The 56,643-nt window shown below is 55.7% G+C and carries 55 protein-coding genes and 1 other RNA gene; 31 read left to right on the top strand and 25 right to left on the bottom strand.

All coding sequences use genetic code 11. The features are described 5' to 3' along the window. The first annotated feature begins 457 nt into the window (after nucleotides 1–457). The 4 genes from uxaC to GS12_RS05540 all read left to right on the top strand — a co-directional run bounded on the left by uxaC (nucleotide 458) and on the right by GS12_RS05540 (nucleotide 5,558). Nucleotides 458–1,870 carry a glucuronate isomerase gene (gene uxaC / locus GS12_RS05555; RefSeq protein ID WP_034944693.1) on the top strand — a complete coding sequence of 471 codons (1,413 nt, stop codon included), beginning with the start codon at nucleotides 458–460 and terminating at the stop codon, nucleotides 1,868–1,870. 112 nt (nucleotides 1,871–1,982) lie between these two features. After that, nucleotides 1,983–3,431 (top strand): tagaturonate reductase, encoded by a 1,449-nt coding sequence (locus GS12_RS05550; protein WP_034944690.1) that lies wholly within the window; start codon nucleotides 1,983–1,985, stop codon nucleotides 3,429–3,431. A 10-nt stretch (nucleotides 3,432–3,441) separates the two neighbouring features. Further along, nucleotides 3,442–4,932, top strand: coding sequence for a UxaA family hydrolase (locus GS12_RS05545; RefSeq protein ID WP_034944687.1), 1,491 nt, complete (start codon nucleotides 3,442–3,444; stop codon nucleotides 4,930–4,932). 80 nt (nucleotides 4,933–5,012) lie between these two features. Continuing rightward, nucleotides 5,013–5,558, top strand: a complete 546-nt coding sequence (locus GS12_RS05540; protein WP_034944684.1) for a YgjV family protein — start codon at nucleotides 5,013–5,015, stop codon at nucleotides 5,556–5,558. Between the two features lie 29 nt (nucleotides 5,559–5,587). On the opposite strand, the gene ruvX is transcribed toward GS12_RS05540, so the two are convergent. From ruvX to metK, 8 genes are all read right to left on the bottom strand, one after another. Continuing rightward, nucleotides 5,588–6,010 (bottom strand): Holliday junction resolvase RuvX, encoded by a 423-nt coding sequence (ruvX, locus tag GS12_RS05535; RefSeq protein ID WP_200884503.1) that lies wholly within the window; start codon nucleotides 6,008–6,010, stop codon nucleotides 5,588–5,590. Beyond that, complete coding sequence (locus GS12_RS05530; protein WP_034916864.1) at nucleotides 6,010–6,573, bottom strand: YqgE/AlgH family protein; 564 nt, start codon at nucleotides 6,571–6,573, stop codon at nucleotides 6,010–6,012. The genes ruvX and GS12_RS05530 overlap by 1 nt, the downstream gene beginning before the upstream one ends. A 77-nt stretch (nucleotides 6,574–6,650) precedes the next feature. After that, complete coding sequence (gene gshB / locus GS12_RS05525) at nucleotides 6,651–7,595, bottom strand: glutathione synthase (protein ID WP_034944679.1); 945 nt, start codon at nucleotides 7,593–7,595, stop codon at nucleotides 6,651–6,653. A 77-nt stretch (nucleotides 7,596–7,672) separates the two neighbouring features. After that, complete coding sequence (gene rsmE / locus GS12_RS05520) at nucleotides 7,673–8,404, bottom strand: 16S rRNA (uracil(1498)-N(3))-methyltransferase (protein WP_034944676.1); 732 nt, start codon at nucleotides 8,402–8,404, stop codon at nucleotides 7,673–7,675. Nucleotides 8,405–8,476: 72 nt separating this feature from the next. Next, the gene (gene endA, locus GS12_RS05515; RefSeq protein ID WP_034944673.1) at nucleotides 8,477–9,190 is read right to left on the bottom strand and encodes a deoxyribonuclease I; all 714 of its coding nucleotides are present in this window, start codon (nucleotides 9,188–9,190) and stop codon (nucleotides 8,477–8,479) included. A gap of 117 nt (nucleotides 9,191–9,307) precedes the next feature. After that, entirely contained in the window at nucleotides 9,308–9,820 is a 513-nt protein-coding gene (locus GS12_RS05510) for a SprT family zinc-dependent metalloprotease (RefSeq protein WP_051937203.1), read from the bottom strand. 70 nt (nucleotides 9,821–9,890) lie between these two features. After that, nucleotides 9,891–11,288 (bottom strand): sugar porter family MFS transporter, encoded by a 1,398-nt coding sequence (locus GS12_RS05505; RefSeq protein ID WP_034916827.1) that lies wholly within the window; start codon nucleotides 11,286–11,288, stop codon nucleotides 9,891–9,893. Nucleotides 11,289–11,701: 413 nt separating this feature from the next. After that, nucleotides 11,702–12,853, bottom strand: a complete 1,152-nt coding sequence (metK, locus tag GS12_RS05500; protein WP_034919378.1) for a methionine adenosyltransferase — start codon at nucleotides 12,851–12,853, stop codon at nucleotides 11,702–11,704. 622 nt (nucleotides 12,854–13,475) lie between these two features. Between metK and GS12_RS24585 the strand changes: the two genes are divergently transcribed. The 4 genes from GS12_RS24585 (at nucleotide 13,476) to GS12_RS05485 (ending at nucleotide 17,111) form a co-directional block, all read left to right on the top strand. Next, complete coding sequence (locus GS12_RS24585; protein WP_160279906.1) at nucleotides 13,476–13,628, top strand: hypothetical protein; 153 nt, start codon at nucleotides 13,476–13,478, stop codon at nucleotides 13,626–13,628. Then, nucleotides 13,621–15,597, top strand: coding sequence for a biosynthetic arginine decarboxylase (gene speA, locus GS12_RS05495; RefSeq protein WP_034916825.1), 1,977 nt, complete (start codon nucleotides 13,621–13,623; stop codon nucleotides 15,595–15,597). Before GS12_RS24585 ends, speA begins: the two co-directional genes overlap by 8 nt. Before the next feature lie 38 nt (nucleotides 15,598–15,635). Then, entirely contained in the window at nucleotides 15,636–16,559 is a 924-nt protein-coding gene (gene speB, locus GS12_RS05490) for an agmatinase (protein WP_034916823.1), read from the top strand. A 144-nt stretch (nucleotides 16,560–16,703) separates the two neighbouring features. Then, nucleotides 16,704–17,111 carry a YidB family protein gene (locus tag GS12_RS05485; RefSeq protein ID WP_034944670.1) on the top strand — a complete coding sequence of 136 codons (408 nt, stop codon included), beginning with the start codon at nucleotides 16,704–16,706 and terminating at the stop codon, nucleotides 17,109–17,111. Between the two features lie 35 nt (nucleotides 17,112–17,146). On the opposite strand, the gene loiP is transcribed toward GS12_RS05485, so the two are convergent. Next, nucleotides 17,147–17,899 (bottom strand): metalloprotease LoiP, encoded by a 753-nt coding sequence (gene loiP, locus GS12_RS05480; protein WP_034944667.1) that lies wholly within the window; start codon nucleotides 17,897–17,899, stop codon nucleotides 17,147–17,149. Between the two features lie 272 nt (nucleotides 17,900–18,171). Here loiP and tkt point away from each other — a divergent pair, with 272 nt between their 5' ends. Then, nucleotides 18,172–20,163, top strand: coding sequence for a transketolase (gene tkt / locus GS12_RS05475; RefSeq protein ID WP_034944664.1), 1,992 nt, complete (start codon nucleotides 18,172–18,174; stop codon nucleotides 20,161–20,163). A gap of 52 nt (nucleotides 20,164–20,215) precedes the next feature. Here the strand turns inward: tkt and GS12_RS05470 are convergent, their stop codons facing one another. Then, nucleotides 20,216–20,935 carry a bactofilin family protein gene (locus GS12_RS05470; protein WP_034944661.1) on the bottom strand — a complete coding sequence of 240 codons (720 nt, stop codon included), beginning with the start codon at nucleotides 20,933–20,935 and terminating at the stop codon, nucleotides 20,216–20,218. A 606-nt stretch (nucleotides 20,936–21,541) separates the two neighbouring features. Between GS12_RS05470 and pgk the strand changes: the two genes are divergently transcribed. From pgk to argO, 5 genes are all read left to right on the top strand, one after another. Further along, nucleotides 21,542–22,702, top strand: coding sequence for a phosphoglycerate kinase (gene pgk, locus GS12_RS05465; protein ID WP_034944658.1), 1,161 nt, complete (start codon nucleotides 21,542–21,544; stop codon nucleotides 22,700–22,702). Between the two features lie 92 nt (nucleotides 22,703–22,794). Then, the gene (gene fbaA, locus GS12_RS05460; RefSeq protein ID WP_034944654.1) at nucleotides 22,795–23,874 is read left to right on the top strand and encodes a class II fructose-bisphosphate aldolase; all 1,080 of its coding nucleotides are present in this window, start codon (nucleotides 22,795–22,797) and stop codon (nucleotides 23,872–23,874) included. 133 nt (nucleotides 23,875–24,007) lie between these two features. Continuing rightward, nucleotides 24,008–25,144 (top strand): hypothetical protein, encoded by a 1,137-nt coding sequence (locus tag GS12_RS05455; RefSeq protein ID WP_034944651.1) that lies wholly within the window; start codon nucleotides 24,008–24,010, stop codon nucleotides 25,142–25,144. A 155-nt stretch (nucleotides 25,145–25,299) separates the two neighbouring features. Beyond that, a complete protein-coding gene (gene mscS, locus GS12_RS05450; RefSeq protein ID WP_034944648.1) occupies nucleotides 25,300–26,205 on the top strand; it encodes a small-conductance mechanosensitive channel MscS in 906 nt (301 codons plus the stop codon). A gap of 140 nt (nucleotides 26,206–26,345) precedes the next feature. Then, entirely contained in the window at nucleotides 26,346–26,969 is a 624-nt protein-coding gene (argO, locus tag GS12_RS05445) for an arginine exporter ArgO (protein ID WP_034916809.1), read from the top strand. Here the strand turns inward: argO and GS12_RS05440 are convergent. Continuing rightward, nucleotides 26,962–29,220, bottom strand: a complete 2,259-nt coding sequence (locus GS12_RS05440; RefSeq protein WP_034944645.1) for an FAD-dependent oxidoreductase — start codon at nucleotides 29,218–29,220, stop codon at nucleotides 26,962–26,964. The genes argO and GS12_RS05440 overlap by 8 nt on opposite strands. Before the next feature lie 57 nt (nucleotides 29,221–29,277). Between GS12_RS05440 and GS12_RS05435 the strand changes: the two genes are divergently transcribed. After that, the gene (locus GS12_RS05435) at nucleotides 29,278–29,973 is read left to right on the top strand and encodes an IclR family transcriptional regulator domain-containing protein (protein WP_034944643.1); all 696 of its coding nucleotides are present in this window, start codon (nucleotides 29,278–29,280) and stop codon (nucleotides 29,971–29,973) included. Here the strand turns inward: GS12_RS05435 and GS12_RS05430 are convergent. Continuing rightward, on the bottom strand, nucleotides 29,957–31,261 hold the full coding sequence (locus tag GS12_RS05430; protein ID WP_051937200.1) for an MFS transporter: 1,305 nt from the start codon (nucleotides 31,259–31,261) through the stop codon (nucleotides 29,957–29,959). The two genes, GS12_RS05435 and GS12_RS05430, sit on opposite strands and share 17 nt — an antisense overlap. A 247-nt stretch (nucleotides 31,262–31,508) precedes the next feature. On the opposite strand from GS12_RS05430, the gene GS12_RS05425 reads away from it, so the two are divergent. Next, nucleotides 31,509–32,234: an oxidative stress defense protein gene (locus GS12_RS05425; RefSeq protein WP_034916803.1), complete on the top strand. Its 726-nt coding sequence runs from the start codon at nucleotides 31,509–31,511 to the stop codon at nucleotides 32,232–32,234. 41 nt (nucleotides 32,235–32,275) lie between these two features. On the opposite strand, the gene GS12_RS05420 is transcribed toward GS12_RS05425, so the two are convergent. Then, nucleotides 32,276–33,172 carry a LysR family transcriptional regulator ArgP gene (locus GS12_RS05420; RefSeq protein WP_034916802.1) on the bottom strand — a complete coding sequence of 299 codons (897 nt, stop codon included), beginning with the start codon at nucleotides 33,170–33,172 and terminating at the stop codon, nucleotides 32,276–32,278. A 205-nt stretch (nucleotides 33,173–33,377) separates the two neighbouring features. On the opposite strand from GS12_RS05420, the gene rpiA reads away from it, so the two are divergent. Together rpiA and serA are read left to right on the top strand one after the other, a co-directional pair. Beyond that, nucleotides 33,378–34,037: a ribose-5-phosphate isomerase RpiA gene (rpiA, locus tag GS12_RS05415; RefSeq protein WP_034944641.1), complete on the top strand. Its 660-nt coding sequence runs from the start codon at nucleotides 33,378–33,380 to the stop codon at nucleotides 34,035–34,037. 316 nt (nucleotides 34,038–34,353) lie between these two features. Then, on the top strand, nucleotides 34,354–35,589 hold the full coding sequence (gene serA / locus GS12_RS05410) for a phosphoglycerate dehydrogenase (protein WP_034944638.1): 1,236 nt from the start codon (nucleotides 34,354–34,356) through the stop codon (nucleotides 35,587–35,589). Nucleotides 35,590–35,649: 60 nt separating this feature from the next. Here serA and GS12_RS05405 read toward each other — a convergent pair whose 3' ends face one another. The 4 genes from GS12_RS05405 to zapA form a co-directional block, all read right to left on the bottom strand. After that, nucleotides 35,650–36,252 carry a 5-formyltetrahydrofolate cyclo-ligase gene (locus tag GS12_RS05405; RefSeq protein ID WP_034944635.1) on the bottom strand — a complete coding sequence of 201 codons (603 nt, stop codon included), beginning with the start codon at nucleotides 36,250–36,252 and terminating at the stop codon, nucleotides 35,650–35,652. Nucleotides 36,253–36,399: 147 nt separating this feature from the next. After that, nucleotides 36,400–37,293 carry an SDR family oxidoreductase gene (locus GS12_RS05400; RefSeq protein ID WP_034944632.1) on the bottom strand — a complete coding sequence of 298 codons (894 nt, stop codon included), beginning with the start codon at nucleotides 37,291–37,293 and terminating at the stop codon, nucleotides 36,400–36,402. A gap of 235 nt (nucleotides 37,294–37,528) precedes the next feature. Beyond that, a non-coding RNA gene (gene ssrS, locus GS12_RS23205) (6S RNA) lies at nucleotides 37,529–37,712 on the bottom strand. Nucleotides 37,713–37,754: 42 nt separating this feature from the next. Then, on the bottom strand, nucleotides 37,755–38,084 hold the full coding sequence (gene zapA / locus GS12_RS05395) for a cell division protein ZapA (RefSeq protein WP_034916792.1): 330 nt from the start codon (nucleotides 38,082–38,084) through the stop codon (nucleotides 37,755–37,757). Nucleotides 38,085–38,254: 170 nt separating this feature from the next. On the opposite strand from zapA, the gene GS12_RS05390 reads away from it, so the two are divergent. The 4 genes from GS12_RS05390 to ubiI are packed head-to-tail and all read left to right on the top strand — an operon-like array spanning nucleotide 38,255 to nucleotide 42,567. Further along, the gene (locus tag GS12_RS05390; RefSeq protein ID WP_034944629.1) at nucleotides 38,255–38,836 is read left to right on the top strand and encodes a YecA/YgfB family protein; all 582 of its coding nucleotides are present in this window, start codon (nucleotides 38,255–38,257) and stop codon (nucleotides 38,834–38,836) included. 31 nt (nucleotides 38,837–38,867) lie between these two features. Continuing rightward, entirely contained in the window at nucleotides 38,868–40,178 is a 1,311-nt protein-coding gene (gene pepP / locus GS12_RS05385; protein WP_034944626.1) for a Xaa-Pro aminopeptidase, read from the top strand. Next, entirely contained in the window at nucleotides 40,175–41,353 is a 1,179-nt protein-coding gene (gene ubiH / locus GS12_RS05380; protein ID WP_034944623.1) for a 2-octaprenyl-6-methoxyphenyl hydroxylase, read from the top strand. The genes pepP and ubiH overlap by 4 nt, the downstream gene beginning before the upstream one ends. Nucleotides 41,354–41,364: 11 nt before the next feature. Continuing rightward, entirely contained in the window at nucleotides 41,365–42,567 is a 1,203-nt protein-coding gene (gene ubiI, locus GS12_RS05375) for an FAD-dependent 2-octaprenylphenol hydroxylase (protein WP_034944620.1), read from the top strand. Nucleotides 42,568–42,571: 4 nt separating this feature from the next. Here ubiI and GS12_RS22940 read toward each other — a convergent pair whose 3' ends face one another. From GS12_RS22940 to GS12_RS22920, 5 genes are all read right to left on the bottom strand, one after another. After that, entirely contained in the window at nucleotides 42,572–43,009 is a 438-nt protein-coding gene (locus tag GS12_RS22940) for a hypothetical protein (protein ID WP_152601357.1), read from the bottom strand. A 246-nt stretch (nucleotides 43,010–43,255) separates the two neighbouring features. Then, the gene (locus tag GS12_RS22930) at nucleotides 43,256–43,720 is read right to left on the bottom strand and encodes a hypothetical protein (RefSeq protein ID WP_052118359.1); all 465 of its coding nucleotides are present in this window, start codon (nucleotides 43,718–43,720) and stop codon (nucleotides 43,256–43,258) included. 9 nt (nucleotides 43,721–43,729) lie between these two features. Next, the gene (locus GS12_RS25110; RefSeq protein WP_268747350.1) at nucleotides 43,730–43,858 is read right to left on the bottom strand and encodes a hypothetical protein; all 129 of its coding nucleotides are present in this window, start codon (nucleotides 43,856–43,858) and stop codon (nucleotides 43,730–43,732) included. 108 nt (nucleotides 43,859–43,966) lie between these two features. Continuing rightward, nucleotides 43,967–44,341, bottom strand: a complete 375-nt coding sequence (locus GS12_RS22925; protein ID WP_052118358.1) for a hypothetical protein — start codon at nucleotides 44,339–44,341, stop codon at nucleotides 43,967–43,969. 20 nt (nucleotides 44,342–44,361) lie between these two features. Beyond that, nucleotides 44,362–45,249 carry a hypothetical protein gene (locus GS12_RS22920; protein ID WP_052118357.1) on the bottom strand — a complete coding sequence of 296 codons (888 nt, stop codon included), beginning with the start codon at nucleotides 45,247–45,249 and terminating at the stop codon, nucleotides 44,362–44,364. Between the two features lie 412 nt (nucleotides 45,250–45,661). Here GS12_RS22920 and gcvT point away from each other — a divergent pair, with 412 nt between their 5' ends. From gcvT to GS12_RS05340, 4 genes are all read left to right on the top strand, one after another. Further along, a complete protein-coding gene (gene gcvT, locus GS12_RS05355; protein ID WP_034916783.1) occupies nucleotides 45,662–46,756 on the top strand; it encodes a glycine cleavage system aminomethyltransferase GcvT in 1,095 nt (364 codons plus the stop codon). Nucleotides 46,757–46,813: 57 nt separating this feature from the next. Next, nucleotides 46,814–47,200 carry a glycine cleavage system protein GcvH gene (gcvH, locus tag GS12_RS05350; RefSeq protein WP_034944615.1) on the top strand — a complete coding sequence of 129 codons (387 nt, stop codon included), beginning with the start codon at nucleotides 46,814–46,816 and terminating at the stop codon, nucleotides 47,198–47,200. Nucleotides 47,201–47,274: 74 nt separating this feature from the next. Next, nucleotides 47,275–50,160, top strand: coding sequence for an aminomethyl-transferring glycine dehydrogenase (gene gcvP / locus GS12_RS05345; RefSeq protein WP_034944612.1), 2,886 nt, complete (start codon nucleotides 47,275–47,277; stop codon nucleotides 50,158–50,160). Nucleotides 50,161–50,210: 50 nt separating this feature from the next. Continuing rightward, nucleotides 50,211–50,954 carry an SDR family oxidoreductase gene (locus GS12_RS05340; protein WP_034944610.1) on the top strand — a complete coding sequence of 248 codons (744 nt, stop codon included), beginning with the start codon at nucleotides 50,211–50,213 and terminating at the stop codon, nucleotides 50,952–50,954. A 151-nt stretch (nucleotides 50,955–51,105) separates the two neighbouring features. On the opposite strand, the gene GS12_RS05335 is transcribed toward GS12_RS05340, so the two are convergent. After that, entirely contained in the window at nucleotides 51,106–51,711 is a 606-nt protein-coding gene (locus tag GS12_RS05335) for an HD domain-containing protein (protein WP_034944608.1), read from the bottom strand. A 248-nt stretch (nucleotides 51,712–51,959) separates the two neighbouring features. On the opposite strand from GS12_RS05335, the gene trhA reads away from it, so the two are divergent. Continuing rightward, nucleotides 51,960–52,613 carry a PAQR family membrane homeostasis protein TrhA gene (trhA, locus tag GS12_RS05330; protein ID WP_034944607.1) on the top strand — a complete coding sequence of 218 codons (654 nt, stop codon included), beginning with the start codon at nucleotides 51,960–51,962 and terminating at the stop codon, nucleotides 52,611–52,613. A gap of 29 nt (nucleotides 52,614–52,642) precedes the next feature. Here trhA and ygfZ read toward each other — a convergent pair whose 3' ends face one another. Further along, the gene (ygfZ, locus tag GS12_RS05325; RefSeq protein WP_034944604.1) at nucleotides 52,643–53,626 is read right to left on the bottom strand and encodes a tRNA-modifying protein YgfZ; all 984 of its coding nucleotides are present in this window, start codon (nucleotides 53,624–53,626) and stop codon (nucleotides 52,643–52,645) included. Nucleotides 53,627–53,844: 218 nt separating this feature from the next. Between ygfZ and sdhE the strand changes: the two genes are divergently transcribed. Beyond that, entirely contained in the window at nucleotides 53,845–54,111 is a 267-nt protein-coding gene (gene sdhE / locus GS12_RS05320) for an FAD assembly factor SdhE (RefSeq protein ID WP_034916771.1), read from the top strand. After that, nucleotides 54,092–54,499, top strand: coding sequence for a protein YgfX (locus GS12_RS05315; RefSeq protein WP_034916769.1), 408 nt, complete (start codon nucleotides 54,092–54,094; stop codon nucleotides 54,497–54,499). The genes sdhE and GS12_RS05315 overlap by 20 nt, the downstream gene beginning before the upstream one ends. Nucleotide 54,500: 1 nt before the next feature. On the opposite strand, the gene fldB is transcribed toward GS12_RS05315, so the two are convergent. After that, entirely contained in the window at nucleotides 54,501–55,031 is a 531-nt protein-coding gene (gene fldB, locus GS12_RS05310) for a flavodoxin FldB (protein WP_034916766.1), read from the bottom strand. A gap of 83 nt (nucleotides 55,032–55,114) precedes the next feature. Here fldB and xerD point away from each other — a divergent pair, with 83 nt between their 5' ends. Both xerD and dsbC read left to right on the top strand, forming a co-directional pair. Next, on the top strand, nucleotides 55,115–56,008 hold the full coding sequence (xerD, locus tag GS12_RS05305; RefSeq protein WP_034916765.1) for a site-specific tyrosine recombinase XerD: 894 nt from the start codon (nucleotides 55,115–55,117) through the stop codon (nucleotides 56,006–56,008). Between the two features lie 36 nt (nucleotides 56,009–56,044). Continuing rightward, nucleotides 56,045–56,643, top strand: a 599-nt coding sequence (dsbC, locus tag GS12_RS05300) for a bifunctional protein-disulfide isomerase/oxidoreductase DsbC (RefSeq protein WP_034944601.1), incomplete at its 3' end; no start/stop codon positions are given.

The following is a 56,643-nucleotide window of genomic DNA, read 5'->3' as shown; positions in this document are numbered from 1 at the left end:
CATCATTATTCGCCATTTTTAAACCTTACTGGTGTAATAAGATCACATGTTGATTACATCTAAGGCCTGTTGATTTTTCAACGAGACAGGATTTTTTTTCTAAGTTTTTATTTTATAATTTGCTGAAAAATAATAATTTATAGGGGTATTTTTCATTTTACTCTTTTTTTTCTCGTGCACCTATTCAAAGCAAACACGTCACTCCTTCGTCAAATTAATAAACTTGTTATACAGATTTAAAGTTTGACGAGCATCACAATATGACCCGCAGGTTGTGTGGATAATGTGCCTCAAGCCTGATCACCCGCAAAATTTATAGGTAACAGTGAATTAATTGATTCATACCCTAAGAGGCCGTTTTCTTAAAAATGCTCTGCATTATCAGGATTCGGAACGGCCTGCTTAATTGGTATGATAACTTTAACAAAGCCAAAGAGTTCATGACGAGGAACGAAAAATGACGCAGTTTTTAACGGAAGACTTCCTGCTCAGCACGGATATAGCCCGTCGTCTCTATCACGACTATGCCAGGGATGAGCCCATTTTTGATTATCACTGCCATCTGCCGCCGGAGCAGATCGCGCAAAATTATCAGTTCAAAAATTTGTACGATGTCTGGCTGAAAGGCGATCACTACAAATGGCGTGCGATGCGTACCAACGGCATTCCGGAGCGGATGTGCACCGGCGATGCCAGCGACCGCGAGAAGTTTGACGCCTGGGCGGCGACCGTTCCACACACTATCGGCAACCCGCTGTATCACTGGACACATTTAGAATTACGCCGTCCCTTCGGCATTACGGGCAAACTACTTTCACCGCAAACGGCGGATGAGATTTGGCAGCGCGGCAATGCGCTGCTGGCGCAGGAGAACTTCAGCGCGCGCGGTATCATGAAACAAATGAACGTTAAGCTGGTCGGCACCACCGACGATCCTGTTGATTCACTGGAGCACCATAAAGCGATTGCGCAGGACGGTAGCTTTGATATCAAAGTGCTGCCGAGCTGGCGGCCGGACAAAGCCTTCAACATCGAGGCGGCAACCTTTGGCGAATACGTTAGCAGGTTGGAGCAGGCGGCTGACGTATCGATAACCCGCTTCAGCGACCTGTGCGACGCGCTGAAAAAACGCATGGACCACTTTGCCGCACACGGTTGTAAAGTCTCCGATCACGCGCTGGACGTGGTGGTGTACGGCGAAGCGGATGACGCAACGCTGGACGGTATTCTCTCACGTCGCCTCAGCGGCGCGATGCTAAATCAGGAGGAGATCGCCCAGTTCAAGACCGGCGTCCTGATCTGGCTGGCGGCAGAGTATCAGCGCCGCGATTGGGTGCAGCAGTATCACATCGGCGCGCTGCGTAATAACAATACCCGGATGTTCCAGCTGATTGGCGCGGACGTGGGCTTTGACTCCATTAACGACCAGCCGCTGGCGGAACCGCTCTCCAGACTGCTCGGCGCGCAGGGGCTGGCCGGCGGCCTGCCGAAAACCATTCTTTACTGTCTGAACCCGCGTGATAACGAAGTCATCGGCACTATGGTCGGCAACTTCCAGGGAGAAGGAATGCCAGGGCGCATGCAGTTTGGTTCGGGCTGGTGGTTCAACGATCAGAAAGACGGTATGCAGCGGCAGATGACGCAGCTTGCCAATCTTGGTCTGCTCAGCCGCTTTATTGGCATGCTGACCGACAGCCGCAGCTTCCTTTCATACACCCGGCACGAGTATTTCCGCCGCGTGCTGTGCCAGATGATTGGCCGCTGGGTGGAAGAAGGTGAAGCACCGGCGGATATCGAACTGCTCGGCGGCATGGTGAGAAACATCTGTTTTGATAACGCCAAACAGTACTTCCAAATCGAACTGAACTGACAGCAAACAGGCGTGCGGCTGCTCGTGCGCCTGAATCCCCCTTTGACAGCGACGGCGGAGAGCAAGCCTCTCCTCAAAGACCGGCGTGCGAGCAAATTAAGGTAGAGAGGATATGCAATTAAATCGCCGTGACTTTCCAGGCCGCCAGCATCCCGACAAAATTATTCAGTTCGGCGAGGGCAACTTTCTGCGGGCATTTGTCGACTGGCAGATAGATCTGCTGAATGAACATACCGATCTTGATGCGGGTATCGTTATCGTACGGCCGATCGACACCGATTTCCCGCCATCGCTGAGCACGCAGGATGGGCTCTACACCACGATTATCAGCGGACTGAACGAGCAGGGCGAAGCGGTACGCGAAACCCGCATCGTTCGTTCCGTGAATCGCGAAATCAATATTTATCAACAGTTTGACGACTATCTGGCGCTGGCGCGTAACCCTGATATCCGGTTTGTTTTCTCCAATACGACCGAGGCGGGCATCAGCTATGTTGCTGAAGACCGGCTGGAAGACGCGCCGCCTGCCAGCTTCCCCGCCAAGCTGACCCGCCTGCTGTTCGAGCGCTTCATGCACTTTGACGGCGCAGCGGACAAAAGCTTGATCCTGCTGCCGTGCGAGCTGATTGACTACAACGGCGACGCGCTTCGCGAACTGGTGCTGCGCTACGCCCGCCAGTGGGCGCTGCCCGCTGCCTTCACCCGCTGGCTTGAAGAGAGCAATACCTTCTGCTCGACGCTGGTGGATCGCATCGTGACCGGCTATCCGCGCAGCGAGGCTGAGTCGCTGGAAAACGAACTCGGCTACAAAGACAGCTTCCTCGACAGCGCCGAGCACTTCTACCTGTTTGTCATTCAGGGGCCGAAAAACCTGGCGCAGGCGCTGCGTCTGGATCGGCTGCCGCTCAATATTCGTCTGGTGGACGATATCAAGCCCTATAAAGCGCGCAAAGTGGCCATTCTTAACGGCGCGCACACCGCGCTGGTGCCGGTGGCCTTTCTGGCCGGACTGAACACCGTTGGCGAAGCGATGAACGATGCGCAAATCAGCCGGTTCGTTGAGCTGGCGATTGCTGAAGATATTGCGCCGGTGCTGGATCTGCCGCAGGAGGAGCTGAGCTCATTCGCGCAGGCGGTGCTCAGCCGTTTCCGCAATCCGTTTATCCAGCATCAGCTGTTGTCGATTGCGCTGAACGGCATGACCAAATATCGCACCCGCATCCTGCCGCAGCTTCTGGCAAGCCAGCAAAAATATCAGACGCTGCCTCCGCGTCTCACTTTCGCGCTGGCGGCGCTGCTGGCGTTTTACCGTGGTGAACGCAACGGCGAAAACTATCCGTTGCAGGATGATGCTCACTGGCTGAGTCGTTTTTCTGCTCTGTGGAGCGGCGTGCGAAACGGCGAGATCGCGCTTTCTGAACTGGTGGAAACGGTTCTGGCTGATGAAAACCATTGGGGATGCGATCTCAATACCGTTCCGGGTCTGACCGCCGCCGTGATCCAACAGTTGCAGACCATTGAAGATCGCGGCATGCGCGAGGCGCTGGCGTCATATCGCTAAGAGAGTCACTATGCAAAGTATTATTCAGATTCATACCACTGATAACGTCGCCGTCGCCCTGCGCGATCTTGACACCGGCGATCGGGTGCAGGTGGGCGACTACGCGGTTGTGCTGGCGCAGCCCGTTGCGCGCGGGCATAAATTTGCCCTGCGCACCATCGCGGAAGGGGAGGATATCATCAAATACGGCCTGCCGATTGGCCATGCGAAAACGACTATTGCAGCCGGGACGCATATTCACTCGCAAAATGGTAAAACCAACTTAAGCGATCTGGATAGCTATCAGTACCGGCCGGCGTTTGTCAGCGTGCCTGCGCAGCCAGCCGATCGCGACGTGCAGATCTTCCGCCGTAAAAACGGCCAGGTGGGCATTCGCAACGAGCTGTGGCTGATCCCGACCGTGGGCTGCGTGAACGGTATTGCCCGCCAGATCCAGACGCGTTTTTTAAAAGAAACTAACGACGCCGAGGGGATCGACGGCGTTTACCTCTTTACCCATCCGTTTGGCTGCTCGCAGCTTGGCGACGATCACGTTAATACCCGCACCATGCTGCAAAATATGGTGCGCCATCCGAATGCCGGGGCGGTGCTGGTCATCGGTCTTGGTTGCGAAAACAATCAGGTTGACGTATTCCGCGAAACCCTGGGCGACATCGATGACGAGCGCGTGCGTTTTATGACGCTGCAAAAATTTGATGATGAGGTTGAGGCGGGCCTGGTGCGGCTGCGTGAACTCTTCGCCGTCATGCGCAACGACAGGCGCGAACGCGGCAGGCTCAGCGAACTGAAGTTTGGTCTGGAGTGCGGCGGCTCCGACGGATTGTCAGGTATAACCGCCAATCCGCTGCTGGGGCGCTTTTCCGACTACGTTATCGCTAACGGCGGCACCTCGGTGCTGACGGAAGTGCCGGAAATGTTTGGCGCGGAGCGCATCCTGATGAGCCGGTGCCGCGATGAGCAGACGTTTGAAAAGACCGTGCAGATGGTTAATGACTTTAAGCAATACTTTATCGAACATCATCAGCCCATTTACGAAAATCCGTCGCCGGGCAATAAAGCGGGCGGTATTACCACGCTGGAAGAGAAGTCCCTCGGCTGTACGCAGAAGGCCGGACAGAGCCCGGTAATGGACGTGCTGAAGTATGGCGAGCTGCTGAGTACGCCGGGCCTCAACCTGCTGAGCGCGCCGGGCAACGACGCGGTGGCCACCAGCGCGCTGGCGGGCGCGGGCTGTCATATGGTGTTGTTCAGCACCGGGCGGGGCACGCCCTATGGCGGGTTTGTGCCGACGGTGAAACTGGCAACCAACAGCGAACTGGCGGCGAAAAAACCGCACTGGATCGATTTCGATGCCGGACGACTGATCCACGATGTCAGTATGGACCAGTTGCTGGAGGAGTTTGTCGATCTGATTGTGGCAATAGCGGACGGCAGCAAAACGAAAAATGAGCTGAACGACTTCCGTGAGTTAGCCATTTTTAAAAGCGGCGTCACGTTATAACCCTGACACTTTAACGCAGCCCTGACGGCGCTTTACTGACAAAGCGCCGTTGCTTTATTTCACGAGCGGAATGTCGGCAGATGATCGATTACTGGTATGCGCAGGCAGTTGGCGTGCTGGCATTTTTTGTCGGCATTACGATGTTTTTTAATCGTAGTGACCGCCGTTTCAAACGGCAGCTTGCTGCTTACAGCGCCATTATTGGCACGCATTTCCTGCTGATGGGCGCGGCGCCAGCCGGCATGAGCGCTTTGCTAAACGCGCTGCGTACACTGGTTTCTCTGCGTACCCGCAGTCAGTGGGTCATGGTGATTTTTATCGCCCTGACACTTGTGCTCGGCCTGAGCGAGGCCAAACATCTCACAGAGCTTTTGCCGGTAGGGGCAACGGTTGTCAGTACCTGGGCGCTGTTTCGTACGCGCGGCCTGACCACGCGCTGCGTTATGTGGTGCTCAACCTGTTGCTGGGTCATTCACAATATCTGGCTGGGTTCTATTGGCGGAACACTAATCGAAAGCAGTTTTCTGCTAATGAATGGTTTTAACATTATCCGTTTCTGGCGTTTGCAAAAGCGGGGCATCGATCCCTTCGACGTTGAGAAAAGGGTGGTCAGGGTGCAAAAATAATCAGGCGCGCGCTTACAGGGAAGGACCTTTTAACACGGAATATTCTCAAACCAGCTTTCAAGAATAATCACAGCTGAGAGCGAATCCACGCTGCCTTTGTTCAGCGCGCGAAAGCCGCCGCGCGAGAAGAGATCGGCCCTGGCTTCGACGGTACTCAACCGCTCATCGTGCAGATGAACCTGTATGCCAAAGCGGCCGTGAAGGCGGTTAGCAAACTTGCGCGCTCTGGCCGTCAACGGCTGTTCGGTGCCGTCCATATTGAGAGGCAAACCCACTACTACCGCATCAGGCTGCCACTCTTTTAACAAAAGCTCGACTTTACTCCAGTCCGGAATGCCATCCTGCGCCTTGATTGCATTCAGCGGTCGCGCGGTGCCGGTAAGCTGCTGACCAATGGCCACGCCGATGCTTTTAGTGCCGAAATCAAATGCCAACAGCGTCTGAGGCGACATCAGGCGTGACCTGCGTCGCTGGTGAGCGTATGGATATCTACGCCAATGCTTTTGGCTGCTTCACGCCAGCGTTCAGCAATGGGCGTCTGGAACAGAATGTTGCTGTTGGCAGGGGTGGTCAGCCACGCATTTTCCAGCAGTTCCTCTTCAAGCTGATCTTTTTCCCACGCGCAGTACCCCAACGCAACCAGCACGCTGTCTGGCTGCTCCGGCGTGCCCAGCGTTTCGAGCACGTCGCGCGAGGTGGTGATAACGGTGTTATCAGAGACGCGAATGCTGGAGGCAAAAGTACGCTGCGCCGAGTGCAGAATGAATCCGCGATCTTCCGCCAGCGGGCCACCCGCGAATACCGGCTTGTCGAGTTTTGTTTCAGGCGCGCGCGGCGTCGGCATAATTTTGAGCCTGGTCAGCATGCCGTCGACGTTAAGATTTTCCATGGGCTTATTGACTATCAGGCCCATCGCCCCTTCGTCATTATGCTCGCAGATATAGACCACCGAGCGTTTAAAAAGAGGATCCTGTAGCCCAGGCATCGCAATGAGAAAATGATGCTGTAAATTCATTATCAAGCTTCTGTATTCAGGTTAGCCGCGCAAGGCGCGCGGCTAGCGGGTTAATATCCGGGATCCCGCGCGATCCCTCAGGCAAGACGTTTTTCAATGGCATCCATAAGCATACCCGTAATTGAAATCGGGAATGCGGCCTCGATCTCACGGACGCAGGTTGGGCTGGTGACATTAATTTCTGTCAGCTTATCGCCAATGATGTCCAGGCCTACAAAAATCAGACCTTTCGCCTTAAGCGAAGGGCCAACACGACGGGCAATTGCCCAGTCGCTTTCGGTCAGCGGACGGGCTTCACCACGGCCGCCGGCGGCCAGGTTGCCGCGCGTTTCACCTGACTTCGGAATACGTGCCAGGCAATATGGCACCGGCTCGCCATCGACGACCAGCACGCGCTTGTCGCCTTCTTTAATGGCGGGCAGGTAATTTTGCGCCATGCAGTAAAAGTTACCGTGTTCGGTCAGCGTTTCGATAATCACCGACAGATTGGGATCTTCTTTCTTCACGCGGAAAATAGACGCGCCGCCCATGCCATCCAGCGGTTTCAGAATGATATCGCCATGCTCCTGCCAGAACTCGCGGATCTGCTGAGCACTTCGTGAGACCAGCGTATCCGGCGTCAGTTCCGCAAACCACGCGGTATAGAGCTTTTCATTACAGTCGCGCAGGCTCTGCGGCTTGTTGACAATCAGCGTGCCTTTTTCTTCCGCGCGCTCAAGGATGTAGGTTGCATAGATAAACTCGGTATCGAACGGCGGATCTTTCCGCATCAGCACCACGTCCAGATCGGCCAGCGCGATGGTTTGCTCGCTGCCGAACGTGTACCAGCCGTCATAATTCTGCTCAACGCTCAGCCTGCGGGTGCGGGCGCGCGCTTCGCCGCCGCGCAGAAAGAGATCGCCCATCTCCATATAGTGAATTTCGTAACCGCGACGCTGCGCCTCCAGCAACATGGCGAAGCTGGTGTCTTTCTTAATATTGATGCCGCTAATCGGGTCCATCACAATGCCAAGCTTGATCATTTTATTCTCCAGTGGGTGCCTGTTTCAGGGAGGCAGGGCCCAGATAAATTTTTATAATCTCAACGCCCGCCGTAGCGCTACCCCACATCGCCAAAGCGAACCTGAAGCGCGGTGATCGCGGTCAATGCGGTGGTTTCCGTGCGTAAAACGCGCGGGCCTAAAAGAATATCGGTAAAACCGTAGCGTGAGGTCATGGCGATTTCATCGGCAGAAAGACCGCCTTCAGGGCCGATCAGCAGGCGCACGCGCTCAACGGGCAGCGGCAGCGTATTGATACTTTGACTGGCGCGCGGATGCAGGTTCAACTTCAGGCCCGCTTCCTGTTCGGCGCACCAGGCCTCCAGCGACATCGCTTCACGAACCTGTGGAATACGGTTTCTGCCGCACTGTTCGCAGGCCGCGATGACGATCTTTTGCCACTGATGGATTTTTTTCGCCAGTCTTTCGGCGTCAAGCTTTACGCCACAGCGCTCAGAAAACAAGGGGGTAATGACATTTACCCCCAATTCGACCGCCTTCTGAATGGTGAACTCCATCTTCTCACCGCGCGACATCACCTGGCCTAAATGCAGGTGAAGCGGCGACTCACGGTCATCCTGACGGCTTTCTTTCACCGCAACACGCACTTTTTTCTTATCGGCCTGCACGATTTCGGCGGGAAAAGTCAGATTACTGCCATCGAACAATTCCAGGGCCTGGCCGACACCCATTCGCAGCACGCGGCCGACATGATTTGCCGCCTCGTCGCTGAGGTCGATTTCGCCGCCCGACGGAAGCGTTTCGGGATGAAAAATGCGGGGTATGCGCATGGAAGTCCTGATTACGTTGCAGGCTGCACTGTTTTGCAGCCCGGGAATAGGGTTAAGTTTAGGCCAGTGATTTTACCGCTGGCAAGCGCGCTGTACATAGGGATTATGGTTTCCCTGTACGCGCGCGATGCGGTTATCGCGTTCGCACTCCCAGGCGGTTGCCGGATATTGCCGATTCCAGACGTCCATAAGCTGCGTCTGCTGTTTCGACATCGCCAGCTGATACCGATCGCGCATATAGAACCAGGTACGGGCGATGGCGCCTCTGGCGCGGGCGGGCGGCTCTGCCTGTTTATACCTGAAATCGACTTTCATTTCGCACTGGCCGTACTGGCCTTCGCCGCCTCGCCACTGGCTGTACATAAAGTTGCCGCGATCGCCGTTGACCTCGCCAATGGCGGGCTGAAGATTGTGCAAATCCGATTCGATGCGGCGGTAAACCGGATCTTTCGCGCACTGCTTTCTGCCGCCCTGCTGCCAGCACTGTCGCTGGTGGCCGAAGCTCCAGGCGGGAACAATGTGCTCCCATTCAATACGCTGCGCGCGATTGGCATTTTTACGTACCTGATAGCCGCAGGAGGCCAAATCCGGTACGCCTTTCTTCCCCTGCCAGTGAATTTTACAGCCGCAGTAAAAACTGCCGGGCGCGTCGGCGTTAATCTTTGACGCCCAGGTTTTGGCCTGGCTGAAGTTGTTTTGCCGGAAGGCGCCAGCGCTGAGCGCGTGGGCGAAACAGGCGGTAAACAGAAGAGTCGCGGGTAAGCCGATAATAAATTTGCGGAGCATATTCCAAAACACTGAATGAAAACGGGGCAGCGAGAGTAGCAAATATGCGCTTTTTTAGGAAATTAGCGTCAAAAAGTGGCCGGATATTTTTGCAAAAGTAGCATCCGGAGGGAGGGGTTATTTGGCGATAAATTCGCCCGGCAGCAGCCGCTCGCCGCAGTGAACGCAGCGATATTCACTCTCGCCGCGCAGCACGCGATTATGTCGGCGAACGGTCAGCTGATGCTGTTGGCAGCCGCAGCGGTAGGGGTAAGCGCGGCTGCGAACGGAGTCGACGCCAAACTGATGGGTTCTGCGCGCGGGCACGCCCAGCACCGTCTCCATCATCCATTTCCACTCTTTGCCGTGCGGCGCCACCCGGCCAAAATGTTTCCATACCAGAAGATGAGCAAGCTCATGCGGCACGACGTTCTCAATAAAGGCCTGCTGATTTTCCATCAGTAAAACGGGATTGAGGCGGATCTCCCAGTTTTGCAGCCATGCGGTGCCCGCAGCGGTGCCGCGCTGCTGATAAACCAGCTTCGGTTCGGGATAGTGGCGATCAAGGTGCTGGTTAGCCTGTTGAAGCTTCTCACGCAGCGTACGCATTACCGCCTGTTGCAGAGAAATGGGGAGTCTGAGGGATTTCATAGCGATGAGAATACGACGGAGAAGGGCGGATGGCAATGGAACCGGCCGGGTTGCCCCGGCCGGAGATAAATCAGTCTTGCTGACCGATATCACGCAGCTTTTTGCCGCTTAACAGATTACGTTCAATGTGCTCCAGAGAAACGTTTTTGGTTTCCGGGATCAACACGATAGTCAGAATGATAAACAGCACGTTCAGGCCGGCATAAACCCAGAAGGTATTTGCATTACCCAGTGAGTTCAGCATGGTCAGGAAGGTGGCACCGACGATCATGTTCGCAATCCAGTTGGTGGCGGTAGAGACGGTGACACCGAAATCACGGCCTTTCAGCGGCTGGATTTCTGAACACAGTACCCAAATCAGCGGGCCGGCGCTCATAGCGAAACCAATGATAAACATCAGCAGCATGGCGATAGCAAAGTACTGTGCGCCAGGCGAGTGAATGCCCATGTGCAGCATGGTGCCGAGAACGCCCATGCCCGCCGCCATCACCAGGAAGCCCAGCTTTAACGTTGGCTTACGGCCCCAGCGATCCACCAGACCGATAGCGATAAAGGTCGCCAGCACGTTGACCAGGCCTACAATTACCGTGCCCCACATCTGCTCGGTCGTATTGGTGAAGCCAGCGATTTCGAAAATCTTAGGCGCGTAATACATGATGACGTTCATACCGGTGAACTGCTGCATCACCTGAAGCAGCACGCCCAGGTAAACCGCCCGACGGAAGTTGGCGTTGTCTTTAAACAGGCTCCAGCCGGACTGCTTCACCTTCAGGCTTTCACGGATCTCATCCAGCTCGCGTTTGGCCTGCTCGCTGGTATCACGCAGGCGATCCAGCACCCGCTGCGCGTCGCGGAAGTTGCCCTTGGCCGCCAGCCAGCGCGGGCTGTTTGGCAGGAAGAACACGCCCACCAGCAGCAGCGCCGCAGGAAGCGTGATAACGCCCAGCATCCAGCGCCAGTTGCCGGTAAAGCTGAACGCCGTATCGGAAAGATATGCGCCAAGAATACCGATGGTGATCATCAACTGGTACAGCGAAATCATGCTGCCGCGTATTTTTTCCGGCGCAATTTCAGAAAGATAAAGCGGCGCCGTGTAAGACGCCACGCCGACGGCCAGGCCTAACAGCACGCGCGCAACGATCAGCATTTCCGGATTTGGCGCCATTGCCGACCACAGCGAACCGATGACGAAAAGGATCGCGCCAATCATCAGGCTCTTTTTACGGCCAAGGTGTGAGGACATCCAGCCGCTGCCGATTGCGCCGACGGCCGCGCCGAACATCATCGACGAGACGATCCACTCCTGCTGATGGGGAGTAACGTTAAAATCTTTCGCGATAAAAGGTAATGCGCCAGCGATAACGCCGATATCAAGGCCAAACAGCAGGCCAGCAAGTGCTGCAAGAAAACAGACGAAATAGGTCATAGCCTTATTCGATGTTCTGTTCTTCTTTTTATTGTCAGGCATAAAGCCTCCATGTGAGTGATGCCGCATATTGTTGTTATAGATGTTAGAAAAGCTTTACGCGCAAGACTGTGCCACAGATCACATTGGTGTAATCGGTTACACGCCGGAAATGTCTTAAAGTATGTCCATTCATGCGCGCTTACGCTTTATAACCAGTAAGTCATAGCCGTAAATATTTTGATTCATTTCCCTGTCAAAGCTCAATCAGACAGCGCTGAAAACAGCGCATCACTGCGTGATTTTTCAGAAAGAAAAGTTGGTAACTGCCTGTGAAATAAGCGGTTTACGATTGTAACCGTTAACAATAACCGCCGATTAAGCCTGAAGAGTGTAGACAGCGACGGATAAAGCGCCAGACGAGCGCAATAAAAAAGGCGCCCGAAGGCGCCCTTAACTACCATGTTTCGCAAAAATTACAAACCGGCGGCATCACGAAGCTGTGCGGCTTTGTCGGTTTTTTCCCATGGGAAATGTTCGCGGCCAAAGTGGCCATAGGCCGCCGTCTCACGGTAGATCGGATGCAGCAGATCCAGCATCTGAATCAGGCCGTATGGGCGCAGGTCGAAAAACTCGCGCACCAGCAGCGTTAACTGCTCGGTTGGGATCTTCTCTGTGCCGAACGTTTCCACCATGATGGACGTGGGTTCTGCCACACCAATAGCGTAAGAAACCTGAATCTCACAACGGTCAGCCAGGCCAGCGGCCACGATGTTTTTGGCCACGTAGCGCGCGGCGTACGCAGCCGAGCGGTCAACTTTGGACGGATCCTTACCAGAGAACGCGCCGCCGCCGTGACGAGCCATGCCGCCGTAGGTATCGACGATGATTTTACGACCGGTCAGGCCGCAGTCGCCCATCGGGCCGCCAATCACAAAGCGACCGGTTGGGTTGATATGGTATTTGGTGGAGGCGTTGATCCATTCGCCCGGCAGCACCGGTTTAATGATCTCTTCCATCACTGCTTCCTGAAGATCTTTCTGCGAAATCTCTTCAGAGTGCTGGGTGGAAAGAACCACGGCATCAATCCCAACGATTTTACCGGCGTCGTACTGGAAGGTGATCTGGCTTTTCGCATCCGGGCGCAGCCACGGCAGCGAACCATTTTTACGCACTTCAGACTGACGGTGCACCAGACGATGCGCGTAAGTCACCGGCGCAGGCATCAGCACATCGGTTTCGTTAGTGGCATAACCAAACATCAGGCCCTGGTCGCCCGCGCCTTGTTCCAGCGGATCGGCACGGTCAACGCCCTGGTTGATGTCCGGCGACTGTTTGCCGATAGCGCTCAGTACGGCGCAGGAGTTGGCGTCAAAGCCCATATCGGAATGGACATAGCCAATGTCGCGGATGGTCTGACGGGTAATCTCTTCAATATCAACCCAGGCAGACGTGGTGATTTCGCCACCAACCAGCACCATGCCGGTTTTCACATAGGTTTCACAAGCCACGCGCGCCTTAGGATCCTGCTCAAGGATGGCATCAAGCACGGCATCAGAGATCTGATCGGCGATTTTATCGGGATGTCCTTCTGAGACGGACTCGGACGTAAAAAGGTGTTTAGCCATTTTATTCTTTACCTTAAAAATACGGGTTGAAATCGACTGCATAGCGCTAAAGACTGAGGCCAGTCAGTATTGAAGCGGCCTTTTCTCAGCGCCCCCTCAGGCAAAGCCATGAGCAGTTCTTAAGCTTTGAGACGCTTGGAAGTTAACCGATATAGATGGATTAACATCTGGACGGCTATTTTAGGTTACTCATTTATCGGATTGCCAGCCTTTTTTCTTGAGAGAAATTTTTGCCTGTACACGGAAGTGGAATAAATTCCTGACAGGCATCGAATTCCGCACATTTAGATTTTGCATTTGAACGCCTGCGGCTGTATAAAACGCCGCTGCTTTTAACCTGGCATTGACAGGGCAGAGCGAGCGCGTCAGCCGAAGCGGTTACACGCAGGCTTATAATATTCAGGTGCATCCGCACATGGGGAGGTGATAACCGTAATGCTGACTGCCATTTTCCTGCGTCATTCTGACGCGAGGCGTTTCTCTCCCTGTTCTCTCTCTGTCCGCGCGCGCCACGGCTGTTGTTACCGCGCCGGTCATCATTCCGACACGACGACAGATTAACTTTCTGCAAGCGCTCTCGCTGGTGTGCTTGAACCGGCTGGCCCGTTACGGAGTCCGCAGCATGATTAATGTTATACTTCAGTTACTGAGTAGCGTGAAATCTCAGCGTTTTGTGCTGGATTCCGCGCTGTTTGATGGGTTGTTGTTGCGGGTTATCCCTGCGATAGTAGGCGACTGTTCCGTATTGTTAAAATTTGAGGCTCGCAATGTCTGACGACATCAAAACAATCAAAGGTTCGTCAGCAGGCGAACAGGGTGTACTCCGCTCAATGCAGGAGGTGGCCATGAGCGATCAAGATGCCAGCAAAATGCTGCGCACCTATAATATTGCCTGGTGGGGTAATAACTATTACGACGTGAATGAACTCGGGCATATCAGCGTGTGTCCCGATCCTGACGTTCCCGAAGCGCGCGTTGACCTGGCGAAGCTGGTAAAAGAGCGGGAGGCTGACGGTCAGCGCCTGCCCGCACTGTTTTGCTTCCCTCAAATTCTGCAACATCGCCTGCGTTCGATAAATGCCGCTTTCCGTCGCGCGCGTGAATCCTACGGCTATCGCGGCGACTACTTCCTGGTCTATCCGATCAAAGTCAACCAGCACAAACGCGTGATTGAATCCCTGATCAACTCTGGCGAACCGCTGGGGCTGGAGGCGGGTTCAAAAGCCGAATTGATGGCGGTGCTGGCGCATGCGGGTATGACGCGTTCGGTCATTGTCTGTAACGGCTATAAAGATCGCGAGTACATTCGCCTGGCGCTGACCGGGGAAAAGATGGGCCACAAAGTCTATCTGGTGCTGGAAAAAATGACCGAGGTGAAGCTGGCGCTGGAAGAGGCCGAGCGGCTGAACGTGGTGCCGCGTTTGGGTATTCGCGCACGTCTCGCGTCACAGGGCTCCGGCAAATGGCAGTCGAGCGGCGGCGAGAAATCGAAGTTCGGCCTTTCTGCCACGCAGGTACTCAAACTGGTTGAGATCATGCGTGAAGCCGGTCGTCTCGACAGCCTGCAACTGCTGCATTTCCACCTTGGCTCGCAGATGTCTAACATCCGTGATATCGCTACCGGCGTGCGTGAATCGGCGCGCTTTTACGTTGAACTGGCCAGGCTGGGCGTGAATATTCAGTGTTTCGACGTCGGCGGCGGTCTGGGCGTGGACTATGAAGGCACCCGCTCGCAGTCCGACTGCTCGGTAAACTATGGCCTGAATGAGTATGCCAATAACGTGATTTGGGCTATTGGTGACGCCTGTGATGAGCACAATCTGCCGCATCCAACGGTGATCACCGAATCCGGCCGCGCGGTAACGGCGCACCATACCGTGCTGGTTTCCAATATCATCGGCGTTGAGCGCAATGAGTTCAGTGAGCCGCAGGCGCCGTTGGATGATTCACCGCGGCCGATTGTCAGCATGTGGGATACCTGGCAGGAGATGCACCAGCCTGATACCCGCCGCTCGCTGCGCGAATGGCTGCATGACAGCCAGATGGATCTGTTCGACATCCATACGGGTTACTCGCAGGGCACGTACGATCTTACCCAGCGCGCATGGGCGGAACAGCTCTATCTGAGCATTTGTCACTACATTCAACAGCATCTTGATCCGAGCAACCGCGCACACCGTCCAATTATTGACGAATTGCAGGAGCGGATGGCGGACAAAATTTACGTTAACTTCTCGCTGTTCCAGTCAATGCCGGACGCGTGGGGTATCGATCAGCTGTTCCCGGTGCTGCCGCTGGAAGGGCTGGACAAGCCGCCTGAGCGCCGCGCGGTGCTGCTGGATATCACCTGTGACTCGGATGGCACCATCGATCACTATGTTGACGGCGACGGTATCGCCACCACCATGCCGATGCCGCAGTACGATATTGATAATCCGCCGATGCTGGGCTTCTTCATGGTGGGCGCGTATCAGGAGATCCTCGGCAACATGCATAACCTGTTCGGTGACACTGAAGCCGTGGACGTCTTTGCGTTTCCGGACGGCAGCGTGGAAGTCCAGCTTTCCGATGAAGGCGATACCGTGGCGGACATGCTGGAGTACGTGCAGCTCGATCCGCAGGAGCTGCTGACGCATTTCCGCAATCAGATCAAAGAGACCGATCTTGACGAAGACCTTCGCGCGCAGTTCCTGCAAGAGTTTGAGGCGGGCCTTTACGGTTATACCTATTTGGAAGACGAGTAGTCGTCAGCGACTTGCTTAACAGTATAAGAGGATGTGGCATGTATAACACCCTGGATAACCAGTACGATAACTCTCTGGTTTCTAACGCATTTGGTTTTATGCGTTTTCCGGTTAATTTTAAACCGTACGACAGCGACGCGGAGTGGGTGATCACCGGCGTACCTTTTGATGCCGCAACGTCCGGCCGTCCGGGAAGCCGTTTGGGGCCGGGCGCGATCCGTCAAATCTCAACCAACCTCGCCTGGGAAGGCTGCCGCTGGCCGTGGAACTTCGATCTGCGTCAGCGCCTCAAAGTGATTGACTGCGGCGATCTGGTTTACGCTTTCGGTGATTCGCAGGATCTGACTGATAAGCTACAGGCGCATGCAGAGAAACTGCTGGCAAACGGTAAGCGCATGCTCACCTTCGGCGGCGATCACTATGTGACGCTGCCGCTGCTGCGCGCCCATGCGAAATATTTTGGCAAAATGGCGCTGGTGCATTTCGATGCGCACACCGACACCTACTCTAACGGCCCTACGTTCGACCACGGCACCATGTTCCATCATGCGCCGAAAGAAGGGCTTATTGACCCGACACGCTCGGTACAGATTGGTATTCGTACCGAGTTTGACGCGTCGTTGGGCTTTAACGTGCTGGATGCGGCGCAGATCAACGATCGCAGCGTGGATGACATTCTCAGCCAGGTGAAGCAGATCGTGGGCGATATGCCGGTATATCTGACCTTTGACATCGACTGCCTCGATCCCGCGCACGCGCCGGGCACCGGCACGCCGGTGATTGGCGGGCTGACCACGGACAAAGCCACCAAACTGGTGCGTGGCCTGCAAGGGCTGAATATCGTGGGGATGGATCTGGTGGAAGTGGCGCCGGGTTACGATCAGTCCGATCTGACGTCGCTGGCGGCGGCCACGCTGGCGCTGGATATGCTGCACGTTCAGGCCGTTAACAAAGGCGAATAACGTTTCCTTAAGCAGACGACGGCGATGTCGTCTGCCGTCTGCTGCTTCTGTAACAACGCCTTTTCCAGTATATTCCCTTCTCCTGTCGGCATGGATAAAGCCAGGACAGGCGCTTTTCACTTGAAGAAAATATGAGGGAATGTAATGGGTATACTTGATAACGTGCTGGGTCATCTCAGTGGAGATGCAAACGGCGGTAGCCCTGGCCATGTAGAGGCTGTCTGGGAGTGGATTCAGGAACAAGGAGGTATCGAAGCGCTTTACCAACGATTCCAGCAGGGCGGCATGTTGGCCGTTGTCACTTCGTGGATCGGCCATAGCGCATCAAAATCGCTGAGTGGTCATGACGTTCAGGCCATTTTCGGTGAGAGTGCGCTCTCTTCGCTTGCCGTAAAGCTGGGCATGGATGTTCCCGGTGCTTCCGGTATTCTGGCGACGTATTTACCTTCGGTTGTGGGAATGCTGTCTTCCTTTGGAAAGGCAGAAGGCCACATGACGCTGCCTGAAGGGTTGGATCCGGGTAGTCTGTTAACAACCTTTCTGAAACGTTAAACAGTGAGCGGGCGGGAAATCCCGCCCGCTATCAATTATTTCCCGGCAACGATGCGCGCTTTAATATGTTCGGCGCGCGACTCGGAAGAAGGATGCGAGTCGAACATGCTGCTCTGATGGCTGCCTTCCAGCTTCGCCAGTTTTTCAAAACTGGTGACCAGCCCCTGCGGATTAACGCCGCGTTTTTTCAGCAGATCGAACGAGTAGTCATCCGCCTGCGACTCCTGCGTTTGTGAGAACTGGGCATTAACCAGTTTCTCGCCAAGATCGCCCAGTTGAGACTGCGACAGCGATGCGGCAACGCCGCCGACGGACGCAACGGCGGTCCGCGCGGCGGTGGTGCTGTAAGCAAGCTGCATCGCTTTGCGCGTGTGTCCCAGCGCAACGTGTCCCATTTCGTGGCCCAGCACGCCCTCTACTTCGTTATCGGTCATCATATCCATCAGGCCGCTGTACACGCGGATGCAGCCGTTTGCCATTGCCCAGGCGTTTACGTCTTTAGTCAGGTAGACCTTATAATTCGCTGGCGTGCCGTTGATGTTGTCGCCCAGCGTGGCGGCGATTTTGTTAAGTCGCTGCGTGTATTCGCTGTTCGCTGGCGCAATCTTCGCCTCGCTGTCCATCTGTTCGCAGGACTTTACGCTAAGTTCTTTCACCTGCGCATCGCTCAGCGTTGCAGCCTGCCAGGCCTGAGCACCAGACTGCATTAGCGTGTTGCTGTCGAGATTCGCGCAGCCTGAAAGCGCGCTGGTTAACGCCACCGCCAGCAGTGAGATACGTATCTTCATGTCATTCATCCATTAAGTAACAAGGGGAAATTCGCTGATAAAGCATCAGAGAAAAGAGGTTCAATCAAAATCTTTATAGCCGCCTTCAGTGCGAATGCATAGCGCAACGCTCTTAAAGCGCAAGTTTTTTCCCTCATTTTTCCACCCTATATCATGTACAGCCGCCACGCATTTCATGTACATTGAGTGCCGACTTTCTCAACTTTGCCTGATAACTCATTGATTAAAAGAGGTTAAGGACGGCGAAGCGTTTAATCCTACCGGAGTAGAACATGTCTTCTCGTAAAGTGCTTGCCAATGCTGTTCGCGCGTTAAGTATGGATGCGGTTCAAAAGGCCAATTCCGGCCACCCTGGTGCCCCAATGGGCATGGCGGATATCGCTGAAGTTCTCTGGCGCGACTATCTCAGCCATAACCCGACCAACCCAAACTGGGCCAACCGCGATCGTTTCACCCTCTCGAACGGCCACGGCTCGATGCTGATTTACAGCCTGTTGCATCTCACGGGCTACGATCTGCCCATCGACGAGCTGAAAAATTTCCGTCAGCTTCACTCTAAAACGCCGGGTCACCCTGAGTACGGCTATACCGCTGGCGTGGAAACCACCACCGGGCCGCTGGGCCAGGGTATCGCCAATGCGGTGGGCATGGCGATTGCAGAGCGCACCCTGGCGGCGCAGTTTAACCGTCCGGGCCATGAAATCGTCGATCACTACTCATGGGTGTTTCTTGGCGATGGCTGCATGATGGAGGGCATTTCGCATGAAGTGTGCTCGCTGGCGGGGACGCTGAAGCTTGGCAAGCTGATCGCATTTTACGATGACAACGGTATCTCCATTGACGGTCACATAGAAGGCTGGTTCACCGACGATACCGCAAAACGCTTTGAATCCTATGGCTGGCACGTGGTGCGCGGCGTTGACGGCCACGACGCCGCCGCCATTAAAAAAGCGATTGAAGAGGCGAAAGCGGTCAGTGACAAGCCGTCGTTGCTGATGTGCAAAACCGTTATCGGTTTCGGTTCGCCAAACAAAGCGGGCACGCATGATTCGCACGGTGCGCCGCTGGGCAATGATGAAATCGCACTGACGCGCAAACAGCTCGGCTGGCAACACGCCCCGTTCGACATCCCCTCTGAAATCTATGCCGAATGGGATGCGAAAGAGGTCGGACAGGCGAAAGAGGCGGCCTGGAACGCGAAATTTAACGCGTTCGCCCAGGCGCACCCTGAGCTGGCTGCTGAATTCCAGCGTCGCATGCGCGGCGAACTGCCGGAAAACTGGCACAGTGAATCACAGAAATTTATCGCACACCTTCAGGCCAGTCCGGCAAACATCGCCAGCCGTAAAGCGTCTCAAAACGCGCTGGAAGCTTTCGGTAAACTGCTGCCGGAATACCTGGGCGGTTCCGCCGACCTCGCCCCCAGCAACCTTACCATGTGGTCAGGCTCTCAGCCGATCAATGAAAACGCTGCGGGCAACTATATCCATTACGGCGTGCGTGAATTTGGCATGACGGCTATCGCTAACGGCATCGCGCTGCACGGCGGTTTCCTGCCTTACACCGCCACGTTCCTGATGTTTGTCGAGTACGCGCGCAATGCTGCCCGTATGGCGGCGCTGATGAAAATTCGCCAGGTGATGGTTTACACCCACGATTCCATCGGACTTGGCGAAGATGGTCCAACCCATCAGCCGGTTGAACAGATAGCCAGCCTGCGCCTGACGCCAAATATGAGCCTGTGGCGTCCGTGCGATCAGGTTGAGTCAGCAGTGGCGTGGAAACACGCTATTGAGCGACAGGACGGGCCGACCGCACTGATTTTCTCCCGTCAGAACCTGGCGCAGCAGACGCGTGATGCTGCGCAACTGGCTGACATTGCACGGGGCGGCTACGTGCTGAAAGCGTGTGCAGGGCAGCCTGAGCTGATCCTTATTGCCACCGGTTCGGAAGTTGAACTGGCCGTCAGCGCTTACGACAGGCTGACGGCAGAAGGTCGCCGCGTGCGCGTGGTATCCATGCCTTCGACAGACGTGTTCGACAGGCAGGATGCGGCGTATCGTGAAGCGGTATTGCCGAAAGCCGTGGCGGCGCGCGTGGCGATTGAAGCAGGCATTGCGGACTACTGGCTGAAATATACCGGCCTGCACGGCGCGGTAGTAGGCATGACCACCTTTGGCGAATCTGCGCCCGCAGACAAGCTGTTTGAGCTGTTTGGCTTCACCGTGGACAACGTGGTGGCAACGGCAAAATCGGTGATGTAACCGTTACGGGTTCGCCTGCCGCAGGCGAACCCTTGCCTTGCCACATCTTTCGCTAAAAGTTCAGCAGATTTTCAGAAAGAGCGATATCGGTCGTCGCGCGTAACGGCTCAACGCGCTTTTTCAGCGCATGCTCCGCCGCGGGCCGTTCCTCTTCCTTCCAGGGTTTTGACGTGCCATAGAAACGTCCGCTCTGGTTCACCGACAGCGATTCACATTCGATAATGCCCTCCATAAATCCTTCGGCGTTGATGGCCATTTCACGGCTGCGGCAGGTGCCTTTCAGCGTGCCGCTGATCTCAACGCGGTGCGCATAGATTTCGCCCTCAACCCGACCGTTTTTCATCACGAAGACCGTTTTATCGGAGAAGATTTTGCCTTCGATGGTGCCGTTAACTTTAATATCGCCCGCGGCGCTGATATCGCCGGCGATCAGGCAGGTATCAGGGATAGTGGTCGTGTCCATCGCAGGGGCGATGCTGCTGGAAACCGTGACGCTGCCAACGCCCTCGTCAACGGGTTCGCTCTCCTGAATGGCGGTGGAAGGAAGCGGCTCGCCGCCCGATGTGAGTATCGTTTCTTTACGTTTGAACATAATCATTCCCTTGTTAAGTGCTGTTTTACCGACCAGCAGGGACGTCGCTATCGCCAGGAAAGTTACCGTTGTCAACGTGCGATGTCTCCACACCGCCAACAAGTTTTCCCAGCTGATAGCATAAACAATCAGAGCAAAAGCCCAGACCGCCCAGACGTACCACAGCAGATTGAAGTTCATATTTCCGTTTCTGTTCATTACCAGAGAGGAAAGGGAGGGGCCGAAGAAGCGCGATTCCCGATGCGCCAGAACGGCATGCGATGACAGTGCCGTTTGATGCTCCTTCCCTGGAACACTAACTCAAAATTACCTTTCATTTATTTTCCCGAATAATCCATCAGGAAAATTAACGCTACGGTTACCATACTACGATGTCCGTGGCATCTGGAATGTTTTCAGCGCGCCTTCTTCTGAATGTGATCTCTGTCGAAAAAACACAACGGCGATTGATCTGTCTCATTCCTATTATTCCATGCTTCTATTATTCTGGCTGAACCGTTTCAGTCGGTGTCGGCAACCTCAACGCATACCATGCTGCTGGCCAGGCTTGCCGCCGCGAACGCGTCAAAATACGCATTTCGTGGTATAGTTGATCGCATGGAATTATCATGAGTCTTCAGTAAATTCAGCCACGATCCACAGGCATGCGGGTCAGTAGTCGGCAGCGGTTGAGAAGCTGGCGTGGCGCGATAACCCATGGGGCTTTGCTGTTCTGGCCCCGGGCGATTTCAGTCAGGGCGCGGTTTGCGCCTGTCAACACTATGAGAATCAACGAGAGGATTCACCATGTCTGTAATTAAAATGACCGATCTGGATCTTGCTGGGAAGCGCGTATTAATTCGCTCCGATCTGAACGTTCCGGTTAAAGAAGGCAAAGTCACTTCCGATGCCCGTATCCGTGCCTCATTGCCGACCATCGAAGCGGCCCTGAAGCAGGGTGCGAAGGTAATGGTGACGTCTCACCTTGGTCGTCCGACCGAAGGTGAATATAACGAAGAATTCTCGCTGCTGCCGGTTGTTAACTACCTGAAAGATAAGATTTCTTCTCCTGTTCGTCTGGCTAAAGACTACCTGGACGGCGTTGACGTTGCCGCAGGCGAGCTGGTGGTGCTGGAAAACGTTCGCTTTAACAAAGGCGAGAAGAAAGATGATGAAGCGCTGTCGAAAAAATACGCCGCCCTGTGCGATGTTTTCGTCATGGACGCTTTCGGTACCGCGCACCGCGCGCAGGCTTCCACGCACGGCGTCGGTAAATTTGCCCCCGTTGCCTGTGCAGGCCCGCTGCTGGCTGATGAACTTGAAGCCCTCGGTAAAGCGCTGAAAAGCCCGGCGCGTCCTATGGTTGCCGTGGTGGGCGGTTCTAAAGTTTCCACCAAATTTGACGTGCTGAACTCGCTGGTAAAAATCGCCGATACCGTGATTGTCGGCGGCGGCATTGCCAACACCTTCGTGGCAATCGATAACAACGTCGGCAAATCCCTGTATGAGCCTGATTTTGTCGATGCAGCGAAAAAACTGCGCGACGAGTTCAAAATTCCTGTCCCAACTGACTCCCGCGTAGGCACGGAATTCTCTGAAACTGCACCCGCCACCGTGAAGAAAGTCTCTGACGTAAACGATGATGAAGAGATCATGGATTTCGGCGACGAAACCGCGCAGGCTATGGCTAAGTTGTTGAAAGAAGCCAAAACTATTCTGTGGAACGGCCCGGTAGGCGTGTTCGAATTCCCTAACTTCCGCAAAGGCACTGAAATTGTTGCAAAAGCCATTGCAGAGAGCGATGCGTTTTCTATCGCGGGCGGCGGTGATACGCTGGCTGCCATCGATCTGTTCGGTATTGAAGATAAAATTTCCTACATCTCTACCGGCGGCGGCGCTTTCCTTGAGTTTGTGGAAGGCAAAAAACTGCCAGCCGTTGCTATGCTCGAAGAGCGTGCAAAACAGTAAGCTTTCGGCGGGAGCTGCGCTCCCGCAAGGTAATTTGCCTGCATAACAGGCGCTAAATCTCTTAATATGACCGACGAAACAGGACAACAAACATGTCTAAAATTTTTGATTTCGTAAAACCAGGCGTTGTCACCGGTGACGACGTACAGAAAATTTTCCAGGTAGCGAAAGAGAACAAATTTGCTCTGCCCGCCGTAAACTGCGTGGGCACCGACTCTATCAATGCCGCACTGGAAACCGCTGCAAAAGTTAAAGCGCCGATCATCGTTCAGTTCTCTAACGGCGGCGCAGCGTTCATCGCCGGTAAAGGCATTAAATCAGATGAGCCACAGGCGGCGGCAATCCTGGGCGCCATCTCTGGCGCGCATCACGTTCACCAGATGGCAGAACATTACGGCGTGCCGGGTATTCTGCACACTGACCACTGCGCGAAAAAACTGCTGCCGTGGATCGACGGTCTGCTGGACGCGGGCGAAGAACATTTCAAGAAAACCGGCAAGCCGCTTTTCTCTTCACACATGATCGACCTGTCTGAAGAGTCGCTGGAAGAGAATATCGAAATCAGCAGCAAATATCTGGCGCGCATGGCGAAAATCGACATGACGCTGGAAATTGAACTGGGCTGCACCGGCGGCGAAGAAGATGGCGTGGATAACAGCCATATGGATGCGTCTGCGCTTTACACTCAGCCAGAAGACGTTGATTACGCATACGAAAAACTGAATGCGATCAGCCCTCGTTTCACTATCGCGGCGTCATTCGGTAATGTGCACGGCGTTTACAAACCAGGTAACGTCAAACTGACGCCAACCATTCTGCGCGATTCTCAGGAATACGTGACGAAGAAACACAATCTGCCGCACAACGCGCTGAACTTTGTGTTCCACGGCGGTTCTGGCTCTTCTGCCGCCGAGATCGAAGAGTCTATCAGCTATGGCGTAATCAAAATGAATATCGACACCGATACCCAGTGGGCTACATGGGACGGTATTCTTCAGTATTACAAAAAGAATGAAGGCTACCTTCAGGCGCAGCTGGGTAACCCGGAAGGCGCTGATAAGCCAAACAAAAAATATTACGATCCGCGCGTATGGCTGCGTTCCGCTCAGTCTTCAATGATTGTGCGCCTGGAACAGGCGTTCAAAGAACTGAACGCGGTAGACGTGCTGTAAGCAACACGCCATACCTAAAAAAGCCCGCCGCGTGCGGGCTTTTCTTTTTAACCTTCGTTTTTCACGAACTTTTCCCCGCCTGCCGCCACTCACTTTCATCTCTCTTTACTGTCGCTCCGGTCATGAGGTGAACATGCCCCCAACTATTCCTCCTGCGCTCTCTCCCTCTGCGCGCGCCCTGCAACATTCTGCGGTCGAACAGAGCCATACCAACGCTACGGAGAGCGCGGCAAGGCCGCATGGTTACAGCAGCGACAACGAAGTGGCGATCCATAATCAACTCAATACGTTCTATGAAAAGCATACCAGCGGCGGCAATCGCGAAGAGATGACGGCGATGATTGAGAGCCGGACGAAACGGCTGCATGAAATGGGGGAAACGCCGTCGAGTATCGAAGCGGCGCTGTCGCAGGCGAGCCGAAGCGACAAAAAAACAGAAGGTGCCGAGAGCGCCAGAAAAGCGCTGCCGCATGCCGTTGATCTCTTGTTTAAAAAACCGTCTGCCGCAACAGCACTGATGAAAGGTGAAGGAAAAACCGCCGGGCTTCTGCATCAGAGTGCGGGCGAGGCGCTGAAGAACCGCTTTTACCTTCAGGCGCGGCCCGAAGATCTGGAGCCGGTAATGGCCGAGGCGACGCAAAAAGGTCGTGATAATGCCGATGCGGCGAAAAATATTGCCCATACGGCATTTGACGTGGCAAGCAGCAATCCAAAAATTCAGAGCGCGGTGGCAAACGGCGCGAAACGTCTTGGTCAAACGGCGATGATGAGCAAAACGCCGCAGGGCGTGTTAGCTGGCGTGGCGATCATGGGCGGCATCGGGCTGGCAACCGGCGCCAGTCATCTGATGAAGAAGAGTACCAGCCAGAGCGGCCCGGCGTTTCTGTTCGCAAAAAAGGACTGGGAAACGCAGTTTGTAAAGCTGAAAGGAAAGGCGGAAGCGCAGCCGACCTCAGCCAGCCAGAAGACGACACCGCATGCGCCCCCGCAAACGCCATCCACGCCCGATACTTCTCTACAGGGGAAAATCCGCGAAGCCATGCAAAGCATGGTCTTTTCCTACGTTAACAACATTTCCGGCAATGTTTCTCTCGCTATCAGTACGTTAAACCAGGGGCTCGACAGCCTGCATAAAGCAACCAAACCAACGAGCGATAACGCGTTTTCGTCGGGCGTGAAAGAGACCTTGCAGCGGGTGACTGGCAGGACTGACGCGCCTCTCAGTAAAGCCGCGCATATGGCGCAACAGTTACAGCAGCGACTGGCGTAAAATTTACCCAAAGGTCTGCGGTTTTTTTGTCCCGTTCCGTAACAAATTATTAATTTATAGGCTTATTTGGCAGATTTCCGTATTCCTGGTTACCCTTTTAACAGGGTGTGTCAGTTCATTCTGGCCGGTTTTTACAACGATAACGGGATAATTTAATGGAAGATCTTCATGTGGTAGATGGCATCAATAACGCGGGCGGTTGGCTGGTGCGCAACCAGGCGCTGCTACTGAGCTATGCCGTGAATATCGTTGCGGCGATCGCCATCATTATCATCGGTATGCTGATTGCGCGCGTCATTTCATCGACCCTGAATAAGGTTTTACTGTCGCGTCATATTGATGCCACGGTTGCAGACTTTCTCTCTGCGCTGGTGCGCTATGGCATCATTGCCTTCACCCTGATCGCCGCGCTGGGCCGCGTCGGCGTGCAGACCGCATCGGTGATTGCCGTGTTGGGTGCAGCAGGACTGGCCGTCGGTCTGGCGCTTCAGGGGTCATTGTCAAACCTGGCGGCGGGCGTGCTGCTGGTGACCTTCCGGCCGTTCCGCACCGGCGAATTTATTGATATCGGCGTGATGGGAACCGTTCAGCACGTACAGATATTCTCCACCACGTTGAAAACGGCCGACGGTAAAATTGTGGTGGTGCCAAACGGGAAAATCATTGCGGGCAATATCGTTAACTTCTCGCGTGAGCCGGTGCGTCGCAATGAATTCATTGTTGGCGTGGCGTACGATGCCGATGTGGATGAGGTCATTAAGCTGCTTCGCGCCGAAGTGGATGCGGATCCACGCGTGCTGAAAGATATGGGCATACAAATCGGCCTGAACGAACTGGCCGCGTCATCGCTTAATTTTGTGGTGCGGTGCTGGAGCAAGGCGGGCGATCTTCAGGACGTTTACTGGGATTTGCTGAAAAACTTCAAGCGCACGCTCGACGCCAACGGCATTGGCATTCCTTACCCGCAGATGGATGTGCATCTTCATCAGACGGAAGTGCCGGAAGAGAAGGTCACTGATCCCCAGGCGGCGGCGCCTGTTACCCAGCCAAAATCTGAATAATATTTTTCGGGGCGGACTCCGGTCCGCTTTTTTTTATCCGTTATTATAAGCTCTACTGATAAAGGATTAATATTTTGAATTTCAGCTAATAATTCTTTCCCGCTACACTCGCCCCACTATGCAAGGGGTGAGGACTTATTTTGATTTCCATATTTTTTCAGGGCATGGCGCTGGGTGCCGCGCTCATTCTCCCGCTGGGGCCGCAAAATGCGTTCGTGATGAATCAGGGCATTCGTCGCCACTACCACCTGATGACCGCCGGACTGTGCACGCTGAGCGATATAGTGCTGATCGGCGCGGGCGTTTTTGGCGGCAGCGCGCTGCTGAGCCAGTCACCGCTGCTGCTGACTGTAGTGACCTGGGGCGGGGTGGCTTTTCTGCTGTGGTACGGCTGGGGGGCTATCCGTACGGCATTCAGCGGCACTGTCGCGCTGGAAAACGCCGGGGCGATGGGCCAGAGCCGCTGGCGCATTTTCGCCACCATGATGGCCGTTACCTGGCTGAACCCGCACGTTTATATCGATACCTTTATGGTGCTGGGCAGCCTTGGCGGGCAGCTTCCCGCAGAGGCGCGCATCTGGTTTGCCGTGGGCGCCGCCGCCGCTTCTCTGCTGTGGTTTTTCGGGCTGGCTTTGCTGGCTTCCTGGCTCTCGCCGCGTCTGCAAACCGTCAGCGCGCAACGCATCATTAACCTGCTGGTGGGGCTGGTCATGTGGGCCATTGCCATGAAGCTGGCGGCCCAGGGGCTGGCTTTCGTTAACTGAGGTTAAGCGCATAAAACGCGGGCAGGCCGCCCGCGCTTTTCACCAGTTCCAGCCGAAGTTCAGTGAACGCCAGATCGGACGGCACGACGTGGCTGCACAGCGAATGACGATTGTTCTTCACCTCTGCCAGCAAAGCATCATCGGCCCACAGCCGATAATGCGTGGTGCAGTGCGCCGTCACGGCAAGCGCATGACCCATCTGTACGCTCTCCATCGCATTATCAAAATCGTTATCAAACATCAGCGTCAGCCTGCGCGGCGACTGCGGTTTCTCCCAGCGCCAGCGGAGCTGCGGATGCGCATCGGCGGCGGCGGGCAGCCAGCCGTTGGTATGCTGTTCCGGGCGCGCGCAGCCGTTCAGCGTGTAGTTGACGTGCCACAGCGCCAGTGGCTTGGCAAATCGCAGCGCGGGCAAAATCTGGTGCGGCTGCCTGCGCGGCAGCCAGAAATCAAACTCGTCAACGCCGTAGTCGCCATCGGCTGTCTGTCGGGTGCGCTTTGCCACGCGGGGATTGACGCTGTTAAAAACGGTCATCACGCCCGGCAGCCGCTGACGGGTGAGCGCCATCTCCACCTGCGGATTGTCCTCAAAGGCGATGAAGAGATAGCGATCGCACTCTGCGCGGTAGTGAATATTTACCGCGTATTCCCCCGCCTGATGCACCGTAATTTCACTCTCTTCCAGCAGCAGATCCGCCGTGGTATTGGCGCTTTTCTCGCTGGTCATTAGCCGGATGCCGATACGCTGGGGCGAGGCGGCACGCAGCGTAAACCACAGCATGGGCAGCGTTTCGCCCGCTTTCAGCGGCAGCAGCAGCGCACAGCGCGCCTCCAGCGCATGCCAGCCTGCGTCCGCCGGCAGCTGAGTGAGCTCAAAAGTGCTGCTGGCAGTCACGCTCGCGCCGCGGGTTGGATCGTCAAGCCGCAGACGGGGAATATGAAAGCCGCTGGCGAGCAGATGTTGTTGAAGCCGGGTGATATTTTCCGGCGATGCCAGCCGTTGCGGCGTCCACCGCTGCTGATGACAGATCGCGGCGGCGCGGCCTGCGACTTCGCCCAGCAGGCCGCAGGTACACATTACGCGGGCGCTGCCGAAGGCCACGTGTGAGGCGGAGATCAGTCTGCCGGTCAGCAGAAGATTATCCAGCGAGCGGCTGTAGAGCGAACGGAAGGGGATGGTGTAAGTGCCTTTGCTGTGAAACTGGCGGCAGCCGTCATGGGTGCTGTAAACGCCATCGGCCGGATGCAAATCGATTGACCAGCCGCCATAAGCAACCGCGTCGTAGTGGTCACGCTGCTCAATGATGTCCTGCTGGCGCAGAATGTAATCGCCAATAAAGCGACGGCTTTCCCGCTTGCCGGGGATCAGGCCGACCCACTCAATGGTAAGGTTCGCGGCGTCAGGAAAGGCACCGGAGTTCTTAATATAGTCCCACACGCCCCAGACAATTTTCCACAACTCCCACTTGATCTCCTCGCTCTCATGAACCGTATCCAGCCGGCCGCCCCATTCGAGCCACCACAGGTCACAGCCGTTCAGCGTTGAGGTGAGCCGCCTGTAGCGCGGAATATCGGTAATGTCTTTCAGGGCGAAAGAGGGCGGAACAAAATCAATCGGGCTGTCGCCTTTTTTAGTGTAGAAGTAAATGGAGTGGCCGAGTTTGTGGCCGAAGCTGTCGCCCGGCGCCATTTTTTCCCCCAGTTCGTCGGCCTCTTCCGCGCCCACGCGGTGCTCGGCTCCGGCCAGGAAGCCCAGCACGCCGTCGCCGGTCGCGTCGCAAAAGTAGTCGGCGTCAACGGTATAGAGAGTCTGGTTGATAGCGTTGAACGCGGTCACCGATTCAATGCGCCGCGCCTGATGTTCAAGCGAGCAAACCGCCGTATTCAGCAACAGTGTTAATCCGCTTTGCGCCTGCGCCATATCCAGCAGCAGCATGTCAAACAGCACCGGGTTGCCCTCTTTGTTGCGAAAGAGATTCTCCTCCATGATTTCGCCCATAATGCCGCCTTCCCGTGCCCAGCGGTTATTATTGCCCATATGCGAGGTGGCGCCGTTGGCCCAAAGACGCACCTCGCTGGAGGCGTTGCCGCCCAGCACCGGGCGATCCTGAATCAGTACCACCGCCAGGCCGTCGCGGGCGGCTGCCAGCGCAGCGCACAATCCGGCAAGCCCGCCGCCCGCCACCACCAGTTGGGCGCGAAGGTGCTGATGCGGAAAAGATCGGGAAGATTCGGCGGTAAATGTCTGCATAATTTTCTTTCCTGAGTAACTCACGATAAAGTTGACGTTTTCACCACAGGACGCGCTATGTCATCTCAACCCAATCAAAGCTTGATCGACGGTATCCGCTGTCTGCAATATCTGGTGTCCAGCAATAAGGCGATTGGCTGTCGCGAACTCGCGCGCAAAATGGGCATGAACAGCACTAAGGTGAATCGTCTGTTGATGACCATGATGTCGGTAGGATTGACCATGCAGGATAAACGGCGGCGCTATCTGCCGGGGCCGGGCATCCATGCTCTTGCGGCGCAGGCGATCCGCGGCTCCTCGCTCTTTTCGCAGGCGCTGCCGCTGCTTGAAAGCCATGCGCCAAAGGACATTGTGGTGGCGATGGGCGTACTCTGGGAAGATCAGGTGATCTACCTTTATCACTCCAAACCCGGTGGGCAGGTCAGCCAGGCGCTGGCCGGGTTTCATATGCTGCCGGCCTGGGAATCGGTTATCGGCATGTCGCTGCTGGCGGCAGAGAGCGATGACGATCTCAGGCTGCGCTTCACCGGGGAGCAGTGGCAGCATATGGCGCCGCTGCTGACGCGACAAAGGGCGGAGGGGCAGCTGGTATGGCTGCACGACGATGGTGAGATATCCATTGCCGAGCCGCTGCGCCACAGCCATGCCGCGCTGGCTTTCGCTCGCATTTATGACGCTGACGACGCAGAAATTGCGCGCCGTCGTCAGCAGCTGGCTTCGCTGGCGGAGCGGCTGATCAGCGTGCAGCTGTGACATTATCGATGCGTCCGACGATGAAGAGATAGCTGCAAATGCCCACGACGGCGAGGAAGGCGATAAAGGTCAGCGCTGGCGCGAAGTTTTGCCCGTCGATCAGCGCGCCAATGGCAATCGGCACCACGATGGACGACAGCGCGCCGGTAAAGTTGAACACGCCGCCCGCCAGGCCAATCAGATGGCGGGGAGCCAGCGTGGTGACAAAGACCCAGGTGATGGTGGCCAGCCCGTTGCCAAAGAACGCCAGCGACATAAAAACGATAATCCACGCAGGGTTATCGGTGTAGTTGGCGCCAAGAATGAACAGGGTCATAAACATGCCGAGGATCACCGGCGTTTTGCGGGCGATGCTGGCGGATACGCCGCGTCGTATCATGCGGTCAGAAACAAAGCCAGCGAGCAGGACGCCGCAAAACGCCGCCAGATAAGGCACCGAGGCGACGTAGCCGCTTTTTATGAAGCTCATATGCCGGTACTCCACCAGATAGGTGGGGAACCACGTCAGGAAAAACCAGAAGGTGGCGGAAATGGTGAACTGTCCCAGATAGATGCCGATAAGCTTACGGTTGCTGAACATCAGCGCCAGATCCTGCCAGCGGAAATGGCGCGCGGCGCTCTCCTGACGGCTTTCCAGTAGCGCGCCGCCATCGCGAATATAGTTCAGCTCGCCGGTGGAGACGCCTTTATGATCCAGCGGCTCACGATACAGCCAGTACCACACTGCCGCCCAGATCATGCCCGCCACGCCGGTGATCAAAAAAAGCCCGCGCCAGCCCCAGGCTTCCTGTACGTGAAAAAGCAGCGGCGTCATGCAGGCCAGTCCGACAAACTGCGCGGAAGAGTAGATGCCGATGGCGGTGGCGCGCTCCTGAACCGGAAACCAGCTGGAAATAACGCGATTATTGGAGGGCATCACCGGTGCTTCAAACGCGCCAACGCCAAGCCGTAACCCCACCAGCGAGGCAAAGCCGCTGGCTAACGCGTGCAGCGCGGTAATCAGTGACCAGATGAACAGCCCCACGCCATAGACTAACCGCGCGCCCAGCTTATCAATCAAAAATCCGCCCGGAATTTGCAGTGCCGCATAAACCCAGCCAAAGGCGGAAAAAATAAGCCCCATTTGTATCGGTGTGAAACGCAGCTCGCCAGCCATTTCCGTCGCGGCCACCGAAAGATTAGTCCGATCCATATAGTTAATAATGATGTTGATAAACACCAGGCTGAGGATCACAAAGCGGGTGCGTCCGGTGCGGGGCGCAGCGGCGGTCAGCGGTTGTTCAGTCATAGTAACCATCTCTGTTTCAGAAAAGGATAATGCGACGTATGTTTCTTTAATAGAAACATATGCCGTTTTTTTGTACCATTTTTATTGCTAAAAAATGTGATCGCCGTGGCGATAAAAATAGGCGCAAGACGAACTTTTAACGGAATAAAAACTCATATCATCAGCGATGCTGTGGGATAATCTGTCGTGTAATTCCCGTTTGCTCCCGCAGACGTCAATGATCATTTTTCCTTCGAGGAGGACAGTCGTGAAAGTAAAAGTGCTGGCTTTAGCCGCTATGATTGGCGCCGCCGTGCTGCCATTTTCAACGCTCGCGGACGAGCTACCCAATGGCCCACACGTGGTCACCTCCGGCCAGTCAAGCGTTGAGGCGACGCCAGATATCGCCACCCTCGCTATTGAAGTCAGCGTATCATCAAAAGATGCCTCGGAAGCCAAAAAACAGGCAGACGATCGCGTTGCGCAATATTTTGATTTTTTGCAAAAAAATGGTATCGAGAAGAAAGATATTAACGCGGCAAATCTGCGGACGCAGCCGGAATATGACTATTTGAAGGACGGTAAATCGGTGCTGAAGGGCTATCGTGCCGTGCGTCAGGTGCAGGTGACGCTGCGTCAACTGGATAAACTCAATGAGCTGCTGGACGGCGCGCTGAAGTCGGGCCTGAATGAGATCCGCTCTGTCGAACTGGGCGTGGCTAACCCCGACCAGTATCGTGATAAGGCGCGTCAGGCGGCAATTGAGAACGCCACGCACCAGGCGGGCGAGCTGGCTAAGGGCTTCAACGCCAAGCTTGGCGCGGTTTACAGCGTGCGTTATCACGTTGCAAACTATCAGCCAATGCCAATGGCGCGGATGTTTAAAGCGGCAGATGCAGTTTCCGCAACCTCCGCCTCACAAACCTATGAGCAGCAGAGCATTCACTTCGACGATCAGGTTGATGTGGTATTCGAGCTTCAGCGTAATCAGTAACTGATTCGCCTCAGGCCGCCTGCGCGGCGGCCTTTTTCCCGCTATCCATCCTGCCGCAAAACGCGATGACCGTGCGCAATCAGCGCATCAGTCACTTTACGCATCAGACGACTCTCCGGCGCAAAGCGGTGCCAGTACAGCATCCGACGCTGAAACAGCCCCGGCGTCAGGTCGATCAGTTCACCTTCCGCCAGTTCGCGCTCAATCTGCAAATGCGGGATCATGCAGCAGGTGGTGCCCTGCCGAGCAAGCTGAACAAAGGCTTCCGACGAATTAACGATATGGCAGGGCACGCTGCCCGGCGACAGATCGAAGTTCTGCTGTAAAAACGCCTGGTGCATGTCATCCAGGTGGTCGAAGGCGACGGCAGGCGCTTTCAGCAGGGCAGAACGGGTTACGCCGTTGGGAAAATAGCGTTCGGCAAAGGGTTTAGAACCGACAAAGAGATAGTCCAGCGCGCCCAGCCGATCCACCAGGCAGCTCGGCAGCGGCTGAGGTTGAATACTGACCGCGCCGACCACTTCGCCCCGACGCAGCCGCTCCTGAGTGCGACTCTCATCTTCTACCTGAAGGTTGAGGCGCACCGGCGAGTCCGTCAGGACGTTTTTCAGGGCGGGCAGCAGCCAGGTGGCCAGACTGTCGGCGTTTACCGCCAGCGACAGCAGCAGCGGCGTGGTGCCGCTTATTTCATCGCCCAGCCACTCCTCTTCAAGCAGTTCAACCTGATGCAGCAACGCCAGCAGTTTTTGCCCCTGTTCCGTCGGTCTCGGCGGCACGGTGCGTACCAGCAACGGCTGACCAAACATATTTTCCAACTGCTTAATGCGCTGTGAAACGGCGGATTGGGTGATACACAGCTTCTGCGCGGCGCGTTCAAAGCCTCTCTCGCGGATCACGGCGTCCAGCGCCTGAAGCGTTCGATAATCCGGGCGTTTCATGGTCAGTTCAACTCTCTGTCTGGTGGTGAATTCGCACTATGCCATATTTTTGTCACTTTGCCCTGTGTAACAACGACTTTATGCGACAGTCGCTTTGTGGGCTGGCTTCCAGAGTATTAATAAAGGGCGGAGTAAAGCAGCGTTTTCGTTTGGGTTTGTTTTATACTAGCGCGCATCAAAGGACAGCACGGATTTTGAACATATTATGACGCAGGATGAACTGAAAAAGGCGGTTGGCTGGGCCGCGCTTAAATACGTACAGCCAGGCACCATCGTTGGTGTAGGCACGGGTTCGACCGCTGCGCACTTTATCGACGCGCTTGGCTCGATCAGGCATCAGATCGACGGCGCCGTTTCCAGCTCTGAGGCCTCCACGCAAAAGCTGAAATCACTGGGCATACCGGTTTTAGACTTAAACGAGGTGGATTCGCTGGCGATCTACGTTGACGGCGCCGACGAGATCAACGGCGCCATGCAGATGATAAAAGGCGGCGGCGCGGCGCTGACGCGGGAAAAAATCATTGCCGCCGTCGCCGACAGGTTCATCTGCATTGCCGATGCGTCTAAACAGGTGGACGTTCTGGGCAAATTTCCGCTGCCGGTTGAGGTGATCCCCATGGCACGCAGTTTCGTCGCGCGTGAGCTGGTAAAGCTGGGCGGCCTGCCGGAATACCGGCAACAGGTGGTGACCGATAACGGCAATATCATTCTGGATGTGCACAATCTCTCGATCCTGGACGCCGTCGCGCTGGAGAAAGCCATTAACGCGCTGCCAGGCGTCGTGACCGTCGGGCTTTTCGCCACGCGCGGCGCAGACATTGCGCTGATCGGCAGCCCGGATGGCGTAAAAACGATAGAACGATAGAACGATAGAAAAACGATCTTATAAAGCGGCGCGGCGGCGCCGCTTTATCTGAAAATATGACATTTATTTTTCAGGCCATATTTAGTGACTTATGTCACATAAACCTGCGCTGAACGTCGATCCCGCTGATGACCGCTGCTGCATCATGATTATCTGTTGAATTGCGCCGGAGCGTTCGTCGGTCGCACTGTGATAACCGTAATCGTTTGTATTGCCGCAGGCGTAAATTTTGTTATTTTGACAGAAGACTGGCTTATGCTCTGAATACATAACGAGCGACTGGTTCCTTCTGAAGTCTTCTAAATAGGGTCGGATAATGGCAAAAGTATCACTGGAGAAAGACAAGATTAAGTTTCTGCTGGTTGAGGGCGTGCATCAGAGCGCAATCGATAACCTGCGCGCATCTGGCTATACCAATATCGAATTCCACAAGGGAGCGCTCGATAGCGAAGCGCTGAAAGCATCCGTCCGCGACGCGCATTTTATCGGCATTCGATCGCGCACCCATTTAACCGAAGAGATCTTCGCGGCGGCTGAAAAACTGGTGGCGGTGGGCTGCTTCTGCATCGGCACCAACCAGGTCGATCTTAACGCGGCAGCCACGCGTGGGATCCCGGTGTTTAATGCCCCTTTTTCCAATACCCGATCCGTTGCCGAACTGGTTATCGGCGAGCTTCTGCTGATGCTGCGTGGCGTACCGGCAGCGAATGCAAAGGCGCACCGCGGCGTCTGGAACAAACTGGCCGTTGGCTCCTACGAGGCGCGCGGTAAAAAGCTTGGCATTATTGGCTATGGCCATATCGGTATGCAGCTTGGCGTGCTGGCCGAAAGCCTGGGCATGCACGTTTTCTTTTACGATATTGAAAACAAGCTGCCGCTTGGCAACGCCACGCAGGTTCGTCATCTCTCCGATCTGTTGAATATGAGCGATATCGTGAGCCTGCACGTGCCGGAAACGCCGTCCACGCAGAATATGATCGGCCCGGAAGAGCTGGCATTGATGAAGCCAGGCGCGATGTTGATCAACGCCTCACGCGGTACGGTGGTGGACATCCCGGCGCTGTGCAAGGTGCTGGCAGACAAGCACCTCTCCGGCGCCGCCATTGACGTTTTCCCGGAAGAGCCTGCCACCAACAGCGATCCGTTTAATTCGCCGCTTTGCGAGTTCGATAACGTTATTCTGACGCCGCACATTGGCGGATCGACGCAGGAGGCACAGGAGAATATCGGTGTTGAAGTCGCTGGCAAGCTGGCGAAATACTCCGACAACGGCTCGACGCTCTCCGCCGTTAATTTCCCGGAAGTTTCCCTGCCGATGCATGGCGACCAGAGCCGCCTGCTGCACATCCATGAGAACCGTCCCGGCGTGCTGACCGCTATCAACAAGATCTTTGCTGAGCAGGGCATCAACATCGCCGCGCAGTACCTGCAAACCACGCCGCAGATGGGTTATGTGGTCATTGATATTGATGCGCCGCATGAGGTTGCCAATACGGCTCTTCAACTGATGAAATTGATCCCCGGCACTATTCGCGCCCGCCTGCTTTACTGATTGCGCAGCGTTGAATAAAAAAAGAGCCGCAGTGCGGCTCTCTTTTTAATGCAAAAATAGTCAGTGCTGTTCGCCAGGCCACTGCCAGATTTTTGATGGCGTAACCAGCGCTGGTAAAGGCACGTCCCACTCCGCTGTTGGCAGCGCCGCTACCTGCTGGCAGTCGTGCGCCAGCCCAACCGGTAGCACGTTATGCTGGCGCCAGTTTTGCAGCGTGCGATCGTAAAAGCCACCACCCATGCCAAGGCGCTGCCCCTGTTCATCAAACGCGACCAGCGGCACCATTATCACGTCCAGCTCCTCAAGCGTCGCCATCCGGCGAATATCCAGTTTCGGTTCAGGAATGCGCAGGCGATTCGGCAACAGCGGCGTGTCGGCTTCGTAGCGGATAAACAGCAGCTGCCCGGCAGAGAAGGGATGGAGCACCGGTAAATAAACCCGTTTGTTTTGCTGCCAGAGCCGTTCGATAAGCGGCCGCGTATTCAGCTCGCCATCAAAAGACAAAAACAGCGCAATGCTGCTGGCCTGCCCGACAGGCGAAAAGCTGAGCGCGCGCCCGGCTGCGCGCTCAGCAGCAATTCGTTGCTGTTCAGGCGTCAGCGCCCGCCGCAAATGGCGAATATGCGTGCGGATATCCTGTCGGTCGTACAGGGTCAGATTCACGGCTTACCACTGATTTGTGAGAATGGGTGCGTATGATTCTGCCACATTGCGCGGTGCGGGTGAAATCCCGGGTATTGAAAGACGCGCTCATCAGCAGGATGCGGGCGCCGGTACAGAACGACCGCATCCTGATGAGCATTTATATTGTTATGAGGAGTGGTAATCCATTGCCCGAAGATCGTCCAGCAGCCGTGGGCCGGTGGGCTGCCAGCCAAGCTGTTGACGTGTCCAGGTACTTGAAGCACGGAGATCCATGACCATAAAACGCGCTAACCAGCCGAAATGCTGCTGGGCCTCTTCAGGAGAGAGGGACACCGCGGGAACGCCCAGCCCTGCGCCAACAACCTCAGCAATATCGCGCGCAGGCACGCCTTCTTCATCAACCGCATGATAACGCGCGCCTTTCTGGCCCTTTTCGAGCACCAGCGCGTAGAGTTTCGCCACATCGAGGACGTGAGCGGCTGACCAGCAGTTAGTGCCCTCGCCAACCCAGGCCGAGCGTCCTTTCTCACGCGTCATTTCTACGAAAGGCGAGATCAGCCCCTGTTTAACCGTATTGTGCACCTGCGGCAGACGAACCGCCTGTACGTTCACGCCTGCTTCAAGCAGCCTGTTGCCTGTCGCTTCTGAAATAATACGTGGATTAGGATGGTTTGCATTGAAGATATCCTCTGTGGCGGGCTGACCCTGTCCGGCATCGCCTATGCCGACGGCAGAGGTAATAATCAGCGGGCGATCTGAGTTTCTCAGTGCCTCTCCCAGCGCCTCAATTACCCGCCCGTCTTTTTCGCAGTTCTCCACGAAGCGGGCGAAGTTGTGATCAAATGCCGTATGGATAACGGCATCAGCGCGGCTGGCGGCGTCGTGTAAGCTTTGTGGATCTTCAAGCGTGCCAAAGAAGGCTTCCGCGCCCGCTGCTTTCAGGGATTGCGCCCCTGCGTCAGAGCGAGTCATACCAATAACCTGGTGTCCGGCGGCCAGTAGTTCAGGAAGGATGTGCGATCCGATAAAACCGGTCGCTCCGGTAAGAAATACGCGCATAAAGTGTCTCCAGTGAAAGGTCACTGGTAGTCTGCCGCAACGGGGTAATTATAAAAGTAGTGTTGTTATCGTAGTATAAAAACTAACAGCTTATCGAAACGAGGCGTCTCAAAGCGATCTCAGTGGCTTCTTTAACGGGAGGCATATCGCAAGCACAGAGAGGGTTTAACCCATCCGGTCGGCGAGAAAACTCTTTACAGAGAGCGTGTGAAGTATTAAGGGAGGGAAAAAGAAGGGAATCTCCGAGATGCCGCCGCAGGCTGTAACCCTTGAACCCTTGGTTCAAGGTGAATGTGCCGTCGCAACCATCAGGTTTCCCGGACGGACCGGGCATACACACAGGTCACAGAGCGCCACACTCTGTTGGTATGAAATATCGGCTCAGGGGACTGGCCCGCTTGCAAACATCTCAGAGAAATTTGTTTCCTTACCGTCACTGTAGCACAGCAGACGCAAAGGTGTTATTCGAACTTCGGACCGCTACGTTCTGTGATACGACCCTGCTCAAGCAGCGCCTGTTCAATGGTCTGTTGCAGCATTCTGATGCGCTGCTCCATGTTGCTGGCGTAATCGCGGGTTTTTGTTTTTTCCTGCGCCAGTTCATGACAGATGTTCAGTGCAGCGATAAAAACTAACTGCTCGGTATTCGTGACTCTAGTGCGAACTTTTAAATCTTGCAACCGCTGATCAAGATCCTCGGCAGCCATCTTCAGCGCATCTTGCTGTTCAGGCGGACAATTTACTCTTAAAGACCGGCCAAAAATTTGAATATCTACGGGTTGTGCAGACATGCCACCATCCTGACTGATTACTGCGCCGCTAATCTCTATACCGCTCAACGGGTTGAGAGGGGCGCCACTATAAACCACGCCTTACAGAAGAAACAACCCCTTTCTGGAATCGTTGAGGCACCTGGTGGTAGCATAACACGAACTCATCCAGCCAACGACGACCAAAACGTATGTCACTATCAAACATCATGCCGGGCTACGACACGCTGGCTTCAGCACTTACGCAGCAGGGCGTCGGCATGACGCCCGCTGAAATGCATGGCCTTATCAGTGGGATGGTTTGCGGCGGCAATAACGACAGCAGCTGGCAAACGCGGGTACACGATCTTACCAACGACGGCATGGCGTTCTCGCAGTCGCTGTCGCGCCCGTTGCAACAGCTCTATCAGGGCATCAATGACACGCTGGAAGACGAGGGCTTTCTGTTCCAGCTGTATCTGCCGGACGACGACGACATCAGCGTGTTCGATCGCGCCGACGCACTGGCCGGCTGGGTAAATCATTTTCTGCTCGGTCTGGGCCTTTCTCAACCTAAGCTTGACAAGGTTACCGGCGAAACCGGCGAAGCGATTGACGACCTGAGAACCATCGCGCAACTGGGCTACGATGAAGAGGAAGATCAGGACGAGCTGGAACAGTCGCTGGAGGAAGTTATCGAGTATGTTCGAGTGGCGGCGCTGCTGTGCCATGACACCTTTACTCGCCAAACGCCAGGGCCAATGGCGCCGGAAACGAAACCGACGCTGCATTAAGACGCCGGATGAATGCATTCAGGAGAAGCAGATGACTCAGCAAGAGTTTGTGCAACGCCGTCAGGCACTGCTGGCGAAAATGGCGCCGGCAAGTGCAGCGGTCATTTTTGCCGCGCCGGAAGCGACCCGCAGCAATGACAGCGAATACCCCTATCGTCAGAACAGCGACTTTTGGTACTTCACCGGTTTTAACGAGCCGGAAGCGGCGCTGCTGCTGATTAAAAGCGATGACTCGCATAACCACAGCGTACTGTTTAACCGTGTACGCGATCCGGCAGCCGAAACCTGGTTTGGCCGTCGTCTGGGACAGGACGCCGCACCGAAAAAGTTATCCGTCGATCGTGCGCTGCCGTGGGATGATATCGCCGAACAACTGCCGCTGTTGCTGAATGGCCTCGACGTGGTTTATCACGCGCAAGGTCTTTACGCCGCTGCCGATACGCTGGTTTTTGACGCGCTGGAGGCGCTTCGTCGCGGCGCGCGTCAGAATCTTACCGCGCCCGCCACGCTGACCGACTGGCGCCCCTGGGTGCACGAAATGCGTCTGTTCAAATCGCCGGAGGAGCAGGCCGTTATGCGTGAGGCCGGACGTATCAGCGCGCTGGCGCATATGCGGGCGATGGAGCGCTGCCGTCCCGGCATGTTCGAATATCAGCTCGAAGGCGAAATTCATCACGTGTTTACCCGGCATGGCGCGCGCTTCCCGGCCTATAACACCATTGTTGGCGCGGGTGAGAACGGCTGCATCCTTCACTATACCGAAAATGAGAGCCAGATGCAGGAAGGTGACTTGGTGCTTATTGATGCCGGCTGCGAATATCAGGGTTATGCGGGCGATATTACCCGCACTTTCCCGGTCAGCGGTAAATTCACTGCGCCGCAGCGCGCAATCTACGACATCGTGCTGGAATCACTGAATACGGCGCTCACGCTGTTCCGCCCCGGCACCAGCATTCGTGAAGTTAACGCGAAGGTTGTTGAGATCATGGTGGGTGGTCTGGTCAGCCTGGGCGTGCTGAAAGGTGAGGTGGACGAACTCGTTGCCGCGCAGGCGCACCGCCAGTTTTTTATGCATGGACTGAGCCACTGGCTTGGGCTGGACGTGCATGACGTTGGCCGCTACGGCAACGATCGCGATCGCCCGCTGGAGCCTGGTATGGTGATAACCGTTGAACCGGGGCTTTACATTGCGCCGGATGCCGACGTGCCCGTTGAGTATCGCGGCATCGGCATTCGTATTGAAGACGACATCATTATTACCGCCGAGGGTAATGAGAACCTGACCGACAGCGTGGTGAAGGATGCGGATGAAATCGAAGCACTGATGGCGGCGGCGCGATGAGCATCATTATTGCAGGCGGAGGCATGGCGGGGGCCACGCTGGCACTGGCCATCTCCCACCTCACGCAGGGGCAGCTTGCGGTGACGCTGGTGGAAGCCAGCGAACCGGAAACCCGCACGCATCCCGGTTACGACGGCCGGGCCATTGCGCTGGCGGAAGGTACCTGCCGTCAACTTGCGGCAATTAATCTCTGGCCAGCGCTGAAATTATGCGCAACAGCCATTACGCACGTTCACGTCAGCGATCGCGGCCATGCCGGCTTTGTCTCTCTCAACGCCGCCGACTACCACATTCCGGCGCTCGGTCAGGTAGTGGAGCTGCACGACATCGGGCAGCGCCTCTACGCGTTGTTGAAAAAAGCGCCAGGCGTGCGGCTGTGCTGCCCGGCAAAAGTGGCGACGGTAGATCGTCAGCAGGCCAGCGTCAGCGTGACGCTGGATACCGGCGAAACGCTTGAAGGCAGGCTGCTGGTGGCGGCAGACGGCTCCCATTCTGACGTTGCCCGCGCCTGTGGCGTTCAGTGGCAGAAAAACGATTATCAGCAGGTGGCCGTTATTGCGAATGTTTCCTCGCAGCAGCCGCATCGGGGAAGAGCATGGGAGCGCTTTACCGAACACGGCCCGCTGGCGCTGTTGCCGATGTCGGCAGGACGCAGTTCGCTGGTGTGGTGTCATCCGCTGGCTGATAAAGCGCAGGTCGATGGATGGAGCGATACACACTTTCTCTCTGAACTTCAGCGCGCCTTTGGCTGGCGGCTCGGCCGCTTTACCCAGGTGGGTCAGCGGCAAAGCTATCCTCTTCAGCTTCAGGCTGCCGCGCACCATGTCTCTCATCGACTGGCGCTGGTGGGGAATGCGGCGCAAACGCTGCATCCTATCGCCGGACAGGGCTTTAACCTCGGGCTGCGCGATGTGATGACGCTGGCGGAAACGCTCGCCGCCGCCTGGCGCGCTGGACAGGACGCGGGAAGCTTTACGGTGCTGCACCAGTACCAGCAGCGTCGCCAGCCGGATGCCGAAACCACCATCGGCATTACCGATACGCTGGTCAGAATTTTTGCCAATCGTTACACGCCGCTGGTGGCAGGGCGTAATCTTGGGTTGCTGGCAATGGATTCCATCCCGCTGGTGCGAAATTTGCTGGCCGAGCGCACGTTAGGCTGGGTTGAGCGTTAAGGAGAGCTGAAATGCAAACTTATGATGTCATTATTGCCGGTGGTGGGATGGTCGGCCTCGCGGTTGCCTGTGGTCTGCAAGGCAGCGGATTGAAGATTGCCGTGCTGGAGCGCGAGGCGCCGGTCGCCACTGCCGCTGATGCGCCGCATGCGCTGCGGGTTTCTGCAATAAATGCCGCCAGCGAACGGCTTCTCCAGCATCTTGACGTCTGGACGCAGATTCTGGCCGTGCGGGCGAGCGCTTATCACGGCATGGAAGTATGGGATAAAGACAGCTTTGGCCGCATTGAATTTGACCAACGGCAGCAAAGCCTGGCGCACCTGGGCCACATCATTGAAAACGCAGTGATCCATCAGGCGCTGTGGGATCGGGCCAGCGGACTGAGCGACGTCACGCTGGTGTCACCCGCCGAGCTTCAACAGGTGGCGTTTGGCGATAACGAAGCATTCGTTACCCTCGCAGACGGTACGATGATGAGCGCCAGATTACTGGTTGGTGCTGACGGCGCTCACTCATGGCTGCGCAACAAGGCCGACATTCCTCTGGCTTTCTGGGACTACGGGCACCACGCGCTGGTAGCGAACATTCGTTGCGAGCAGCCGCACGAGGCGGTGGCGCGGCAGGTTTTCCACGGCGAAGGGATACTGGCATTCCTGCCGCTCAGCGATCCGCACCTCTGCTCAATCGTCTGGTCTCTTTCGCCGCAGGAGGCATCGCGGCTACAGTCAATGCCAGAAGCATTGTTTAATCAGCAGCTCTCGGTGGCGTTCGATCTGCGGCTCGGCCTGTGCCGGGTGGAAGGCGAGCGAAAAACCTTTCCGCTGATGGGGCGCTATGCACGCAGCTTTGCTGCCCATCGCCTGGCGCTGGTGGGCGATGCGGCACATACCATTCATCCGCTGGCGGGACAGGGCGTAAACCTGGGTTTTATGGATGCTGCCGGGCTGATTGGCGAAATTCGTCGTTTGCATCAGCAGGGCAAAGACATTGGGGAGCATCTCAATCTGCGCCGTTACGAACGCAGCCGCAAGCACAGTGCGGCAATGATGCTGGCATGCATGCAGGGTTTCCGTGAGCTGTTCAACGGCAATCATCCGGCGAAAAAGCTGCTGCGCGATGTGGGCTTGAGCCTGGCGGACAAGCTCCCCGGCGTGAAGCCGCGCCTGCTTAAGCAGGCGATGGGCCTGAACGATATGCCCGAGTGGCTGCGCTGAGACGTTACAACAGCGCGTTGAGATCCATATTGCGTAAATCCTGATTGAATTGCTGCAAGTCCTTCAGGCTGGCATTCTGGATCTCATGATTATTCTCTTTCAGCGTGGCCACGAGCTTTTGCTGAAATCCATCAAGCTGTTGAGGATCAAGGTAGCGCGCTCTAAGATTATCATTCCTTTTTTCCCTCGGCGTGGGATTAATTCTGATCAGCGTGTCTGCCGGGATCTTCACGCCTTTTGCCATGCAAGTGAGGCTCAGGGTGGCTAAATCCTGCAAATTACACAGTTCAATTTCTTTCAGCTTTCCACCTTTCGCTGAGCCGCCGAGTGGATGATTCTCAGTTTGGTAGCTGAAATTTCTTACGCCATTGCCGCGCGTCAGCACAGGTACGGTGTGATTTTTTAAGTCGTCGATTTTACCGAAACCAAACACCATCGGCACAATTTTGCCGTTATTGACCATGCCTAACAACGGCGCCTTTCCGTCTTCAAGCTACTGCTGGAGCGTTTTATTTGCCTGTGCAACCAATTGTTTTAACGCGTCGCCGCTTATGGTGTGCAGGCTTCGTCCGTTCAGCTTAAAATCAAGAGATTCCGGGAACTTCATCAGTTCCGCTTTACTTTCAAATGGTTCAGCATCGATTTTTTTTGGATCGTCGCTGCGGAATTCTTTCAGGAAATTTTGCAACTACAGCGTCGCGCTTTGCTCCATCGTGTGCCCTTCTTCCATTTCTACTATGTCAGCATCGCCAGTGGCGTTAAGCGCTTTGCCGCTGGCAAAATGATGGTCAAGCGCCTGCGTCATTCGATGCTGAAAAGCGCGCGAATAAGGACTGCTGCTATGAATACCTTTCCCTTCTGAATAGTCGCGCGCTTTACTTCTCAGGTCTTTGCGGGTGGTGAGATCGTCAGTTTTACCCTGGGTGCGATCGGAGAAAAAAACCTGCCCTTCAAGAGAAGCCCAGCCGCCTTTCGTATCATTTACGCCGCCTTTCAGTTCGCCGGAAGCGAGGATCTCAAAGCCCCAGGGTGAACCGTGCAGCGCTTCGGGCTTGGTATAACCTTTTGGCGCCGTAGGATTTTGTGAAGCGAGCAGGGCGCTGTGCATGTTCTCGCGAAGCTGTTGATCGATAGAGCGGCGGCGCGCCAGCAAATCGACAGGCTACTGCAACTCTTCATCCAGATGATGGGCTTTATGACCTTCGGATCGTAGCTGGCGAATTTTTCCAACGTCATGCTCTTTCACTGCCTCATGCAGCGCCAGATTATGCGGCGAGGATTTGATCTGCATTTTTTAAAACCTTTTTAATTTAATACATTACGTGCGTCCGGGAAGTTTTTTAACAAAATCATTCTAAAAGCGTCAGCATGTGATGTTGCAGGAAGTTTCCGGCGCGAGTTACAGCAGCACGGCAAGATCTCTGCCGCGCAAATCCTGATTAATGCGCTGAAGATCCGTCAGGCTGGCACCCTGTATTTCAATGTTTTCGTCTTTCAGCATGGCGGCGAGCTTTTGCTGAAATCCAGCACTCTGCTGAGGATTTAAATATCGCGCTTTCAGATTGTTATCCTGTTTTTCGCGCGGTGTGGGATTCAGTCTGATCAACGTGCCGGAAGGGATCTGCACGCCTTTTGCCAGGCATGCCAGGTTCAGGGTGGCGAAATCCTGAAGGCTTCTGAGCTCAATCTCTTTCAGCTTTCCGCCCTTATCGGAACCGCTCAGCGGGTGGTTTTCACTTTGATAACTGAAATTTTTACTATTGTTTCCGAACAAGGTCGGAATCGAATGGCTTTTCAGGTCATCGATCCTGCTGAGCCGAAAACCATGGGGACAATTTTCCCGTTGTTAATCATGCCTAATAAAGGCGCTTTACCGGCTTCGAGCTGCTGCTGAAGGGTTTCTGCCCCACGGTCAACAAGCTGTTTCAGCGCTTCACCACTGAAAGACTGCTGGCTAACGTCATTGAATTTGAGATTAAAAGGCTCAGGGACGTCCAGTAGTTTTGCGCTGCCCGCAAGTGAGGCATTCTCCGATTGCTGGATAATATTAATACGTGAGCCGGTAAGTTTACTTTGTAACCATAAGGCAGTTGCCTGCTCGGGAGTATGCTCATTTTGAACATCAAGGGTGAACAACTTGTTGGTTGTCGTCAGTGCTTTACCGCTTGCAAGGTGATGCCTTATCTCCTGCGCCATTCGATGCTGAAAAGCGCGTGCAACAGGGTTACTGGTATGCATTCCTTCACCTTGCGAATAGATGCGCGCTTTACTCCTTAAATTGAGTCGGGTGGTGGCATCATCTGACTTTTCCGGCGTGCGATCTGAAAAAAACACCTGCCCTTCAAGCGAGGCCGAGCCGCCTTTTGCGTCATTAACGCCGCCTTTAAGTGCGCCGGCAGCGAGGATCTCAAATCCCCACGGTGAGCCGTGCAGCGCCTCCGGTTTGGTGTAACCTTCAGGCGCGGTCGGGTTAAGAGAGGACATCAGTGCGCCATGCATCTTCTCACGCAGACCGGTGTCGATGGATCGACGCCGCGCCAACAGATCTATCGGTGACTGTTTCTCGTCATTCAAATGAACGGTTTTATGCCCTTCAGAACGTAGCTCACGTATTTTTTCCGTATCGTGCTGTTCAACCGCCTTATGCAAGGCAAGCGTCTGTTGTGTAGATTTAATCTGCATTAATTGCTCTGTCTCAATCCCATTTGGCCATTAAGTGGCCGCAGCGCATTTATGGTTCCCTGAAACAGCGACAGGTTGAAATAAACTAATTTTACCCGCCGCTTCGCATTATTTTTTTTCATGGATAAGCGTTTTTTTCGCCGCCTGAATGTGTTTGATTCCTGCCAGATAACGACGTTCATTCTGCTTTCTGCGCAGTTTTATGCGATATCTGTGGGGTATTGCGCTTTTTCTTAGCCTGAAATGCTGGAAAATCTTTGCGCCCGACCGCGCCGTATAAGCCATCTTGACCTCGTTTCACTTATGGTTAATCGACGCGTTCAGTGATAACGTCTGAGCAAGGGTATCGTTTGCGCATGCTGTTATTCGCCCGGCGCGAACGCCACAAAACGCCATTAAATATGGGAATGATATGACTCAGCAGACGCCTTTGTTCGAACAGCATCACGCCTGCGGCGCGCGCATGGTGGATTTTCATGGCTGGATGATGCCGCTGCACTACGGTTCTCAGATGGATGAGCATCATGCGGTGCGCACCGACGCCGGCATGTTTGATGTATCGCATATGACCATTATTGACCTGCGCGGCGCACGCACGCGCGACTTCCTGCGTTACCTGCTCGCCAACGACGTGGCCAAACTGACTCAGCCAGGTAAGGCGCTTTATACCGCCATGCTGAACGCTTCTGCTGGCGTGATTGACGATCTGATTGTTTACTTTATGACCGAGGACTATTTTCGTCTGGTGGTTAACTCTGCCACGCGGGAAAAAGATCTCGCCTGGATTAGCCAGCACGCGCAGGGTTATGGCGTAACGCTGACGGAGCGCGACGATTTGTCGCTGATTGCCGTACAGGGGCCGAACGCACAGGCGAAAGCACAGTCGCTGTTTGACGCGGCGCAGCGCCAGGCAGTAGCCGGTATGAAACCGTTTTTTGGCGTGCAGGCCGGTGAACTGTTTATCGCGACCACGGGCTATACCGGTGAGGCAGGTTATGAAATCGCCTTACCTGATGAACAGGCCGCTGAATTCTGGCAGGCGCTGGTTGAGGCAGGCGTCAAGCCAGCGGGCCTTGGCGCGCGCGATACGCTGCGTCTTGAATCGGGCATGAATTTATACGGTCAGGAGATGGACGAAGGCGTCTCGCCGCTGGCGGCAAATATGGGCTGGACGATTGCGTGGCAGCCTGCCGACCGCGATTTTATCGGACGCGAGGCGCTTGAAGCGCAGCGCGAACAGGGTACGCAGCAGCTTGTGGGCCTGGTCATGACCGAAAAAGGCGTGCTGCGCAATGAACTGCCGGTGCGCTTCACCGATGCGGCGGGCAACGTTCAGGAAGGCGTGATCACCAGCGGCTCATTCTCGCCCACGCTGGGCTGTAGTATTGCGCTGGCCCGCGTGCCTGCCGGTATCGGCGAGCAGGCGATTGTGCAGATCCGCAATCGTGAAATGCCGGTCAGGGTGACCAAACCCGTCTTTGTCCGCGCCGGTAAACCGGTCGCATAATATTTTCTGTTAAGCGGGCCGTGCGGCCCGACACATAATAATCAGGAGAGCGTGGCGATGAGCAATGTGCCAAATGAACTGAAATACCGTGACAGTCACGAATGGGTGCGTAAAGAGGCCGACGGCAGCTATACCGTGGGGATCACCGAGCACGCGCAGGAGCTGCTTGGCGATATGGTGTTTGTCGATCTGCCTGACGTCGGCAATACCTACAGTCAGGGCGACGACTGCGCCGTGGCCGAGTCGGTAAAGGCCGCATCGGATATTTACGCGCCGCTCAGTGGCGAAATCGTTGAGGTCAACAGCGCGCTCGACGGTGAGCCGGAGCTGGTCAACAGCGCCCCTTACGCCGAAGGCTGGCTGTTTAAGATCAAGGCCAGCGACGAGAGCGAACTCGGTGCGCTGATGGATGCGGACGCCTACAAAGCCAGCATCGACGAGTAATCTCATCTCTTTTCAGGGGCGGCGCGCTGCCGCGCCTGAATTCAATTTTTTGCCCGATTCAGGATTTACCGCTAATGACGCAGACACTCAGCCAGCTTGAACACAACGGCGCGTTTATCGAACGCCATATCGGCCCGTCACAGGAGCAGCAGGCGGCAATGTTGAACGCCACGGGCGCCAGCTCGCTCTCCGAACTTATTGCTTCGATCGTACCGGCTGACATCCAGCTGCCCAGCCCGCCGGCGGTGGGCGACGCGCTCACCGAGCATCAGGCGCTGGCCGAACTGAAGGCGATTGCCGGGCAGAACCTGCGTTATAAATCCTTTATCGGCATGGGCTATACGCCGGTGCTGACGCCGCCGGTTATTCTGCGCAACATGCTGGAAAACCCGGGCTGGTATACCGCCTACACGCCTTATCAGCCGGAGGTGTCTCAGGGACGGCTTGAAGCGCTGCTCAACTTCCAGCAGGTCACGCTGGATTTAACCGGGCTTGATATTGCTTCCGCCTCGCTGCTGGACGAAGCCACCGCGGCGGCCGAGGCCATGGCCATGGCAAAACGCATCAGCAAGTTAAAAGCGGCCAACCGCTTCTTTGTGGCCGCGGACGTTCATCCGCAGACGCTTGACGTGGTGCGCACCCGCGCCGAAACCTTCGGCTTTGAGGTGCTGGTCGATAAAGCGGAAAAAGTGCTGGATCATCAGGACATCTTTGGTGTGCTGATGCAACAGGTTGGCACCACCGGCGAAGCGCATGATTACACCGATCTCATTGCCGAACTGAACAACCGCAAGGTTATCGTCAGCGTGGCGGCAGATTTTATGGCGCTGGTGCTGCTTCAGGCGCCGGGCAAGATCGGGGCGGATATCGTTTTCGGCTCGGCGCAGCGCTTCGGCGTGCCGATGGGCTACGGCGGCCCGCACGCGGCCTTCTTCGCCGCGCGCGATGAACACAAACGCTCCATGCCAGGACGCATCATCGGCGTCTCCCGCGATGCGGCAGGCAACACCGCGCTGCGCATGGCGATGCAGACGCGTGAACAGCATATCCGTCGCGAAAAGGCCAACTCGAACATCTGTACTTCACAGGTGCTGCTGGCGAATATCGCCAGCCTCTACGCCGTGTTTCACGGCCCGGCAGGCCTTCAGCGTATCGCTTCGCGCATTCATCGCCTGACCGATATTCTTGCGGCAGGCCTGGAAAAAGGCGGCCTGACCCTGCGGCACAGCACCTGGTTTGATACGCTGACCGTTGAGGTGGCCGATAAGGCGGCAGTGCTGGATCGCGCGTTGAGCTTTGGCGTGAACCTGCGTACTGATATTCATCACGCGGTGGGCATTACGCTGGATGAAACCACTACGCGCGAAGACGTCGCCGCGCTGTTTTCCATCCTGCTCGGCGAGCAGCATGGTTTGGATATTAATGCGCTTGACGCCAGCGTAACCGCACACAGCGCGTCGCTTTCTGACGCGATGCGCCGCCAGACACCGATCCTGACGCATCCGGTCTTCAATCGCTATCACAGCGAAACGGAGATGATGCGCTATATGCACAGCCTTGAGCGTAAAGATTTGGCGCTGAATCAGGCGATGATCCCGCTTGGTTCCTGCACCATGAAGCTTAATGCGGCGGCAGAGATGATCCCGATTACCTGGCCGGAATTTGCTGAACTGCATCCGTTCTGTCCGGCGGATCAGGCCACCGGCTATCTGCACATGATCGGCCAGCTTTCACAGTGGCTGGTGCAACTGACCGGCTACGACGCGCTCTGTATGCAGCCTAACTCCGGCGCGCAGGGCGAATATGCCGGGCTGCTGGCGATCCGCCGCTACCATGAAAGCCGCAACGAAGGCGGCCGCACTGTCTGTCTGATCCCCAGCTCCGCGCACGGCACGAATCCAGCCTCGGCACAAATGGCCGGAATGTCGGTGGTGGTGGTGGCCTGCGACAAGCAGGGAAATATCGATCTGCACGATCTGCGCGCTAAGGCGGAGCAGACGGGCGACGCGCTCTCCTGCATTATGGTGACCTATCCTTCAACCCACGGCGTCTACGAGGAAACCATTCGCGAAGTCTGTCAAATCGTTCATCAGTACGGCGGACAGGTTTACCTGGATGGGGCAAACATGAACGCGCAGGTGGGGATCACCACGCCGGGCTACATTGGCGCGGACGTTTCTCACCTCAACCTGCATAAAACCTTCTGTATCCCGCACGGCGGCGGCGGCCCTGGCATGGGGCCAATTGGCGTGAAGGCGCATCTGGCGCCGTTCGTGCCGGGCCACAGCGTGGTGCAGATTGATGGCGTGCTGACGCAGCAGGGCGCGGTTTCTGCTGCGCCGTTTGGCAGCGCATCGATTCTGCCTATCAGCTGGATGTATATCCGCATGATGGGCGCGGAAGGTCTGAAGCAGGCCAGCTCGGTCGCCATTCTGAACGCCAACTATATCGCGACGCGTCTGCAATCAGCCTATCCAGTGCTCTACACCGGCCGCGACGGCCGCGTGGCGCATGAGTGTATTCTGGATATTCGTCCGCTCAAAGAGCAGACCGGCATCAGCGAGCTGGATATCGCCAAGCGCCTGATCGATTATGGCTTCCATGCGCCGACCATGTCCTTCCCGGTGGCGGGAACGCTGATGGTGGAGCCGACGGAGTCCGAAAGCAAAATTGAATTGGATCGCTTTATTGATGCGATGCTGGCTATCCGTATGGAGATTGACCGCGTGGCGGCAGGCGAATGGCCGGCAGAAGATAACCCGCTGGTCAATGCGCCACATACCCAAATCGAAGTTATCGGCGAGTGGTCTCATCCGTACACGCGCGAGCTGGCGGTCTTCCCGGCGGGCAGCGAGAACAAATACTGGCCGACCGTGAAGCGTCTTGACGACGTATACGGCGATCGCAATCTGTTCTGCTCCTGCGTGCCCATGAGCGAATACGACCAGGCTCTGCGTTAACTTAACTGTTAAAGGACACGCTGTGTCCTTTTTTATACCGGAAGGCGAGCATGAAAACAGCGCTGGTCACGGGGAGCAGCCGGGGGATAGGCCGGGCAACGGCATTACTGCTGGCGGAAAAGGGGTATCAGGTTGCGGTCAACTACCGCCATCGTGAAGATGCGGCGAATGAGGTTGTCGCCGCCATTCAGCAGCAGGGTGGTAAGGCCTTTGCCGTTCAGGCTGATATTGCTGATGAAGAGCAGGTGATGGCAATGTTCAATTACCTCGACGCGCAAGGCGCGCAGCTGCATGCGTTAGTCAATAACGTTGGCGTGCTTTTCAAACAGTGCAGCGTGGAGGATCTTACCGCTGAGCGTATTAATCGCGTATTCGCCACAAATGTCACCGGCACCTTTCTTTGCTGCCGTGAAGCCATAAAAAGAATGGGATTTCATCATGGCGGGCAGGGCGGCGCTATCGTTAATGTCTCTTCTGCTGCCGCGCGTTTTGGCGCGCCAAACGAGTATGTTGACTACGCTGCCTCAAAAGGCGCGATGGATACGTTAACGAAAGGGCTGTCGCTTGAACTGGCGCAGCTGGGTATCCGCGTGAATGGCGTACGTCCCGGCTTTATCCATACAGAAATACACGCCGATGGCGGGGAGCCAAATCGGGGCGAACGTATTACGCCTTCGGTTCCAATGCGCAGAGGGGGGCAACCGGAAGAAATTGCTCAGGTAATTTTTTGGTTGCTGAGCGATGCAGCCTCCTATCTCACCGGCACAATAATTGATGCGACGGGCGGGAGATGATCGTTTTATATACGCTCAAACCTTCCAGAATGTGATACTGCGCGGGGCAGGGCGGGTTTTAATCCTGACTGACATCGGGCGCTTGCTCCCTGGTACAGCCTCTCCTGCCGACAGGACGGCGCGGCCACATCGACTGCGCCGGTCGTCAGCGCTACAGCAGCCATCCCTTTTTATGCGCCTGTTCCAGATGATAGTGCAGATGACTCCACAGCGACGGCCACTGCTCTGCCAGCGCGGCATTGCGTGCCAGCACCTGCTCCAGCCGGATGCCGTTTTCTATCCAGCTTTGCCCCTGATTATGCAGATTGAGCATGATAGGCAGCGCGCGGTCCAGCATATTGGCGAAGCGGGCTTCAGCGGTCTCGTTGTTTTCATATTCGTCCCACAGCGCACGAAAATTGTCAGCCAGCGCGGTGGGAAGCAGGCCGAAAATACGATCGGCGGCAGCCCGTTCCTGTTGATGAATCGCTTCCCGCGCCGCCAGGTCATACACCAGTACGTCGCCTGCGTCGATTTCAACAACATCATGTAGCAGCGCCATTTGAACCGCGCGCGCGGTGTCCATTTGCGCATCGTAGTATTGGGCCATGCTCATCGCGGATACTGCGAGATGCCAGCTGTGCTCTGCGGAATTCTCGTGACGTGAATTGCCAATCAGACGGGTACGGCGCTCAACGCGTTTCAGCTTATCCAGCTCCATAAGAAAAGCCACAACGTCACTCATTGCCCCAAAGTCGTTGACGGATACTTCTGACATGTTTACCTCGCATTTCCATGCGGAAAAAATTTGGCATTAGTGTAAGGCAAACGTTTGCACATTTCATTTAAGAAAGTGTGTTACAGGATTACACAGTTTATTTAAGCGTACAGGTGTACACTGGAATCATTCTCAGTTACTCTGATTTCGCTCAGTTTTTGGGCATGTCGGTCGTCGTATTGCGGCAGATGAAATTCACTGGCGGCGCGCCGCCATCCAAACGCCCGACAACATTGAGACTACTCTTCATGGCTGAAAAATCTTTACTGATCCAGGGCTATTCGGTGGCCGAAGAAATTGCCAACAGCATCAGCCACGGAATCGGCTTCATTTTTGGCATTGTGGGGTTAGTGCTTCTGTTAACGCAGGCGATGGCCTCGCAGGCCGATGTCATCGCAATAACCAGCTACAGCCTCTATGGCGGCAGCATGATCCTGCTGTTTCTGGCATCAACGCTTTACCATGCGCTTCCCTGGCCGCGTGCCAAAACCTGGTTAAAAAAGATCGACCATTGCGCCATTTATGTGCTGATTGCGGGCACCTACACGCCATTTTTACTGGTAGGGCTGAAATCTCCGCTCGCTCATGGGTTAATGGTGGTGATTTGGGGACTGGCGCTGATGGGAATCCTGTTTAAGCTGGCCTTTATACACCGCTTCGAAGCGCTCTCGGTGACTACATATCTGCTGATGGGATGGCTTTCGCTGATCGTTATTTATCAGTTGGCCGTGAAGCTTCCACCCGGCGGGATCGGGTTACTGATTGCGGGCGGCGTCATCTACTCGCTCGGCGTCATTTTTTACGTTGCAAACCGCATTCCCTATAACCATGCTATCTGGCATGGGTTCGTGCTTGGCGGCAGCGTCTGTCACTTCCTGGCTATCTATCTCTACGTTATGTAAAGACGGGACCTGCCGGCCCCGTCGACTGGCTATTCCGCCAACGAATACGGCAAAGGCTGAATAGCCAGCCTGCCGCCTTCGTCGCCCTGCACGCGCAGCACGCTATCCGGCTCCAGGTCATTATTCAGCACTGCCTGCACCCAGACGTCGCCGTTATCCAACTGGCAGGCGCCAAGAATGATGCCGGTTCGCCGCCAGTTCTCACCCATCTTCATCTCCAGCGCGCTGTTGGCAGCGGGTACCTGACCTGCCGCACCCGCCAGCCAGTAAAGCGCGCGTTTGTTTGCGCCGCGAAACTTAGCGCGCGCCACCATTTCCTGGCCGGTATAGCAGCCTTTTTTAAAACTGATGGCGTCCAGCGCCTGTAAATTCGTCGCCTGTGGGATCAGCTGCGCGCTGGTTTCCGCGTCAATCACCGGCAGGCCCGCTTCGATATCCAGTGCCAGCCACTGCGCGCTGTCGCTCAGCTGCGCCTGATCGCCAAGGGCTTCACGCAACGCCTGCGCTTTTTCAGCGGTGGTCACCAGCAGGAAACGCTCGGCAGGTGCGGAAAACCACAGCAGCGTGGTGTCATCCTGCGCAACCACAGGATTTTCTGCGTCCGGCAGTTGCGCAAAAACGTTTGCCAGTGCGCCACGGCATTGAAGGCCCGCCACGCCCAGCAAAACTGCCTCGTCATCGGCCTCAATGGCGACTTTGGCGAAAATCGCATACTTCTTCAGTTCGGCAATCTGATTGTCGCGCAGGCTGCGGCGCTCGACGTAGGCGAGTTCGCCAGCGCGATGAAACAGGCGCAGATTGCTCCACATTTTGCCTTTGGCATCGCAGTGCGCCGCCAGACGGTGATCGTTGGCCGCAAGGGCTGCGACATCCAGCGTGACCTGGCCCTGAAGATAGCTGACGCGATCCGCGCCGGATACGTTAACCACGCCCCACGCTTCCAGTGAAATCAAGGTAAGCGGCAGACGTGCCGATGCGGCGGGCTGGCGTGGGGGAAAAGAAAAAATCGGCATGATTCCGTCCTGATAATAAGATACACCCTGCTACTCATGTTAAAAGAGCCGTCCGTCTTTGCAACCCGTTTCCTGAAAATGGCGCACAAAACGCGTGATAGCACTGCAACGGGCGCAGGTACTTTGCGGCACACGACGAAAGACGATATGTCGGCCATCAACTTCGCTGATAAAAAGCGCTACACTAGCGGCCATCTTTGAGTCACAGGCGATAATAAATGGATATTAACAATAAAGCGCGGGTTCAGTGGGCCTGCCGTCGGGGGATGCGCGAACTCGACATCTCCATCATGCCTTTTTTCGAGTATGAATATGATTCGCTCAGCGAAAACGATAAACAGGTGTTTGTTCGTCTGCTGGAGAGCGACGATCCCGATCTGTTCAACTGGCTGATGAACCACGGCGAACCGGCTGATGCCGAGCTGAAGCGCATGATTAACCTGATCCAGCAGCGAAACAAGCAGCGTGGCCCTGTGGCACTTTGATCTGCGGGTTTCCTGGCTGGCGCAATGGATTTCTCTGCTACTGCATGGCATTGCGATGCTGGCGTTGCTGCTCGCTCCGTGGCCGGCCAGCTTAACGGTGGTGTGGGTGGTGCTGTTGACGCTGGTGGTATTTGAGTGCGTTCGCAGCCAGCGTCGTATTCGTAGCCGCGAGGGCGATATCGCGCTGTTGGAAGAGCGGCAGCTTTACTGGCGTCAACAGCGCTGGCGCATCCACGGGCGCCCGTGGATAACCCGACAGGCCATCTTACTGGCGCTGCGCTCGCCAAAGGGCGAGCAGGAACAGCTCTGGCTGATGAAAGACAGCATGGATGAAGCGGCATGGCGGCAGTTACGGCAGCTTCTGCTCAGCACAGCTGACGCGGCTTAATCTAACGTGAGCCCTGGAGTGACGCGGCCATTTCGGTGAGGATCTGCTCGCACCACTGCGCGATGCGCTCGTCGGTCTCTTCAAACTGATTGATATCGTCCAGCGCGAGGCCGAAGAACTGTTTGCCATCGGCGGTCAGAGGCTTTGTGCTGGTGAACTCATAGCCTTCGTTCGGCCAGTAGCCGACACGTTTCACGCCCAGGGGGGCCAGCACATCATGCAGCATACCCAGCGCGTCGAGAAACCACTCGCTGTATTCCGCCTGGTCGCCCATGCCGTAAAGCGCCACCACTTTGCCGCTCAGGTTGAGCGTGGGAAGGTCGGTCCAGATCGCCTCCCAGTCCTCCTGAAGCTCGCCGAAGTCCCAGGTGGGAATACCGAGGATCAGCATGTCATACTGCTCCATCAGGCGGGGAGAGTCGTCTTTAAGATTGTGCAGCGTAACGAGATCGTCGCCGATAAAATCGCGGATCTTCTCCGCAGCCATTTCGGTATAGCAGGTGCTGGAACCATAAAAAAGACCGATATTCATACGCAATAAACTCAATTCACTTGATGCAATGGCGCGGATTATATCAGAATTGACGCCGATGCCGGTAAAGTAAGGGGCAACACGTGCAGGACAGCGAGCTCATCGAACAGTTTCTGGATGCGCTATGGATAGAGCGTAACCTGGCGGAAAATACCGTCAGCGCCTATCGCCTTGACCTCGCCTCGCTGACGGCGTGGATGGCGCATCACGGCACCGGTTTACTGCGTGCAGAAGCTGCCGATCTTCAGCAGTTTCTGGCAGAGCGACTTGAGGGCGGCTATAAAGCCACCAGCTCAGCGCGCCTGCTCAGCGCCATGCGACGACTGTTTCAATATCTTTATCGCGAGAAACTGCGCGATGACGATCCCAGCGCGCTACTTTCCGCGCCTAAACTGCCACAGCGGCTGCCGAAAGATCTCAGCGAGGCGCAAATTGGCCGGCTGTTGCAGGCACCTGGCACCGAGCAGCCCATCGAGCTGCGCGACAAAGCGATGTTGGAGCTGTTGTACGCCACCGGCCTGCGCGTCACCGAGCTGGTCAGCCTGACGCTGAATAACGTCAGCCTGCGGCAGGGCGTGGTCAGAGTTATCGGCAAGGGCAATAAAGAGCGTCTGGTGCCAATGGGCGAAGAGGCACGTCACTGGCTGGAGCAGTACATTGAATATGGTCGTCCCTGGCTGCTGAACGGGCAAACCATTGATGTGCTTTTTCCCAGCAATCGCGCGCAACAAATGACGCGGCAAACTTTCTGGCATCGAATAAAACATTACGCCACACTGGCAGGCATCGACAGCGAAAAGCTCTCTCCTCACGTGCTGCGCCACGCTTTCGCCACCCATCTTCTGAACCACGGTGCCGATTTGCGTGTCGTACAGATGCTTTTGGGGCACAGCGATCTGTCGACCACCCAAATTTATACGCACGTCGCCACCGAGCGGCTGCGACAGCTACATCAACAGCATCATCCGCGCGCCTGAAGATACGGCCAGGAGATGCGGCTATAAGGATATGAAATGAAAAAGCGTCACCTGCTACTGCCCCTGTTAATCACCGCCGTCAGCGGTATTGCGCACGCTGACGATGCGGCCATCCAGCAGGCTCTGAAAAAACTGGGGCTGTCGCAGACGGAAATTCAGCCTTCGCCGCTGCCGGGCATGAAAACCGTACTGACCGAAAGCGGCGTGCTCTACGTTACCGAAGACGGTAAACAGTTTATTCAGGGGCCACTTTACGACGTCAGCGGCAAACAGCCGGTTAACGTCACCAACAAGCTGTTGGAGAAAAAAGTGGATGCGCTGAGCAGCGAGATGATCGTGTATAAAGCGCCGAAAGAGCAGCATGTGATTACGGTCTTTACCGATATCACCTGCGGCTACTGCCGCAAGCTGCACAGCGAAATGGCCGACTACAACGCGCTCGGCATCACTGTCCGTTATCTGGCGTTTCCGCGTGAGGGGATGACCGGACAGGTTGCGAAAGAGATGACCTCCATCTGGTGCACCGCCGATCGGCGCAAAGCGTTTGATGCCGCCATGAAGGGCGAGGCGGTTTCACCGGTGGATTGCAAAATCGATCTCTCGAAACATTACAAGCTGGGGGTCCTGTACGGTAT

This window comes from Erwinia oleae, assembly GCF_000770305.1.
In the GTDB taxonomy this organism is placed as follows: domain Bacteria; phylum Pseudomonadota; class Gammaproteobacteria; order Enterobacterales; family Enterobacteriaceae; genus Erwinia; species Erwinia oleae.
This window is presented reverse-complemented; position numbering and strand designations above follow the sequence as displayed.

What these genes read in the sequence shown, in the direction of transcription:
- uxaC (WP_034944693.1), top strand. Translation starts at nt 458, where the DNA reads ATGACGCAGTTTTTAACGGAAGACTTCCTGCTCAGCACGGATATAGCC.
- GS12_RS05550 (WP_034944690.1), top strand. Translation starts at nt 1,983, where the DNA reads ATGCAATTAAATCGCCGTGACTTTCCAGGCCGCCAGCATCCCGACAAA.
- GS12_RS05545 (WP_034944687.1), top strand. Translation starts at nt 3,442, where the DNA reads ATGCAAAGTATTATTCAGATTCATACCACTGATAACGTCGCCGTCGCC.
- GS12_RS05540 (WP_034944684.1), top strand. Translation starts at nt 5,013, where the DNA reads ATGATCGATTACTGGTATGCGCAGGCAGTTGGCGTGCTGGCATTTTTT.
- ruvX (WP_200884503.1), bottom strand. Translation starts at nt 6,010, where the DNA reads ATGTCGCCTCAGACGCTGTTGGCATTTGATTTCGGCACTAAAAGCATC.
- GS12_RS05530 (WP_034916864.1), bottom strand. Translation starts at nt 6,573, where the DNA reads ATGAATTTACAGCATCATTTTCTCATTGCGATGCCTGGGCTACAGGAT.
- gshB (WP_034944679.1), bottom strand. Translation starts at nt 7,595, where the DNA reads ATGATCAAGCTTGGCATTGTGATGGACCCGATTAGCGGCATCAATATT.
- rsmE (WP_034944676.1), bottom strand. Translation starts at nt 8,404, where the DNA reads ATGCGCATACCCCGCATTTTTCATCCCGAAACGCTTCCGTCGGGCGGC.
- endA (WP_034944673.1), bottom strand. Translation starts at nt 9,190, where the DNA reads ATGCTCCGCAAATTTATTATCGGCTTACCCGCGACTCTTCTGTTTACC.
- GS12_RS05510 (WP_051937203.1), bottom strand. Translation starts at nt 9,820, where the DNA reads ATGAAATCCCTCAGACTCCCCATTTCTCTGCAACAGGCGGTAATGCGT.
- GS12_RS05505 (WP_034916827.1), bottom strand. Translation starts at nt 11,288, where the DNA reads ATGCCTGACAATAAAAAGAAGAACAGAACATCGAATAAGGCTATGACC.
- metK (WP_034919378.1), bottom strand. Translation starts at nt 12,853, where the DNA reads ATGGCTAAACACCTTTTTACGTCCGAGTCCGTCTCAGAAGGACATCCC.
- GS12_RS24585 (WP_160279906.1), top strand. Translation starts at nt 13,476, where the DNA reads ATGATTAATGTTATACTTCAGTTACTGAGTAGCGTGAAATCTCAGCGT.
- speA (WP_034916825.1), top strand. Translation starts at nt 13,621, where the DNA reads ATGTCTGACGACATCAAAACAATCAAAGGTTCGTCAGCAGGCGAACAG.
- speB (WP_034916823.1), top strand. Translation starts at nt 15,636, where the DNA reads ATGTATAACACCCTGGATAACCAGTACGATAACTCTCTGGTTTCTAAC.
- GS12_RS05485 (WP_034944670.1), top strand. Translation starts at nt 16,704, where the DNA reads ATGGGTATACTTGATAACGTGCTGGGTCATCTCAGTGGAGATGCAAAC.
- loiP (WP_034944667.1), bottom strand. Translation starts at nt 17,899, where the DNA reads ATGAAGATACGTATCTCACTGCTGGCGGTGGCGTTAACCAGCGCGCTT.
- tkt (WP_034944664.1), top strand. Translation starts at nt 18,172, where the DNA reads ATGTCTTCTCGTAAAGTGCTTGCCAATGCTGTTCGCGCGTTAAGTATG.
- GS12_RS05470 (WP_034944661.1), bottom strand. Translation starts at nt 20,935, where the DNA reads ATGAACTTCAATCTGCTGTGGTACGTCTGGGCGGTCTGGGCTTTTGCT.
- pgk (WP_034944658.1), top strand. Translation starts at nt 21,542, where the DNA reads ATGTCTGTAATTAAAATGACCGATCTGGATCTTGCTGGGAAGCGCGTA.
- fbaA (WP_034944654.1), top strand. Translation starts at nt 22,795, where the DNA reads ATGTCTAAAATTTTTGATTTCGTAAAACCAGGCGTTGTCACCGGTGAC.
- GS12_RS05455 (WP_034944651.1), top strand. Translation starts at nt 24,008, where the DNA reads ATGCCCCCAACTATTCCTCCTGCGCTCTCTCCCTCTGCGCGCGCCCTG.
- mscS (WP_034944648.1), top strand. Translation starts at nt 25,300, where the DNA reads ATGGAAGATCTTCATGTGGTAGATGGCATCAATAACGCGGGCGGTTGG.
- GS12_RS05440 (WP_034944645.1), bottom strand. Translation starts at nt 29,220, where the DNA reads ATGCAGACATTTACCGCCGAATCTTCCCGATCTTTTCCGCATCAGCAC.
- GS12_RS05435 (WP_034944643.1), top strand. Translation starts at nt 29,278, where the DNA reads ATGTCATCTCAACCCAATCAAAGCTTGATCGACGGTATCCGCTGTCTG.
- GS12_RS05430 (WP_051937200.1), bottom strand. Translation starts at nt 31,261, where the DNA reads ATGACTGAACAACCGCTGACCGCCGCTGCGCCCCGCACCGGACGCACC.
- GS12_RS05420 (WP_034916802.1), bottom strand. Translation starts at nt 33,172, where the DNA reads ATGAAACGCCCGGATTATCGAACGCTTCAGGCGCTGGACGCCGTGATC.
- rpiA (WP_034944641.1), top strand. Translation starts at nt 33,378, where the DNA reads ATGACGCAGGATGAACTGAAAAAGGCGGTTGGCTGGGCCGCGCTTAAA.
- serA (WP_034944638.1), top strand. Translation starts at nt 34,354, where the DNA reads ATGGCAAAAGTATCACTGGAGAAAGACAAGATTAAGTTTCTGCTGGTT.
- GS12_RS05400 (WP_034944632.1), bottom strand. Translation starts at nt 37,293, where the DNA reads ATGCGCGTATTTCTTACCGGAGCGACCGGTTTTATCGGATCGCACATC.
- zapA (WP_034916792.1), bottom strand. Translation starts at nt 38,084, where the DNA reads ATGTCTGCACAACCCGTAGATATTCAAATTTTTGGCCGGTCTTTAAGA.
- GS12_RS05390 (WP_034944629.1), top strand. Translation starts at nt 38,255, where the DNA reads ATGTCACTATCAAACATCATGCCGGGCTACGACACGCTGGCTTCAGCA.
- pepP (WP_034944626.1), top strand. Translation starts at nt 38,868, where the DNA reads ATGACTCAGCAAGAGTTTGTGCAACGCCGTCAGGCACTGCTGGCGAAA.
- ubiH (WP_034944623.1), top strand. Translation starts at nt 40,175, where the DNA reads ATGAGCATCATTATTGCAGGCGGAGGCATGGCGGGGGCCACGCTGGCA.
- ubiI (WP_034944620.1), top strand. Translation starts at nt 41,365, where the DNA reads ATGCAAACTTATGATGTCATTATTGCCGGTGGTGGGATGGTCGGCCTC.
- GS12_RS25110 (WP_268747350.1), bottom strand. Translation starts at nt 43,858, where the DNA reads ATGCAGATCAAATCCTCGCCGCATAATCTGGCGCTGCATGAGGCAGTG.
- GS12_RS22920 (WP_052118357.1), bottom strand. Translation starts at nt 45,249, where the DNA reads ATGCAGATTAAATCTACACAACAGACGCTTGCCTTGCATAAGGCGGTT.
- gcvT (WP_034916783.1), top strand. Translation starts at nt 45,662, where the DNA reads ATGACTCAGCAGACGCCTTTGTTCGAACAGCATCACGCCTGCGGCGCG.
- gcvH (WP_034944615.1), top strand. Translation starts at nt 46,814, where the DNA reads ATGAGCAATGTGCCAAATGAACTGAAATACCGTGACAGTCACGAATGG.
- gcvP (WP_034944612.1), top strand. Translation starts at nt 47,275, where the DNA reads ATGACGCAGACACTCAGCCAGCTTGAACACAACGGCGCGTTTATCGAA.
- GS12_RS05340 (WP_034944610.1), top strand. Translation starts at nt 50,211, where the DNA reads ATGAAAACAGCGCTGGTCACGGGGAGCAGCCGGGGGATAGGCCGGGCA.
- GS12_RS05335 (WP_034944608.1), bottom strand. Translation starts at nt 51,711, where the DNA reads ATGTCAGAAGTATCCGTCAACGACTTTGGGGCAATGAGTGACGTTGTG.
- trhA (WP_034944607.1), top strand. Translation starts at nt 51,960, where the DNA reads ATGGCTGAAAAATCTTTACTGATCCAGGGCTATTCGGTGGCCGAAGAA.
- ygfZ (WP_034944604.1), bottom strand. Translation starts at nt 53,626, where the DNA reads ATGCCGATTTTTTCTTTTCCCCCACGCCAGCCCGCCGCATCGGCACGT.
- sdhE (WP_034916771.1), top strand. Translation starts at nt 53,845, where the DNA reads ATGGATATTAACAATAAAGCGCGGGTTCAGTGGGCCTGCCGTCGGGGG.
- fldB (WP_034916766.1), bottom strand. Translation starts at nt 55,031, where the DNA reads ATGAATATCGGTCTTTTTTATGGTTCCAGCACCTGCTATACCGAAATG.